General features: G+C 63.6%; 53 protein-coding genes (1 of these 53 only partly in view). 13 read left to right on the plus strand and 40 right to left on the minus strand.

Annotation, left to right across the window (positions count from 1 at the left end; all coding sequences use genetic code 11):
- Window positions 1-17 precede the first annotated feature (17 nt).
- The 4 genes from ACSYDV_RS01545 to ACSYDV_RS01560 all read right to left on the minus strand — a co-directional run bounded on the left by ACSYDV_RS01545 (window position 18) and on the right by ACSYDV_RS01560 (window position 2,333).
- The gene (locus ACSYDV_RS01545; RefSeq protein WP_438321975.1) at window positions 18-395 is read right to left on the minus strand and encodes a PilZ domain-containing protein; all 378 of its coding nucleotides are present in this window, start codon (window positions 393-395) and stop codon (window positions 18-20) included.
- A 94-nt stretch (window positions 396-489) separates the two neighbouring features.
- Window positions 490-951 carry an RNA polymerase-binding protein DksA gene (gene dksA / locus ACSYDV_RS01550; protein ID WP_438321976.1) on the minus strand — a complete coding sequence of 154 codons (462 nt, stop codon included), beginning with the start codon at window positions 949-951 and terminating at the stop codon, window positions 490-492.
- Window positions 952-1,289: 338 nt separating this feature from the next.
- Window positions 1,290-1,601 (minus strand): hypothetical protein, encoded by a 312-nt coding sequence (locus ACSYDV_RS01555; RefSeq protein ID WP_438321977.1) that lies wholly within the window; start codon window positions 1,599-1,601, stop codon window positions 1,290-1,292.
- Window positions 1,602-1,661: 60 nt separating this feature from the next.
- Window positions 1,662-2,333, minus strand: a complete 672-nt coding sequence (locus ACSYDV_RS01560; RefSeq protein ID WP_438321978.1) for a hypothetical protein — start codon at window positions 2,331-2,333, stop codon at window positions 1,662-1,664.
- 262 nt (window positions 2,334-2,595) lie between these two features.
- On the opposite strand from ACSYDV_RS01560, the gene ACSYDV_RS01565 reads away from it, so the two are divergent.
- The 5 genes from ACSYDV_RS01565 to ACSYDV_RS01585 are packed head-to-tail and all read left to right on the plus strand — an operon-like array spanning window position 2,596 to window position 6,639.
- The gene (locus ACSYDV_RS01565) at window positions 2,596-2,937 is read left to right on the plus strand and encodes an ArsR/SmtB family transcription factor (protein WP_438321979.1); all 342 of its coding nucleotides are present in this window, start codon (window positions 2,596-2,598) and stop codon (window positions 2,935-2,937) included.
- Entirely contained in the window at window positions 2,934-3,395 is a 462-nt protein-coding gene (locus ACSYDV_RS01570; RefSeq protein WP_438321980.1) for an SRPBCC family protein, read from the plus strand. The genes ACSYDV_RS01565 and ACSYDV_RS01570 overlap by 4 nt, the downstream gene beginning before the upstream one ends.
- A gap of 42 nt (window positions 3,396-3,437) precedes the next feature.
- Window positions 3,438-4,721, plus strand: coding sequence for a serine--tRNA ligase (serS, locus tag ACSYDV_RS01575; RefSeq protein ID WP_438321981.1), 1,284 nt, complete (start codon window positions 3,438-3,440; stop codon window positions 4,719-4,721).
- Window positions 4,722-4,773: 52 nt separating this feature from the next.
- A complete protein-coding gene (gene surE, locus ACSYDV_RS01580) occupies window positions 4,774-5,538 on the plus strand; it encodes a 5'/3'-nucleotidase SurE (protein ID WP_438321982.1) in 765 nt (254 codons plus the stop codon).
- A gap of 33 nt (window positions 5,539-5,571) precedes the next feature.
- Window positions 5,572-6,639: a potassium channel family protein gene (locus ACSYDV_RS01585; RefSeq protein WP_438321983.1), complete on the plus strand. Its 1,068-nt coding sequence runs from the start codon at window positions 5,572-5,574 to the stop codon at window positions 6,637-6,639.
- 10 nt (window positions 6,640-6,649) lie between these two features.
- On the opposite strand, the gene ACSYDV_RS01590 is transcribed toward ACSYDV_RS01585, so the two are convergent.
- Window positions 6,650-6,976, minus strand: coding sequence for a DUF423 domain-containing protein (locus tag ACSYDV_RS01590; protein ID WP_438321984.1), 327 nt, complete (start codon window positions 6,974-6,976; stop codon window positions 6,650-6,652).
- Window positions 6,977-7,094: 118 nt separating this feature from the next.
- Between ACSYDV_RS01590 and rimO the strand changes: the two genes are divergently transcribed.
- Window positions 7,095-8,465: a 30S ribosomal protein S12 methylthiotransferase RimO gene (gene rimO, locus ACSYDV_RS01595; RefSeq protein ID WP_438321985.1), complete on the plus strand. Its 1,371-nt coding sequence runs from the start codon at window positions 7,095-7,097 to the stop codon at window positions 8,463-8,465.
- A 6-nt stretch (window positions 8,466-8,471) separates the two neighbouring features.
- Here rimO and ACSYDV_RS01600 read toward each other — a convergent pair whose 3' ends face one another.
- On the minus strand, window positions 8,472-8,849 hold the full coding sequence (locus ACSYDV_RS01600) for a hypothetical protein (protein ID WP_438321986.1): 378 nt from the start codon (window positions 8,847-8,849) through the stop codon (window positions 8,472-8,474).
- Between the two features lie 577 nt (window positions 8,850-9,426).
- On the minus strand, window positions 9,427-10,977 hold the full coding sequence (locus tag ACSYDV_RS01605) for a FadD3 family acyl-CoA ligase (RefSeq protein WP_438321987.1): 1,551 nt from the start codon (window positions 10,975-10,977) through the stop codon (window positions 9,427-9,429).
- A 223-nt stretch (window positions 10,978-11,200) separates the two neighbouring features.
- Between ACSYDV_RS01605 and ACSYDV_RS01610 the strand changes: the two genes are divergently transcribed.
- A complete protein-coding gene (locus tag ACSYDV_RS01610) occupies window positions 11,201-12,343 on the plus strand; it encodes a helix-turn-helix transcriptional regulator (protein ID WP_438321988.1) in 1,143 nt (380 codons plus the stop codon).
- Between the two features lie 18 nt (window positions 12,344-12,361).
- Here the strand turns inward: ACSYDV_RS01610 and ACSYDV_RS01615 are convergent, their stop codons facing one another.
- The 9 genes from ACSYDV_RS01615 to ACSYDV_RS01655 form a co-directional block, all read right to left on the minus strand.
- A complete protein-coding gene (locus ACSYDV_RS01615; protein WP_438321989.1) occupies window positions 12,362-13,705 on the minus strand; it encodes an MFS transporter in 1,344 nt (447 codons plus the stop codon).
- On the minus strand, window positions 13,699-14,568 hold the full coding sequence (locus ACSYDV_RS01620) for an SDR family NAD(P)-dependent oxidoreductase (protein WP_438321990.1): 870 nt from the start codon (window positions 14,566-14,568) through the stop codon (window positions 13,699-13,701). The genes ACSYDV_RS01615 and ACSYDV_RS01620 overlap by 7 nt, the downstream gene beginning before the upstream one ends.
- A complete protein-coding gene (locus tag ACSYDV_RS01625; RefSeq protein WP_438321991.1) occupies window positions 14,568-15,368 on the minus strand; it encodes an acetoacetate decarboxylase family protein in 801 nt (266 codons plus the stop codon). Before ACSYDV_RS01625 ends, ACSYDV_RS01620 begins: the two co-directional genes overlap by 1 nt.
- Window positions 15,369-15,438: 70 nt before the next feature.
- On the minus strand, window positions 15,439-16,425 hold the full coding sequence (locus ACSYDV_RS01630) for a Rieske 2Fe-2S domain-containing protein (protein WP_438321992.1): 987 nt from the start codon (window positions 16,423-16,425) through the stop codon (window positions 15,439-15,441).
- Between the two features lie 163 nt (window positions 16,426-16,588).
- Complete coding sequence (locus ACSYDV_RS01635; RefSeq protein ID WP_438321993.1) at window positions 16,589-17,494, minus strand: LysR family transcriptional regulator; 906 nt, start codon at window positions 17,492-17,494, stop codon at window positions 16,589-16,591.
- A gap of 136 nt (window positions 17,495-17,630) precedes the next feature.
- Window positions 17,631-18,824 (minus strand): amidohydrolase family protein, encoded by a 1,194-nt coding sequence (locus ACSYDV_RS01640; RefSeq protein WP_438321994.1) that lies wholly within the window; start codon window positions 18,822-18,824, stop codon window positions 17,631-17,633.
- Between the two features lie 106 nt (window positions 18,825-18,930).
- The gene (locus ACSYDV_RS01645; protein ID WP_438321995.1) at window positions 18,931-20,181 is read right to left on the minus strand and encodes an MFS transporter; all 1,251 of its coding nucleotides are present in this window, start codon (window positions 20,179-20,181) and stop codon (window positions 18,931-18,933) included.
- Window positions 20,182-20,197: 16 nt separating this feature from the next.
- The gene (locus tag ACSYDV_RS01650; protein ID WP_438321996.1) at window positions 20,198-22,501 is read right to left on the minus strand and encodes a TonB-dependent receptor; all 2,304 of its coding nucleotides are present in this window, start codon (window positions 22,499-22,501) and stop codon (window positions 20,198-20,200) included.
- Between the two features lie 222 nt (window positions 22,502-22,723).
- Window positions 22,724-23,206, minus strand: coding sequence for an Lrp/AsnC family transcriptional regulator (locus ACSYDV_RS01655; RefSeq protein ID WP_438321997.1), 483 nt, complete (start codon window positions 23,204-23,206; stop codon window positions 22,724-22,726).
- An 82-nt stretch (window positions 23,207-23,288) separates the two neighbouring features.
- On the opposite strand from ACSYDV_RS01655, the gene phhA reads away from it, so the two are divergent.
- The 3 genes from phhA to fahA all read left to right on the plus strand — a co-directional run bounded on the left by phhA (window position 23,289) and on the right by fahA (window position 26,760).
- The gene (gene phhA / locus ACSYDV_RS01660; RefSeq protein ID WP_438321998.1) at window positions 23,289-24,155 is read left to right on the plus strand and encodes a phenylalanine 4-monooxygenase; all 867 of its coding nucleotides are present in this window, start codon (window positions 23,289-23,291) and stop codon (window positions 24,153-24,155) included.
- On the plus strand, window positions 24,152-25,357 hold the full coding sequence (locus ACSYDV_RS01665; protein ID WP_438321999.1) for an amino acid aminotransferase: 1,206 nt from the start codon (window positions 24,152-24,154) through the stop codon (window positions 25,355-25,357). The genes phhA and ACSYDV_RS01665 overlap by 4 nt, the downstream gene beginning before the upstream one ends.
- Window positions 25,358-25,458: 101 nt before the next feature.
- Window positions 25,459-26,760, plus strand: a complete 1,302-nt coding sequence (gene fahA, locus ACSYDV_RS01670) for a fumarylacetoacetase (protein WP_438322000.1) — start codon at window positions 25,459-25,461, stop codon at window positions 26,758-26,760.
- A gap of 69 nt (window positions 26,761-26,829) precedes the next feature.
- On the opposite strand, the gene dmpG is transcribed toward fahA, so the two are convergent.
- Genes dmpG through ACSYDV_RS01740 form a run of 14 tightly spaced genes read right to left on the minus strand, consistent with a single transcriptional unit; the run spans window position 26,830 to window position 38,628 of the window.
- Window positions 26,830-27,852, minus strand: coding sequence for a 4-hydroxy-2-oxovalerate aldolase (dmpG, locus tag ACSYDV_RS01675; protein WP_438322001.1), 1,023 nt, complete (start codon window positions 27,850-27,852; stop codon window positions 26,830-26,832).
- Window positions 27,849-28,778, minus strand: coding sequence for an acetaldehyde dehydrogenase (acetylating) (locus ACSYDV_RS01680; protein WP_438322002.1), 930 nt, complete (start codon window positions 28,776-28,778; stop codon window positions 27,849-27,851). Before ACSYDV_RS01680 ends, dmpG begins: the two co-directional genes overlap by 4 nt.
- 4 nt (window positions 28,779-28,782) lie before the next feature.
- The gene (locus ACSYDV_RS01685) at window positions 28,783-29,562 is read right to left on the minus strand and encodes a 2-keto-4-pentenoate hydratase (RefSeq protein ID WP_438322003.1); all 780 of its coding nucleotides are present in this window, start codon (window positions 29,560-29,562) and stop codon (window positions 28,783-28,785) included.
- Window positions 29,563-29,566: 4 nt separating this feature from the next.
- Window positions 29,567-30,106, minus strand: coding sequence for a 3-hydroxyanthranilate 3,4-dioxygenase (locus tag ACSYDV_RS01690; protein ID WP_438322004.1), 540 nt, complete (start codon window positions 30,104-30,106; stop codon window positions 29,567-29,569).
- A gap of 15 nt (window positions 30,107-30,121) precedes the next feature.
- Window positions 30,122-30,550, minus strand: coding sequence for a RidA family protein (locus ACSYDV_RS01695; protein WP_438322005.1), 429 nt, complete (start codon window positions 30,548-30,550; stop codon window positions 30,122-30,124).
- Window positions 30,547-31,326, minus strand: a complete 780-nt coding sequence (locus tag ACSYDV_RS01700; RefSeq protein WP_438322006.1) for a 2-keto-4-pentenoate hydratase — start codon at window positions 31,324-31,326, stop codon at window positions 30,547-30,549. Before ACSYDV_RS01700 ends, ACSYDV_RS01695 begins: the two co-directional genes overlap by 4 nt.
- A 12-nt stretch (window positions 31,327-31,338) precedes the next feature.
- On the minus strand, window positions 31,339-32,817 hold the full coding sequence (locus ACSYDV_RS01705; RefSeq protein ID WP_438322007.1) for a 2-hydroxymuconic semialdehyde dehydrogenase: 1,479 nt from the start codon (window positions 32,815-32,817) through the stop codon (window positions 31,339-31,341).
- Window positions 32,814-33,641, minus strand: a complete 828-nt coding sequence (locus ACSYDV_RS01710; protein WP_438322008.1) for an alpha/beta fold hydrolase — start codon at window positions 33,639-33,641, stop codon at window positions 32,814-32,816. The genes ACSYDV_RS01705 and ACSYDV_RS01710 overlap by 4 nt, the downstream gene beginning before the upstream one ends.
- On the minus strand, window positions 33,641-34,390 hold the full coding sequence (locus tag ACSYDV_RS01715; RefSeq protein WP_438322009.1) for an ABC transporter ATP-binding protein: 750 nt from the start codon (window positions 34,388-34,390) through the stop codon (window positions 33,641-33,643). The genes ACSYDV_RS01710 and ACSYDV_RS01715 overlap by 1 nt, the downstream gene beginning before the upstream one ends.
- The gene (locus tag ACSYDV_RS01720) at window positions 34,387-35,142 is read right to left on the minus strand and encodes an ABC transporter permease (RefSeq protein ID WP_438322010.1); all 756 of its coding nucleotides are present in this window, start codon (window positions 35,140-35,142) and stop codon (window positions 34,387-34,389) included. Before ACSYDV_RS01720 ends, ACSYDV_RS01715 begins: the two co-directional genes overlap by 4 nt.
- Entirely contained in the window at window positions 35,139-35,696 is a 558-nt protein-coding gene (locus tag ACSYDV_RS01725) for a VOC family protein (RefSeq protein WP_438322011.1), read from the minus strand. The genes ACSYDV_RS01720 and ACSYDV_RS01725 overlap by 4 nt, the downstream gene beginning before the upstream one ends.
- Window positions 35,693-36,736, minus strand: coding sequence for an ABC transporter substrate-binding protein (locus tag ACSYDV_RS01730; protein ID WP_438322012.1), 1,044 nt, complete (start codon window positions 36,734-36,736; stop codon window positions 35,693-35,695). The genes ACSYDV_RS01725 and ACSYDV_RS01730 overlap by 4 nt, the downstream gene beginning before the upstream one ends.
- A 2-nt stretch (window positions 36,737-36,738) precedes the next feature.
- The gene (locus tag ACSYDV_RS01735) at window positions 36,739-37,794 is read right to left on the minus strand and encodes a fumarylacetoacetate hydrolase family protein (protein WP_438322013.1); all 1,056 of its coding nucleotides are present in this window, start codon (window positions 37,792-37,794) and stop codon (window positions 36,739-36,741) included.
- Window positions 37,795-37,800: 6 nt separating this feature from the next.
- A complete protein-coding gene (locus ACSYDV_RS01740) occupies window positions 37,801-38,628 on the minus strand; it encodes a sulfite exporter TauE/SafE family protein (protein ID WP_438322014.1) in 828 nt (275 codons plus the stop codon).
- A 184-nt stretch (window positions 38,629-38,812) separates the two neighbouring features.
- Here ACSYDV_RS01740 and ACSYDV_RS01745 point away from each other — a divergent pair, with 184 nt between their 5' ends.
- Entirely contained in the window at window positions 38,813-39,616 is an 804-nt protein-coding gene (locus ACSYDV_RS01745; RefSeq protein ID WP_438322015.1) for an aspartate dehydrogenase, read from the plus strand.
- Window positions 39,617-39,641: 25 nt separating this feature from the next.
- Window positions 39,642-40,088, plus strand: a complete 447-nt coding sequence (locus ACSYDV_RS01750; RefSeq protein WP_438322016.1) for a VOC family protein — start codon at window positions 39,642-39,644, stop codon at window positions 40,086-40,088.
- Between the two features lie 279 nt (window positions 40,089-40,367).
- On the opposite strand, the gene ACSYDV_RS01755 is transcribed toward ACSYDV_RS01750, so the two are convergent.
- On the minus strand, window positions 40,368-41,360 hold the full coding sequence (locus ACSYDV_RS01755) for an amidohydrolase family protein (RefSeq protein WP_438322017.1): 993 nt from the start codon (window positions 41,358-41,360) through the stop codon (window positions 40,368-40,370).
- Window positions 41,361-41,545: 185 nt separating this feature from the next.
- Between ACSYDV_RS01755 and ACSYDV_RS01760 the strand changes: the two genes are divergently transcribed.
- Window positions 41,546-42,493 (plus strand): LysR family transcriptional regulator, encoded by a 948-nt coding sequence (locus ACSYDV_RS01760; protein ID WP_438322018.1) that lies wholly within the window; start codon window positions 41,546-41,548, stop codon window positions 42,491-42,493.
- On the opposite strand, the gene ACSYDV_RS01765 is transcribed toward ACSYDV_RS01760, so the two are convergent.
- The 9 genes from ACSYDV_RS01765 to ACSYDV_RS01805 all read right to left on the minus strand — a co-directional run.
- Window positions 42,490-43,875 carry an amino acid permease gene (locus tag ACSYDV_RS01765; protein WP_438322019.1) on the minus strand — a complete coding sequence of 462 codons (1,386 nt, stop codon included), beginning with the start codon at window positions 43,873-43,875 and terminating at the stop codon, window positions 42,490-42,492. The two genes, ACSYDV_RS01760 and ACSYDV_RS01765, sit on opposite strands and share 4 nt — an antisense overlap.
- Window positions 43,876-43,898: 23 nt before the next feature.
- Window positions 43,899-45,170 (minus strand): kynureninase, encoded by a 1,272-nt coding sequence (gene kynU / locus ACSYDV_RS01770; protein ID WP_438322020.1) that lies wholly within the window; start codon window positions 45,168-45,170, stop codon window positions 43,899-43,901.
- On the minus strand, window positions 45,160-46,602 hold the full coding sequence (locus ACSYDV_RS01775) for an aldehyde dehydrogenase family protein (RefSeq protein WP_438322021.1): 1,443 nt from the start codon (window positions 46,600-46,602) through the stop codon (window positions 45,160-45,162). The genes kynU and ACSYDV_RS01775 overlap by 11 nt, the downstream gene beginning before the upstream one ends.
- Window positions 46,599-48,227 (minus strand): thiamine pyrophosphate-binding protein, encoded by a 1,629-nt coding sequence (locus tag ACSYDV_RS01780; RefSeq protein ID WP_438322022.1) that lies wholly within the window; start codon window positions 48,225-48,227, stop codon window positions 46,599-46,601. Before ACSYDV_RS01780 ends, ACSYDV_RS01775 begins: the two co-directional genes overlap by 4 nt.
- A gap of 113 nt (window positions 48,228-48,340) precedes the next feature.
- The gene (locus tag ACSYDV_RS01785; RefSeq protein ID WP_438322023.1) at window positions 48,341-49,024 is read right to left on the minus strand and encodes a fumarylacetoacetate hydrolase family protein; all 684 of its coding nucleotides are present in this window, start codon (window positions 49,022-49,024) and stop codon (window positions 48,341-48,343) included.
- 21 nt (window positions 49,025-49,045) lie between these two features.
- A complete protein-coding gene (locus ACSYDV_RS01790; protein WP_438322024.1) occupies window positions 49,046-49,960 on the minus strand; it encodes a hypothetical protein in 915 nt (304 codons plus the stop codon).
- Between the two features lie 23 nt (window positions 49,961-49,983).
- Window positions 49,984-51,744 carry an LVIVD repeat-containing protein gene (locus tag ACSYDV_RS01795; RefSeq protein ID WP_438322025.1) on the minus strand — a complete coding sequence of 587 codons (1,761 nt, stop codon included), beginning with the start codon at window positions 51,742-51,744 and terminating at the stop codon, window positions 49,984-49,986.
- Between the two features lie 53 nt (window positions 51,745-51,797).
- On the minus strand, window positions 51,798-54,134 hold the full coding sequence (locus ACSYDV_RS01800; protein WP_438322026.1) for a TonB-dependent receptor: 2,337 nt from the start codon (window positions 54,132-54,134) through the stop codon (window positions 51,798-51,800).
- A 365-nt stretch (window positions 54,135-54,499) separates the two neighbouring features.
- Window positions 54,500-56,844: the 3' portion of a TonB-dependent receptor plug domain-containing protein gene (locus tag ACSYDV_RS01805; RefSeq protein ID WP_438322027.1), read on the minus strand. 25 nt of this gene lie beyond the right edge of the window; 2,345 of the gene's 2,370 nt are visible here — the last part of the coding sequence; the start codon falls outside the window, past its right edge; it ends in the stop codon at window positions 54,500-54,502.

Below are 56,844 nucleotides of genomic sequence, written 5' to 3' on the forward strand. Positions count from 1 at the left end.
GCTTCCCCCCGGAAACATCAGCGCCGGCGGTAGATTGGCACAGGCTCCAGCCCGCTGCGCCGCAGATATGCCGGCAAATCCGATTCCCTAACCACCTGACGGCGCGCCGCCTGCGGATTGATCTGGCGGTCAAAGGCGATGCCGAACTTGCCCTCGCCAGCCCACACGACGCGCCCGGACACCGTACCGACATTGCCCAGTTCGACCGCGAGGGCGGTGCCTTCGGTCACCGGGGCCGGGCTTTCGGCGAGCATCCCGCCTGCCGACAGGTTGCGCACCCGCACAACGACGGGGTCCGTGCTACCGGGAATCAGCAGGCCCGCCTGCAAAAACAGGCTGTCCCGATCATCGCCGCGCGGCAGTGCCGCTCCCTCTTCTTCCGGCACAACCGCCATTCGACCATCCATTGCGAACCATACCCCCGCAAAAATACCGAGGCGGTTAATCTAGGACAGAGCCGTTGCGGAAACGTAAACCGTTAGAAGAAGGTCAATCTTCGCGCGAAATGCGTTCGTTGCGCTCGTGGCGTTCCTGCGCTTCCAGCGTCATCGTCGCGATCGGGCGTGCCTGCAGCCGGGCGAGCGAGATCGGTTCGCCGGTCACCGCGCAATAGCCATATTCGCCCTCGTCGATGCGGCGAATCGCCGAATCGATCTTGGCGATCAATTTGCGCTGGCGGTCTCGGGTACGCAGCTCGATCGCCCAATCGGTTTCGCTGGAGGCGCGGTCGGCCAGGTCGGGTTCGCGAAGCGGCCCGTCCTGCAGATGCGCGAGCGTCGATTCGGATTCGGTCAGGATCGACTTTTTCCAGGCGCGAAGCAGGCCGCGGAAATATTCCTGCTGCCGCTCGTTCATAAACTCTTCGTCGTCGCTGGGAATATAGTCCGAATCGAGGTTTGATTTGGCTTGTAGAAGCGCGTCGGCGCCAATGTCGGCAATCTGGGTCGGCATGACGAAGGCTTGCGTCCTTTCCTCTCGCCGCGGCCGCCGCGGTGGCAGACCGGGGAATGCGCCGGGCCTATAACCAGCCACTGGTTTCTACACAAGCGCCGAAGCGACCAACTAATGCGGTTCAAGTGAATCGGCGGTGAACTATTTTCCGGGCACCCGATGATTCTCGCCGCCGCCCGACCCTGTCAAAACGACCAGAATTGAGACAAAGCCTCCCTAGCGGCATAGAATTGTTGCCATTTTCGTGCTGTTTTGGGACAGAAGCCGTGTTCAGGGTTGATTCCGCCCCCCGATTCCCGCTGTCGGACAGGTGAACGCGGTTAACGCGATTGCCGTGTTCACAAAGCCTTGGCCTTTTGGCCGTAGCTGATCGTGTGAACTGGTGCCGGGCCGGCGGCGCCAATCGCCCGCAACGGGAAAGAAGAGAGAAACCTGATGTCTGTCCGAATGGCTCTCGCCAAACTTTGCGCCTGCACCTGCGGCGGCGCCATCATTGGCAGCGGTGCGATGAAGATCGCCGAAGTGCCCGCCGCGGCACAGGTTCGCAAGGCGCCATCGTGCACGCCTTGCAAGCCGGTCGTGCGCAAGCGCCATGCGGCGCGCAAGCCCGTCAAGCGCGTGCGCCGCGTCGTGACGACCAAACGCATCATCCGCACCGAAACGCCGCAGACGCAAGTGGTGACGCAGACGATCCCGCTTCCCCCGATCCCCTACGCCCCCTTCCCGCAGCAAAGTTTCGGCGGCGGCGGTAGCGGCGGCGGCGTGACCGTGATCGGCGGCGGCTTTGGCGGCGGTTTCGGTGGCGGCTTCTTCGGCGGCGGCTTTGGCGGCGGCGGCGGCGGCAGCAGCGGCAACATCGTCGTCACCTCGACGACCACCGGCGGCCTCAGCTCGACCACCAGTACCTCTTCGGGCGTTTCGACCTCCACCGGCAGCGTCTCGACTTCGACGGGTGGGGTCTCGACCTCGACCGGCGGCGTTTCGACCTCGACCGGAAGCGTCAGCACTTCGACCGGCGGGGTTTCGACCTCTTCGGGCAATGTCAGCACATCCTCGTCGTCGAGCAGCAGTTCGTCGTCGAGTTCGTCATCCAGTTCCTCGTCTTCGAGTTCATCCTCGTCGAGCGGCGGCAGCTCGCACGGCCATGGCAGCTCGGGCTGGGGCGGTTCGTCCCACGGGCATGGCAGTTCGGGCGGATCGAGCAGCTCGTCGTCGAGCAGTTCCTCCTCTTCGTCGAGCAGCAGCTCGTCGAGCGGCGCCACCTCCTCCGGCGCAACCGGCGGCAGCAGCAGCTTCGGCACCACCAGCAGTTCATCATCATCCTCTTCGTCGAGCAGCAGCTCGTCGTCGAGTTCCTCATCGTCCAGCTCGAACGGCAGCACCAGCAGCTCATCGGGCGATCCGACCCCTGTGCCGGCACCGCCGATGATCCTGCTGTTCGGCGCCGCCGCAGCAGCGCTCGTCGTCCGTCGCCGCGCGGCCAGCCGGAACAGCGCCGGGACCGACGCGGCCTAAGCCATCCACTGGGGGTCAGGGGGGCAACCCGGACCGCCAACCCTGGGGTCGCCCTTCATCGGGCGGCCCCTTTTTATGGGCACGGGAATTACTTTGCCATCCGGAAAACTATTATATATACTTTTCCAGATGGTGAACCAACAGCCCGCGCTTGATTCGGTGTTCCACGCCCTTTCCGACCCGACCCGGCGCGCGGTGATCGGCCGGCTGATCACCGGCGGCGCGCCAGTGACGCGTCTGGCCGAGCCTTTCGCCATGGGACTTCCGGCCTTCATGAAACATTTGTCGGTGCTGGAGGCATCGGGGCTGATCCGCTCCGAAAAGCGCGGCCGCGTCCGCACCTGCCACCTCAATGCCGATCGCCTCGCCGCAGCCGAGGACTGGCTGAGCGAGCAACGCGCGATCTGGCAAGGGCGCACCGACCGCCTCGCCGCCTTCGTCGAATCACAAAAACATGGGAGCGAAGAATGACCGACCAGACCGAACTGACGATTTCACGCTTCATCGCCGCCCCGCCCGCCGCGGTGTGGAACGCCTGGAGCGTCCCCGCCCATCTAGAAAAATGGTGGATTCCCGCGCCGATCGAATGTCAGGTCGTCAAGCTCGACCTGCGCCCCGGCGGCGGCTTCGTGACGCGAATGCGCGAGGGCAGCGGCGAATTTCAGCCCCATGTCGATGGCTGTTTCCTCGAAGCCATCCCCGAACAGCGACTGGTCTTCACGACCGTCCTGACCGAGGGCTGGCAGCCCGTCGAACCCTGGCTCGCGATCACCGCGATCCTGACCTTTGCGGCACAGGATGGCGGCACGCTCTATTCTGCGCGCGTCCTCCACAAAAACCCCGAAGACAGCCGCAAGCATGATGAAATGGGCTTCCAAGACGGCTGGGGCACCGCGATCGGCCAACTCGCTGGTTTGGTGGAACGATAGGACGGGGTTGCGCGGCGCGGGCGGCAACGCCATAGCGCGGCCATGCACGATATCCGCCTGATCCGGGACAACCCGCAAGCATTCGACGCCGGCCTCGCGCGCCGCGGCCTCGAACCCCTGTCCGCCCATATCCTCGCCATGGACGCATCGCTGCGCGCGCTGCAGACCGAAATCCAGGGCTCGCTCGCTCGCCGTAACGAGGCGTCGAAACTGATCGGTCAGGCGATGGCGCAGGGCGACAAGGACAAGGCCGAGGCGCTGAAGGCCGAGGTTGCAGAGCTCAAGACTGCGCTGCCCGCGAAGGAAGACACCGAACGCGAACAGCTTGCGGCGCTGCAGGACATGCTCGCCGCGCTTCCCAATCTGCCCGCTGCCGACGTTCCCGAGGGCGAGGACGAGGAAGGCAATGTCGAAATTTCGCGCTGGGGCACCCCGCGCAGCTTCGATTTCGCGCCGCAGGAGCATGCCGACTTCGCCCCCGCACTGGGCCTCGACTTCGAAACCGCAGCCAAAATGTCCGGCGCTCGCTTTGCCTTTCTGAGGGGGCAGATGGCGCGGCTCGAACGCGCGCTCGGCCAGTTCATGATCGACCGCCAGACGATCGACGCCGGCTACACCGAATGCGCAACGCCACTGATGGTCCGCGACGAAGCCGCCTTCGGCACGACGCAGCTCCCGAAATTCCGCGAGGATCTGTTCCAGACCACCGACGGCCGCTGGCTCATTTCGACATCCGAGATGAGCCTGACCAACGCGGTGCGCGAGGAAATCCTTCCCGAGGCTGATTTGCCGATCCGCATGACCGCGCTCACCCCCTGCTTCCGCTCCGAAGCAGGCTCTGCTGGGCGCGACACGCGCGGCTATATCCGCCAGCATCAGTTCTGGAAGGTCGAACTCGTCTCGATCGTCCGTCCCGAGGACTCGGACGCCGAACTCGAGCGCAAGACCCGCGCCGCCGAGACGATCCTCGAAGCGCTCGAACTGCCGTACCGCAAGATGCTGCTGTGCAGCGGCGACATGGGCTTCGCGGCGCGCAAAACCTATGACCTGGAAGTCTGGCTGCCGGGACAGGACAGCTATCGCGAGATTTCGAGCTGCTCGAACTGCGGCGACTTCCAGGCCCGCCGTATGAACACCCGCTTCCGCCGCGAAGAGGTCAAGGGCAACGAGTTCGTCCACACGCTGAACGGATCGGGCCTCGCCGTGGGCCGCACGCTCGTCGCGATCCTCGAAAATTATCAGCAGGCCGATGGCAGCGTCATCATCCCTAACGTGCTGCTGCCCTATATGGGCGGGATCACTCGCCTTACCCCGGCGACCAACTAAACCTCGTCACCCCGGATCAAGTCCGGCATGACGAAGAAAGAAAGACAGAAACGTGCGCATCCTCCTTACCAACGACGACGGCTATCACGCCCCCGGCATGGCGGTTCTCGAAGCGATCGCGCGCCAGCTTTCGGATGACATCTGGGTCTGCGCGCCCGCCGAGGAACAGTCGGGCGCCGGCCACTCGCTCACCCTCTCGCGCCCTGTCCGCATCCGCCAGCATGAAGAGCGGCGCTGGTCGTGCAGCGGCACCCCGACCGATGCCGTGATGATGGCAATCGGCAAGCTGATGCCGGAAAAGCCCGACCTGATCCTCTCGGGCGTCAACCGCGGCGCCAATCTGGGCGACGACATCACCTATTCGGGCACCGTATCGGCCGCGATCGAAGGCGCGCTCGCCGGCATTCGCTCGATCGCCCTCAGCCAAGTCTATGCCAAGGAAGGCATGGGCGACAGCGTGCCGTTCGAGGCAGCCGAGCAATGGGGCGCCAAAGTCCTGCGCCCGCTGCTCGACATGAACACGCCGCCGCGCACCCTGATCAACATCAACTTCCCCGCCCTTCCTGCAGCCGAAGTTAAAGGCATCCGCGTCACGCGTCAGGGCTTCCACGATTATGGCCGCGGCTCGATCGTCGAGGGCACCGACCCGCGCGGCTATCGCTATTACTGGTTCGGCCTCCACGGCATCGAACACAGCCTTGGCCACGACAGCGATCTGGAAGCCATCGACGATGGCTTTGTCTCGGTCACGCCGCTCCAGCTCGACCTGACCCACGACGCCTCGCTCGCCGCGCTGCGCGGCGCCTATGGCGGCTAGCGTTACGCGCACAGCTTTGGCAGAAGGGTCGCAATGAGCAAGCGGCCGAACCCCAAGCTCCATATCCAGAGCGGCCTTCACATGCTGAAGCGCGCGAGCAACTGGCCGATCTGGGCCGACCTTGTGACGCGCCTGGGCGTCGCATTCTTCCTGATTGCGATCGTCGTTCTCGTCCACTGGATCGACCGCGCGGGACTGAAGGACAGCCACGACGGCCACATCAGTTTCCTCGACGTCGTCTATTTCACGATGATTTCGGTCACCACCACCGGTTTCGGCGACATCGCCCCGGTGTCCGACCGCTCGCGTCTGATCGAGGCGGTGATCGTCACGCCCATCCGCATCATGGTGCTCTTCATCTTCGTCGGTACCGCCTATAATTTCGTCCTCAAGCGCACATGGGAAAAATGGCGTATGGCCCGCATCCAGGCAAAGCTCACCAACCATATCGTCGTGCTCGGCTATGGCATCAGCGGCAGCGAAGCGGTCAGGGAACTGATTGCGCGCGGCACCGACCCCGCCTGTATCGTCGTGATCGATCAGGCGCGGGGCCGCATCAATGCGGCCGAGGCGGCGGGCTGCAATATCCTCGAAGGCGACGCGTCAAACGACGATACGCTGGTCGACGTTCGCATTGCCGAGGCGCAGTCGGTGCTGGTCTCTGCGGGCCGCGACGATACCTCGATCCTCATGGTGCTCACCGTCCGTCACCTCGCGCCGCACGTTCCGATCAGCGTCGTCATCCGCGCAAAGGATAATGAACTCCTCGCGCGGCAGGCGGGCGCGAACAATGTCATCAACCCGGTCAGCTTCACCGGGCTGCTGCTCGCGGGATCGGCGCAGGGTGCGCATGTCGCCGACTATATGGCCGATCTTGCCGGCATCGGCGGACGCGTCCAGCTGCGCGAGCGCACGGTTGCTGCCGAAGAAGTCGGGCGCAGCATCGATGAACTCGCCAGCGGAGGCCGCGGCCTCCGCATCTACCGCGCCGGAAAGCCCTTTGGTTTCTGGGAGCCCGAGGCACAGCGCCTTGAACATGGCGACGAGATTGTCGAGGTCATCCGCTGCGAGGAATGCGAAGCGAGCGTTCCGGGCGACTAGCGCCAGGATATCAGGCGCGCCAGTAAATCCACGCGGCCCACAACCAGCCGATGATCAGAAAGGTGCCGCCGATCGGCGTCACCGCCCCCAGCCAGCGCGGCGCGCCCAGCGCCATCGCATAGAGCGTCGCGGCGAACAGCACCGACCCGCCGAGCAGCATCACCGCCGGCCCGCGCGCCACGCCCATGATCGCCAGCGCAGCGACCGCATGGATCAGCTGGTACAATCCACCGGTACGCAGCCATTCGGCTTCCTGCTGCCCGGCCGCGCCATGCGCGCCGAACGCCCCCGCCGCGACCGCAATGGCCGCCGAAATCGCCGCAAACACGCCAATCATATGTGATCATCCTTCATCTTCGCACCCGTACATCGCCACGCGCCTTGACGCCTCCCCGCATGGCCCCGCGCGCTGCGCGTGACAAGGGCCACGAAATCGCGTAAAGGCGCGCCCGATCATGGCAACCAAAACCCTTCCCGCCCAGCCGAAAGTCGGCATGGTTTCACTCGGCTGTCCCAAAGCGCTGGTCGACAGCGAACGGATTCTGACCAAGCTCCGCGCCGACGGCTACGGCCTGTCGCCCGATTATGCGGGCGCCGACGTCGTGCTGGTCAACACCTGCGGTTTCCTCGATTCGGCAAAGGAAGAAAGCCTCGAGGCGATCGGCGAAGCGATGGCCGAAAATGGCCGCGTCATCGTCACCGGCTGCATGGGCAATGAAGCCGAAGTGATCCGCGCCCGCTTCCCCAACGTCCTCGCAGTCACCGGCGCGCATCAGTACGAACAGGTCGTCGACGCCGTCCACGAAGCGGCGCCGCCCACCCAAGGCCCGTTCATCGACCTCGTTCCCGAGGGCGGGCTGAAGCTCACCCCGCGCCACTACAGCTATTTGAAGATCAGCGAAGGCTGCAACCACAGCTGTTCCTTCTGCATCATCCCCGACCTGCGCGGCAAACTCGTCAGCCGCCGCATCGACGCGGTGCTGCGCGAGGCCGAAAAGCTCGTCGCTGCGGGGACGAAGGAACTGCTGGTGATCAGCCAGGATACCTCGGCCTATGGCGTCGATATTCGCCACGACCCGCGCCAGTGGCATGGCCGCGAAGTCCGCGCCCATATGACCGACCTCGCGCGCGAACTCGGCCAGCTTCGGACCAGCGAAGGCAATGCCCCCTGGGTGCGCCTCCACTATGTCTACCCTTATCCGCACGTCGACGCGGTCATCCCGCTGATGGCCGAAGGGCTGCTGACCCCTTATCTCGACATCCCCTTCCAGCACGCAAGCCCCAGCGTCCTCAAGCGCATGAAGCGCCCCGCCAACGAGGCGAAGGTGCTCGACCGCCTCAAGAACTGGCGCGCGATCGCCCCCGACATTGCGGTGCGTTCGAGCTTCGTCGTCGGCTTCCCTGGCGAGACAGAGGCCGATTTCCAGTATCTGCTCGACTGGCTCGACGAAGCCCAGCTCGACCGCGTCGGCGCCTTCCGCTTCGAACCCGTCGCGGGTGCGCAGGCAAACGCCCTCGACGACCAGGTCCCCGAAGAGGTCAAGGAAGAGCGCTACCAGCGCATCATGGAAAAGACCGCCGCGATCAGCGCCGCCAAGCTCGAAGCCAGGATCGGCCGCACGCTGCCCGTCATCATCGACGAAGTCGGTGAAGCCGACGAAGACGGCAGCATCGGCGCGACCGGCCGCTCACAGGCGGATGCGCCCGAGATCGACGGCCATGTCTACCTCCGCGACGTCGCCGCGACGTTGAAGGCCGGCGATATCGTCGATGTCGCGATCGAGGATGCCGACGAGCATGATCTGTTCGGGGTCGTGGCGAACTGAACGCCGTCAGGGCGTGACGGTGAAATCGGGTAATTTGAACTGGGCTTTGGCGCGGCCGAACTCTTCGGCTGTCAAAGGTCCGACGATTTTTTCGGGATTATTTCCCCATCCCGATGTCTCCTGAGGGACACGCCGGAAATAATAATATCCCGCGCTAGTCCTGACCACCAGATAGTCGTTGTTCGCTCCCGCGGCCGCCACAGCCGGTCCCGGCAAGCCGTCTCGGGCGCATCCGCCATCGGGGCCATCGGGGCATCGATAAAGCGCCATTTGATCGCGGGTTTCGGTGAAGGTCAGATAGAAGGGATGATCAACCTCGACGGGTGAATTGCAACCAGCCAGTAGCAGGCAAGCCCAAGCGAAGCCGTTGCGATCAGCATTCATCAGTTCGGAATAGCTTGGATCGCCGGACCGGACAACCGCCCGCCTGTTGGCCGAACGGGCAAGGCCAAAAACCGCTGTCCTACATTATTCGCACGGCATAGCCTTGCGAGATGACTTGTACACGCGATGACAAACAGCAAATCCAGCGTGAAGTTGCGCAGATTTCCGCCCTTTCGGCGGTCGCTCTCCCTTGCCTTTCTTCGTCATCCCGGACTGGATCCGGGTGTGGCTTCACATTTGAAGTGCAACGGGTTGAAGATTTCGGCTGGCGGTATCTCGACATGGCAGCACCCGTGTGAGGTGTTGCACTTCGTTTGTGAACTCAAAGGGACCCCGCTTTTAGGGCATCGACCAGCGCCCGACTTCAAGCGGGACCCCGGATCAGGTCCGGGGTGACGACGATGGAGGGGGCAATGGGGTGGTGAGCCGCGCTTTAAACTTCGTCATGCGGAACTTGTTTCAGCATCCATGGTCAGGTCTTTCGTCCAGCGCCGCGCCAAAGGCACCGGCAGGCTGTGGCCCCTGAAACAAGTTCAGGGTGACGAAATAAGGACGGGCCATTTTCGGGCACAACCCGTCATCCCCGCAACAGGAATTTCTGCACCTTGCCCGCTGCGTTCATCGGCAGCGCATGGACGATCTCTACCCGCCGCGGCACCTTGTAATTCGCCATATTGTCGCGGCACCACGCGGTGATATCCTCTGCCGAAGCCGACGTGCCGGGACGCAGGACGACGAACGCCATCGGCACCTCGCCCAGACGTTCGTCGGGTACGCCGATGACGGCCGACTGCATCACGGCTGGATTGGCCGCCAGCAATCCCTCGATCTCGGCCGGATAGGCGTTGAAACCGCCGACGATGAAGATGTCCTTCGCGCGGTCGGTGATCTTCACATTGCCACGCGCATCCTGCACCGCGATGTCGCCAGTGCGCAGCCAGCCTTCGTCGTCGATCGCCGCCGCGGTCGCCGCCGGATCGTTGAAATAGCCGCGCATCACATTGGGACCGCGTACCAGCAGTTCGCCCGCTTCGCCCGCCGCCACCCGCTCACCCGCCGCATCGATCAGTCTGACTTCGATCCCGGCAAGCGGCCGCCCCGCGGTGTTCGCGACCGTCACGGCATCGTCATCGGCGCTGCACATCGTCACGACGCCGCAGGTTTCGGTGAGACCATAAGCCGTGAGCACAACGTCGATGCCAAGCTTGCCGCGCATCTCCTCAATCAGCGTGACCGGAACCGACGCCGCACCGGTGATCGAAACGCGCAGCGACCCAATGTCGAACTGGTCATACGGACCGGCAAGCAGACTCTGAAAGATGGTCGGTGGCCCGGGCAACAGCGTGACGCGCTCGCGCTCGATCCGTTCGAGGACCTTTTCGGTCTGGAAAACGGCGTGGGGCAATACGGACACCCCGCGCATCAACGCCACCAGCCAACCCGCCTTATAGCCGAAGCTGTGGAAGAAGGGATTGATGATCAGGAAATTGTCGCCCGGCCCATAGGTCAACGTCTCGCCATAGGCGTGATAGAGCCGGATATTCTGGGCGTGCGTCGTCACCGCGCCCTTGGGGTTGCCTGTGGTGCCCGAGGTGAAAAGGATATCGCTGACCTGATCCTCGTCCAGCGCATCCATCCCCGCATCGACCGCAGCATCCGAAAGTGCCGCGCCGCGATCGAGAAAGCTCTGCCACGACAGCCCGCCTTCATCGCCCTCCATCAGCACAATATCGTGCAGATCCGGCAGATCTTCTTCCGCAATCAATTGCGGGTAGGCGGTACCGAGAAAAGCAGAAACGGTGAGCAACAGTTTTGCGCCACTGGTGCGTAGGATATAGCCCGCCTCGCGCCCTTTCAGCCGTGTATTGAGCGGCACAATCGCCGCGCCCGCCGCTTGGGCGCCAATGGCGGCGATGATCCAGTTTACCGCATTCGGTGCCCAGATCGCTATACGGTCCCCCTGATCCACACCTGCCGCGATAAAGCCCTTGGCCGCCGCTCGCACCAGCGGTTCGAGATCGCGGTAGCGAACTTCCGTGCCGTCTTCGCCGCGAATCGCGACGGTGTCGCCATGCGCGCGCGCAGCCGCAAATATCTTATGCGGTATCGTGAACTTCGCTTCGGCCACGGCAAATCGTCTCCTGCGCCGGACGTCCATGGACATTCTACTCATCCATCCGGTCGATTATTCGTTGCTGCGTGACGCGCCAGGAGGGACGCGACAACCCCCATTCAGGGGGAAGGCAATTTGCCATCGCCCTTGCCGTTTGCGACCCGACATATCATTGCCGGACCCGACGCCAATCCTCATAGATAATCGGGGTTTGACGCAAAAGGAAAGCGGAGTCGGAATGCGGATCGAAAAGCCTGTGGCCGAAGTCGATGAACTGGTGACGCTCCTTTATCGGGGGCCGCTGGAATCGACGCCATGGCTGGGCTTTCTCGAGGCGCTGAGCCGTCGGATGCGCTGCACCAGTTCGGCCATCACCTTGCGCCTCAGCCGTCAGGGTACGCCGCCATTGATCATCTGGGGACCGCCACTCGCGATCGACGAGCGCAAAGCGCGCGATATTCACGCGATTCATGCCGAGATCGGCGATCTCGATCCGCTGCGCAACGCCCTGACCAAGGGCGGCGACATCTTCCGGTTGAGCGAGCTTATTTCGCCCGGCGACCTCCACGAAAGCCGCTTCTATCGCGAGATATTGCAGCCCTATGGCATCGAGCATCAGCTCGGCATGTATATATCCGAACCCGGAGGGTGGGAGGGAAATGTCGGCCTGACCAACGGCCCGGACGAAGAGGATTTTACCGACGACGACAAGCAGGTCCTGCTTGCGCTGCGTCCGCATCTCGAACAATCGCTCGCGCTCTTCTCGCGGATGCGCCGCGACGAGACCGAGCTTCAGGTGATGGTCGACACGCTTGATCGGCTCACGCTCTGCACCTTCATCCTCGACAGCGAGGGTCATATCCTGCGCACCAACAGCGCGGGCCGCGCGCTGCTCAAATCGAGCGACGCGCTCCGCGCTGCGGATAATCGGCTGGCTCTGGCAAGCAAGACCGCCAACACACGGTTACAGAAACTCATCGGGCAAGCCGTCTCGGTGCGGCGCGATGGCGGCGGCTTCGCCGAAGGCTTGCGGGTCGAAGCCGACAGCGACCGGCATCTGGGCGTACTCGTGCGAACGATCGAGACGCCCTCGCGCTTTGGCAACGAGACGGGCCCCGCTGCGGTGGTTTATGTGTCAGGGCTCGACAATAATCAGCCGGTCGAAAGGCTGGTCAGCCAGATCTTCGACCTCACCCCCTCCGAAGCGCATCTCGCCGCTCTGCTCGCGACCGGGCTCAGTCTGGCCGAAGCCGCCACAAAGCTGGACCTGACCGAGAATACGGTGCGCAGCTATTGCAAGACGATCCTCAGCAAGACCGGCGTCAGCCGCCAGGCCGATCTCGTCCGCCTCATTCTGCGCAGCGTCGCCGTTCTCGGCTGATCGCTACTGTACCCGGCGTCAGCCCTCGATCGCGCGACGATAGTGCGGAAGGGCGACGAGAAGCAGTCCGATGATCAACGGCAACACGACCGCACCGGCAATGGCGATCGAATAGCCCAGCGCCGCCTGATCGCCGAAGCCGAAATCGGTGATCGCGGCGATGACGCTGGCGCCCAGCCCCATTCCCACCAGATTGACGAACAGCAACGAAATGGCGGTGACCTGTCCGCGCAACTGATTGGGCGTCACATCCTGAATCGCGGTCAGCATCACGCCTTGCGACGCCTGTCCGATCAGCGTCCCGATCGCCATCATCGTCAACGACCAGAAGGCCGTGGGCATCAGCGGCGCGATGACCAGCGGCACGCCCTTCAGCAAGGTCGCAATCAGCACGACGCGCATATTGGCATCGGCGCGCCCGCCCTGCATCAATCGTCCCGCCAGCCAGCCGCCGGCCAAGGTGCCCACGGTACCGCAGATCAGCATGACCATTCCATAGGACATCCCCACCTCGGCAGGACTCATGCCATAGCTACGGATCAGGAACGTCGGAAACCACAGCGCAGTCCCGATCGCCAAAAGGGCAATCAGGGCAAGCGAGCCGATCAGCGATCCGAAGAGCGCCCAGCGTTCGGAAATATAGTCGAACCCTTCGCGCAGACTGCTTTGTACCGACAGGTTCGCCGCCAGCTCCTGCCGCACCGGCTCGCGGATCGTCATCATCAGTGCCGCGACAATCACCCCGGGCGCCGCGACGCACAGAAATACCATCTGCCACGGCTCGAAACTGCCGAGCCACGGCAGCGTCGCGCCCCCGGTTTTGGTAAAGCGCGCGAGCAGCCAGCCCCCGATCAAAAGGGCCAGACCGCCGCCGATCGGATAACCGATCGCATAGAAGCTGATCGCCAGCGCCCGTCTTCGGCGCTCGAAATAATCGCTGATCAGCGAATAGGCGGTCGGACTGAGCGTTGCTTCCCCCACCCCGACGCCGACGCGGGCAAGAAAGAGCCCGATGAAACTGCTGGTAAAGCCGCAGGCCGCCGTCATCGCCGACCAGAAGATGACCCCCCAGACGATCAGCGTCGCGCGCCTTTTGGTGCGATCGACGAACCGGCCGATCGGCAGCGCGGCGATGCTGTAGAGCAGGGAAAAAGCAAAGCCCTGAAGCAGGCTGATCTCGAAATCGCTGAGGTTCAGGTCGCGCTGAATCGGTTCGACCATCAGCGTCAGCACGCGCGCATCGATCGCACTGAAGCAGTAGCCCGTGAACAGGATCGCGACGACCACCCAGCGATAGACACCGCCCTTGGTCGCTTCCTCCTGCTGCCCCTCCTGCGCTTCGGACGCCGCCGCCGTCACCATGCCGACGGCGGGTCCCGCCGCGCCAGTATCTGTTCGGTTCGCGCGGCGATCAGCACGTCATTCTCCTCGCTCTCAGGCAACAACCAGAAACGCCCCGCCCTGATGCCGTCGAGCGCAAAGGCAGACACCTCTGCCGGCTCGGTCAGTTTGAGCTTGAGCCCGGTCGTCCGTACCAGATCCTCCATCGTGCGATAGGCGACTTTGGTCTGGGCTTCATTCTCGACATAATCCGCCGGGCGGACCTCGCCCGACGCCATGATCGCGGTGTTGACCGTGTGCGGTCCCGGAAAGAGCGTGGCAGCGCGCAACTTGCCGCCTTCGCGCAGAAATTGCTGGTGCAAAACCTCGGAGATGCTCGTCACCGCCGCCTTGGTGGCGGCATAGATGGGGGTGTTGGGAAGCGAACGCAGCCCGCCGTTGGTCGAGCTGGTGTTGACGACCACGCCCTCCTGCCCCGCCTCGATCATACGCGGCACGAACGCAGCAATCCCGTGAATGACGCCAAGTACATTGACGTCGATACCCCAGCGCCAGTCGCTGAGCGGAAGCGTCCACAGCTTGCGCTGCGCTTCGCCCAGTCCGACGCCGGCATTGTTGAACAGGATATGCACCGTCTCGAACCGTTCGAAGACCTGATCGGCCAGCGCCCGCACCGATGCTTCCTTGGTCACGTCGCAGGCGATCGCCAGCGTCTGCCCCGAACCCAGCGCGTCAATCTCCTCGCGGACGGCTTCCAGCCGCGCCGGATCGATATCGGCAATCACCACATGCGCCCCGGCGCGGGCGAGGTCGGCGCACAGACATTTGCCGACCCCGCTCGCTCCACCCGTAACGACCGCCACCCGGCCGGAAAAATCGTCCATCAGGCAGCCTTCCGCTTGCTGACATCAAGACCGACATTGCGCGGATCATCGTGCCGCCCGACCCAGTGCGGTGCGATCCATTCGCCCGGAACCTTGCGCAGCAGCGTGCCGCCCGTCGCGGTCCCGCCTTCGACATATTGCATGTCGACGATACGGCGAACGGGGATATCGGCGAGCGGATCATAGGCCGAATCGCGCAAGGTGATCGTCCCCGTCATCGCCCGGCGGGAGGCATAATTGCGCTCCCAGTTAAGGCGGGTGAGGAAGACGTCGCCGTCGAACTGGCCCGGCTGATCGATCGAGGGCATGCCCTTGTAGCAGAACAGATGCTCTTCGAATTTCAGCGGCTCATCGATCGCTTCGCCAATCGTGCCTTCGATTTCGAAATAGGCGATGCCGTGGCGTGAGCAGGTCGCGCGCAGATGGTCGCCATTGCGCTCGAAATGCGTCTCCGCGATTTTTTTCGGCTCGCCGAAACGCTCGCGCCCCGACGTGACGACGGTTTCGCCTTCCATCGCCATGTGGAAGCAATAGGCGCCCGGCGCCCCTTCATGGGTGCAATTGACGCCCACGGTCAGCGCGCCGATCTCGACCGTATCGGTTTCGGTCACATGCATCGCCACATGCACCATCTGCAGCCAGATTTCGGGCTTTGCGGTGGCGACCAGCGGCTGCGGCAGCAGCGCCGCGATGACTTCGGGATCGGTCTCATATGTCGCGCGAATCCCGTAAACGGTGTTGCGCAGCATGCCCGGTGCACGGGTTTCGACGGGACCCTGAACATAACGCAGTCTGGACATCGCAATTCTCCCTATGGCGCCCGCAGGCGCAGATGTTTGACAGTGAGGATTTTCCGCAGAAGCGGAGGGCTTATTCGGCAGCCTCGACGAGACGGCTTCCGCCCGGTCCATCGGAATAAAATTGCTCGAAATAGCGACGAAAGCGCAGGATCGGGCCATCGCCATCGCACAGATACGGGCGGGCACGGTGGATCTTGTTATGCCAGATCGGGATATCGCCCTCGACGCCCTTTTGCCCGCAAGTACTCTCGATCGCCGCTTCGATCGCCTTTTCCTCGGGCGAGCCCGGCGCGACCTTCGGATGGGTGAAACAGAAACGCAGTTCGACATCGTCGGCTTCGACCGGTGTCGCGATGACGAGCAGCGACAGTTCGACAAGCCCGCTCAGCCGCGTGAACTTCTGCCCTGCCCCGTTCTGGAGCGTGTCGACCGAATAGGGCAATTGCTTGCGCTCGCCCGACGGCAGGTCGATCGTGCGATGCCCCCGGGCAACACTATGCCGCCGCACACCGTCATAATCGGTCTCGCCCTCGGGCACCGCATCCATCGAGTGGACATAGGCGAAATGCGCGACATCGACGCCATTTTCGGCAATCTCCTGGGGGTTGCTCGCAAAACGCCATTCGCGCTTGATCGGCTCGGCCCATTCGGGATTGGTGAATTCGGGATAGTCGATCACGTCGAACGTCGGGGCGATATCGTCGGGATGATACCAGGCCCAGATGACACCGCTTTTTTCAACGACGGGATAGGACTGCGCAAGCGCTTCACGCTTCGCTCGGGGCGGAAAAGCCTTGGCGTAGGGAATGCTGCTGCAAAAACCGTTGGGCCGGAACGCCCAGTGATGAAAGGGACAGCGAATGCTATCGCCCTCGACCGTTCCACCATGTCCCAGATGCGCGCCAAGATGCGGACAATAGGCATCGAGTAGGCCTGCCTCACCCTGCTCATTGCGGAACAGGACCAGATCCCGGCCAAAGTAGCGGACCGACCGGACATCGCCGATCGCGAGATCCGAGCCATAGCCTATTCCGAACCACCCGTGGGGAATGGGCATTGGAAAGCGTTCGACCTTTGACAACGGCAGTCTCCCAGTTCACGCCATCATTGAGCGATGGGCTTTGTCCGGGAAGTGTATCGTCTGTTCGCCAAGAGGTAAGATCAAAATCGCGCACAGTTTGTGTCTGCTCGCGAACAATCGGTGAATTCGGGTCCAGCTTCTAATAGCGCGCGACCAGCGATGCCGCCATCGAGGGACGGATTTTCGTGCGCCCCGTCTTGCGCACCAGATAATCGATGAAGGCGCGCGTCGCGACCGACATGATGCCCGGCGAATAGACGACCCAGCATTCGCGATCATAGAAGGACCATTCCTCCTCCAGCGCGATCATCCTTCCTTCGGCCAGATCCTGGCGGACGACCATGACGGGCAGACTGGCGATGCCCAGCCCCTTTCGCGCCGCGCTGCGCAAAGCGATGCCGCTGTTGCTGGCCCATTTCGGCTGGACCCGGACACAGATATCGCCGTTGAAATTGATCGACCCGCTGCGGTCGGTCAGGCAATCATGTTCCAGCAAGTCTTCGGGCGCTTTCGGCCAGCCATGCTCTGCGACATAGGCAGGCGTCGCACACAGGCAATAGGCCAGATAGCCAAAGGTGCGGGCACGCAGATTGGAATTGGGCAACGCGCCATAACGGATGACGATGTCGAAGCTTTCCTGAACAATCTCATTTTCGTTCAGATAGGCGATCGGCTCGATCATGATCCCGGGATGCTCGGCGCTGAACTCGGCAAGCAGTCCCGACATATAATCCGAACCGAAAATGTCGCTGAGCCCGATGCGCAGCCGGCCCACCGGTTGTGTGCTATAGAGGCCGACCTGTTTTTCGACTTCGCTCAACCGTTGCTGCAGTTGTGCGCATTCGCGGTGAAAGCTTTCGCCCGCGCCCGTCAGCGAAAGGCGGCGGGTGGTGCGGACGAGCAACTGGACGCCCAGCCGCTCTTCCAGCTCATGAACCGTCTTGCTGATATAGGATTTCGAAAGGCCGAGCCGATCGCCCGCAGCCGTAAAACTGCCCTGATCAACAACCGCCAGAAATTCCTCAATCCCGCGCCAACTCGACATCAACCCACCTTAAAGGACCGGATGCTATCAGCCCATTGCCCGAATGCAAACGCCTATAGCGGCAGAAGCCTCCTCCTTGAAAAGGAGGAGGCTTCCAGTATGCGCCCATCCGGATCGGCGGGCGCCGGTCGTGTTCCTATTCGGCCGCTTGCTTGACGAACAATTCGCGGCGCGGGCCGATTTCGCCGGCAATTTTCCAAAGCGCATCGGCATCGACATCATAAACGTCGAGCGCGTTGATGCCGAGCATCGCCTGGATATCGTCATCGGGCAAACCTCCAAGGCTCGCCGACATTTTCTCGAAAGTGTGCGGCCAGGTTCCCTCGGGATGCGGATAGTCGGTGCCCCACAGGATGCGATCGACGCCGATGTCATAATAGGCCTGCGTCGTTTCCTCATCGGGCAACGCCGAACAGCCGACCCAGATGTTGCGCTGGAAATACTCGCTCGGTTTCATGCTCATATTGGCATAATAATCGCCAAGCTTTCCGCTCGTATGCTTGGCCGAAGCGCGGATATCCATCAGCTGCATCACCCACGGGAACCAGAATTCGCCGCCCGCCTCGGTGAAGCAGACCTTCAACTTCGGATATTCTTCGAAAACGCCGCCAAAGGTCATCGCCCACAGCGGCCGCGTCATCCAGAAGGCGAACTCGCACAGGAAGGTGCCGATCCAGCCGGGCTGCGTGGTGTCATAGGCGGGCGCCGCGCCCGAGTGGAAATGAAGCGGCATGTTCATTTCTTCGAGCATCGCCCAGATGCGGTGATATTTGGTGTGGTTATACAGGTCGAACCCGTCGGTCAGCGCGGGGAAGAAGACGCCCTTCAGGCCGTGACGCTTTGCCCACTCAATTTCTTTCGCGGTTTCGTCGATGTCATAGAGCGCCGGAATGACCGCCAACCCGATACGGCGGTGCGGATCGTCCTGACAGAATTCGGCCAGCCAGCGATTGTGCGCGCGCGCGCCCGCCCATTGCAGTTCGGCCCGCGCGGCCGACGGACGGAGGCCAATGTCGGCGCCAAAGGGCGGCGCATTGCGTTCGGTGATCCCGTCGGGAAACAGGACTTCGGCAGCGACGCCGTCGCCGTCAAGCACGCGATTGCGGATCGTGCCGTCCCACGCGCCCTCCAGCCCGTCGCCGACGCGCGAACGCCACTTGTTGTTGAAGTCGTCGATCAGAAAGCGCTTTTCATGCTCCTCGCGCGCCTTGATCTCCAGCTCGACCGTCTCGTCGAACTGCTGATGATACTTCGATTCCAGATAGCCGCGATATTTTTCGGGGGGCAGACCGACATGACCGTCCGACGAAATGACAAGATAACGATCCACACTCTCTCTCCAGTTTCTAATATAGTGCGCGGGCTGATGGCCGTGCACGCCATGGTCAGACATTATGCTCTTCATCCGCCGGATAAAGCGGGTCGGGGCGAACGATCTATCGCTCGTTGTGGACAATATGCCGGGCCAGCACCGGCAGGAGATGGCTGAGCAACAGCGCAAATCCGATCATTGCGGCGATCGCGAACGGTGCCGGGCGCCACCATTGATAGGCGGCGGAGGCGAGGACCGGCGGTAAGGTGATGGATGCCCCGGCGATAAAAGTGATCGCAGAGGCGATCGCGACCTGATCCCCGCTCGACCCCGCAAGCGACGCCGCTGCGCTGAACCCGGGACGCGCGAGGCCATAGCCGAAGCTCGCGAGAATAAAGCCGAGGGCGGCTACGTTTACCCCCCCATCAGCTATGGCCATAAGGTTGCCGGCAAAGGCAAATCCGGTGCCGATCCGCATCATCGACAGCGGCGAAGGCGAAAACAGCCGGACGAAACCCCATTGGCCAAGCAGCGCGGCGACCGCAGCCGCGGTCATCGCGATGCCGATCATCCGCTGCGCCGCCATCGGGTCGTCGGCCATGCGGTCGATGATCACGAAACCGATGGTATAAAGATTGATCGCCTGCGCCGAGCAGAGCAGCAGCCCGAAGCTCAGATAATGGCCGATCCCCTGCCGACGCCAGACCTGCGCGAGCGATATTTGCGGCGCGCCGCCGGCGACCGGCGCCACTGCACGTGCCGCGCGAGGAAGGAAGATATAGGCTCCCCCCAAGGCGATAGCGCCGAATATCGCAAAGCCCAGCATTGGCCCGAGCGGCCCCAGCGGCTCGACGATCATCGCGGGCGCGATGGCGGGTCCGACGATGGTGCCAAGGCTGAGCGCGCCGGCCAGCGTCGTGATCGACCGCGTCCGGGCGGCGCCGGCCGTCTGCGCCGCGATCAGCGCCTGCGTCGCGGTCGCCGCTGCCGAACCGAGAAGGCCATAGGTCGACCGCAAGATCGAAAAGAGCAGGAAGGCTGCGAAAGGCGTGAGCAGCCCCAGCAGGCCGAGCTCTACCGACAGCGCGCAGCCGCCCATCGAAACGACGAAACCGACCAACCCCGCGCGAATATAGCGGTTCGGCCCCTTGCGTTCGATCCGCGAAACCCAGAAGGGCGCGCTGATCGCCCAAGTCAGCGCCGAAAGCGAAAAAATGCCCGCAACCAGAAAATCGGGAATGTGCAACAGCCGGCCGATCGTCGGCATCACCGACACCAGCCCGATATTGCCAATCGCGGTGAGGAAGGTCACTGCCCCCAGAAAGGGCAGGACCCACCGCGACCCGGTGCGCGGCGGGTCCAATACCACAGACATATAGGCTACGCCGCGATCAGAAGCGGACGCGAACTTCGCCGCCGAAACTACGCGGATCGCCATATTGGCCGAGCGTGAGGACGCCAAGGTTGATCGCGCTGACCAGATATTCCTTGTCGGTCAGATTTTTGCCCCACGCCGCGACCTCAAGCGTCGTGCCCCCGCCCAGTTCGATCTGGGTGAGTGCGATTCGCCCGTCGAGCAAGCCATAGGATGGCATTTTGGATAGCGTATCGGGCGTGATCGACGAGAACTGGCTGCTGCGCCAGCTATAGTTCAGGCTCGCCTCCAGTCGTCCGACACCCGCATCGTGGCGATAAAGCGCACCGATCTGGTAATTCCACTTGGGCACGCGCGAGAGCACATAGGTTTTGGTGACGTCGGTGCCGTCGGGCAGGATGAAATCGGTGTAGCGCGCATCGACATAGCCGCCGCCGAAATTGAAGCTCAGTCCTTCGACGGGCCGCAGCGTCCCCTCGACCTCGACGCCCGTGAACTTCGCCTTGCCTGCGTTGATGATATTGGTGGTCACCAGCGCGGGGACGAGCACACCAGCCTGAAAATCCTTGTAGATAGAATGGTAAACGGAGGCATTCAGGTTCAGCAGATTTCCGAACCCCCCATATTTCATACCCAGTTCGAACGACGTCAGCTTTTCCGGATTATAGGAGGTCATGAAGGCCGCGTTCGTCGCGGCGGTATCGTTGATACCACCGCTCTTGAAGCCCGTCGCGACGCGTCCATAGACCGAGAAATCGGGCTGGAATTTATAGAGAATGTTGAATTCGGGATTAAACCGTTTCCACACGCCGGAATTCTCGAGCGGGGTGAGGTCGGTGTAACCGATCCCGCCCGCCCCCGGCCGCGCGCCGGCCGCCGGCTGTCCGCTGCGGGTGATCGGATTGCCGTTCGCATCGCGCAGGAACACGCCCGAACCCGGTGCCGCCGGATTGGTACGATAGGCCGAATTGGACAGCAACAGCTCATAGGCATTTTTGGACTCGCGCGTGTAGCGAAGCCCGACCGAAGCCGTCAGCCTCTCGTCGAGCGCCTGCGGCGTCCAAGCAAGCTGGCCATAGCCCGCATAGGATTTCGAATGACCGCCGCGCTCGCTGATGTCGAACGCATTGCCGCCGAACTGGAAGTTCCAGCGCGGGTTGTACACGTCATAATCATCGTCGAGATAGAAGGCGCCGAGCGTATATTTGAAGTCGCCGACAGTCCCGATCGCCTGAAATTCCTGCGTGAACTGCTTATAATTATTGTCGAGAACGATGCGCAGCAGGTCGAGCGGGCTGCCGTCGAAATCGCTCGCCGACCGGGTCATCGCGGTCCGCCGCGCGGTGATCGACTTGAGCGTGAGGTCGCCGATACCCGGCTGCCATTCGAGCGTCAGCGCATGTCCGGTCGTGCGATAGTCGCTGCGCAGCGCGCTTTGCGCCCCGATCTCGCGCGTCCGCCCGGTGACGACATAGGGCGCCATCAGCGCGTTGACGAACGCGGTCGCCCCCGAACCCGTGACCGCCGTGGCGGCAAGCTGGTTCGGCGTGCCCTTGCTGTCCGAAATATCATAGCTGTAGAGCGCACTGAAGCTGCTCGACGGACGCCACAGCAGGTCAGCGCGCGCCGCCCACAGCTCTTCCTCGCCGAAATTATCCTTGCGCAGGCTGTTGCGATAATAGCCGCCGTCGAGCTTGGTGATCAGCCCCACCTTGGCGCTGAAACCCGCCACTTCGGGCAGGTCGACCGAGATGCGCTGGTTGAACTGCCCCCAGCTTCCGGCGCCCGCCAGATATTGACCGCCGAATTCGCCGCTCGGCTTGCGCGTGATCAGGTTGACCGCGCCGCCAATCGTATTCTTGCCGTACAAAGTGCCCTGCGGTCCGCGCAAGACTTCGACGCGCTCCAGATCGACGGTGTCGAAGGCCGCCCCGGTCGATTTCCCGATCGGCACGCCGTCGATGTAAAGGCCCACCGGCTGATCGCGGGCAAGGCTGGTATCGGCCGACGGCGACAGACCGCGAATGGTGATGAGCGGGCCGAAGCTGTTGCCGATCGTTTCGTTGATCTGGATGTTGGGAACGATCGTCGAGATATCGGATACGCTCCGGACCTGCGCGCGGTCGATCGCCGCACTGCTCACCGCCGAAACCGAAATCGGCACATCGACCAGCCGTTCTTCACGGCGCTGCGCGGTAACGACGATCTCGCCTTCGCTCAGTCCCGCACCCTTGTCATCCGCCTCCTGCGCGAATGCCAACGACGAGTTTAACGCAGTCGTGACCATGACCGCCGCGAACGCGGCTTTCCGAAATGCCATAATTCCTCCCTTCCCACAGCGGCCGGTTTCGGCCGCCAATCTCCGGGCTTCTCCATATGTGGCCCGGTAACTGCGCTTGAGGATAACCAACGCGCCACATCGGTAAAGCGCGCGCTGGTGACCACACTGTTCACTCTGGTGGCGAATAGCGTTCTGACCGCGTGACAATTTCCGGACGTCCGCGACCGACGACTGGACCCGCCCGGTCGGACCGGGCAGTCCTCAAACGGGAAGCGCCGTCGTATATTTCGTCGTCGAAAGTGCGAAATGAGACGAAGCGCCGCCCACCGACGGATGTTCGAGGAGCGTGCGCATCAGGAAACGCTCATAATCGCTGACATCGGCGACCACGATACGCAGCAAATAGTCCCAGTCGCCCGACATCGAAAAACATTCGATGATCTCGGCCCGCGTCTGCACAAAGGTCTCGAATGCCGTTCGGACATCGCGCGCATGGCTGCGAACGCGAATGTTGCAGATCACCGTGACCCCGCGTCCGATCCGCTCGGGATCGACCAGCCGCACCGCCCCCTTCAAGATGCCCGCGGCCTCGAGCGCCCTTATCCGCCGCCAGCAAGACGCCGCCGACGATCCCACCCGCTCGGCGATATCCTGATTGCTCAGCGACGCATCGGCCTGAAGCACCTCGACGATTCGGCGGTCGAGCGGCTCCATTTGAAACATATCCTTCGAATTCTCCTTCATTCAGCCGATCCTGTTTCGAAATTTTGCCAAATCATGCCGAATATGAAACGCAATACCGGCGATGTTGTGCGATTCTATATCAATGACGAAGGATATAACAGCCCGCCCGGCCAACGCCGCCGAAGACTGGACGATTCCGCAGGACTGGGCGAGCTACAGCGCGGCCGAGCATCATATGTGGGACCATCTCTTCGCGCGCCAGGCCGCCATGTTACCGGGCCGCGTTGTTCCCGAATTCATGGCCGGCCTCGACATGCTGCGGATGACAAAGCCCGGCATCCCCGATTTCGACGAGCTTTCCGAACGGCTGATGAAGGCAACGGGGTGGCAGGTCGTGGCGGTTCCCGGCCTTGTGCCCGACCGCGTCTTCTTCGAGCATCTCGCCAATCGCCGTTTCGTCGCCGGTCGCTTCATCCGCACGCCCGAACAGATCGACTATCTGCAAGAGCCCGACATTTTTCATGACGTCTTCGGCCATGTCCCGTTGCTCGCCCACCCCGCCTTCGCCGACTATATGCAGGCGTATGGCGAGGGGGGCCTGCGCGCCGACGGCATGGGTGCGATCGACCGGCTTGCCCGCCTTTACTGGTATACGGTCGAATTCGGCCTCATCCGTCAGAACGATGGGCTGAAACTCTATGGCGCAGGGATCGTCTCTTCCTATGGCGAATCGGTCTTTGCGCTCGACGATGCTTCGCCCAACCGCATCGGCTTCGATCTCCGGCGCCTGATGCGGACGCGGTACCGTATCGACGATTATCAGCAGAGCTATTTCGTCATCGACAGTTTCGAGGATCTCCTGCGTCAGACCGTGGAGACGGATTTCGCTCCGCTCTACGCCGAACTTAACGGCAGCGAGGATCTGGACGTCGACACGATTCTGCCGTCCGATCGTCTCTATCATCGCGGCACGCAGGATTATGCGCGCGCAAAGGCGGGCGCAGTATGAACAAAGTGCGGGAGCCCGGCGCCGAAGCGCCCCTGCCGCTCGCCTCGCTCGCGGCCCAGCCGGCCGATGCCTTGCTCGGCCTGATCGCGCTCTACCGTGCCGACAAGCGCCCGGACAAGATCGACCTCGGCGTTGGCGTATTCCGCAACGATCACGGACAGACCCCCGTCATGCGCGCCGTGAAGGCCGCCGAAGCACAGCTCATCGAGACGCAGACGAGCAAATCCTATCTCGGCGCCGAAGGCGATGCGCTTTACACCGACCTGCTGGCCCGGATCGTGTTCGGCGACCAGGATGCAGGTGCACGCATGACCGGCGTACAAACCCCGGGAGGGACGGGCGCCCTGCGCCTCGGGGCCGAGCTTCTCGCCCGCGCAAATCCCGATGCGCAGCTTTGGCTGGGCGCCCCGACATGGCCAAACCATGCCCCGATCTTTGCCGAGGCAGGATTGAAGACACGCAACCACCGCTTTTACGATCAGGGATCGGCCGGCATTGATTTTGCCGCAATGCTGGACGACCTCGATCAGGCGCGCGCCGGCGATGTGCTGTTGCTGCACGGTTGTTGCCATAATCCCACCGGCGCCTCGCTCAGTCCCGAGCAATGGGCCGCGATCGCCGATCTTTGCGAAACGCGAGGCCTCATTCCGTTCATAGATCTTGCCTATCAGGGGCTGGGCGACGGCTTGTCGGACGACGCCGCTGCGACGCGGATGATCTTCTCGCGGCTTCCGACCGCGATCATCGCCTATAGCTGTGACAAGAATTTCGGCCTCTATCGCGAGCGCGTCGGCGCCCTCTGGGTACAGTCCGCGAATAGCGCGATCACCGAACGCATTCGCATGAACATGCTTTCGCTGGCGCGCAGCCTCTGGTCGATGCCGCCCGATCATGGCGCGGCGGTGGTTCGCACGATCCTCGAACAAAGCGCGTTGCGGGCGGACTGGGAAGCCGAACTGACCGCCATGCGGACACGATTGAACGATCTTCGGCAACTGGTTGCAAAAGCGCATCCGCGCCTGTCCGCTATTGCGCATCAGCGCGGCATGTTTGCCATGCTTCCCCTTGCCCCGGCGGCGGTCGTTGCACTGCGCGACGATCATGCCATCTATATGGCGGGCAACGGCCGCATCAACATCGCCGGGCTTCGTGCCGAGACGGTTCCCCTCTTCGCACGCGCCCTGCGGCCCCATCTCGATTGAAAACCATGACCGCGCGGAGCCCCTCCGCGCGGCCGCCACATGCAGGGTCGCCGGGAACGTCCCGGCCTCCCATATGTGGCGACATTCCAGAGGATAGCCGCATGTGGTGGCACACCGACGAGACCCACGATCCCGCCCGGACCAGTTGGGTTGCAACCGCCAACGGGCACAGGGACTTTCCCATCCAGAATCTGCCTTATGGCATTTTCTCGTCTGCGGGCGGCGACCCCCGGCCCGGGGTTGCGATCGGCGATTCCATTCTCGACCTGCGCGCCTGTTCCGATGCAGGCCTCCTGCGGCAACCATCCGCCGACGCCTGCCGCGCCGCGACGCTCAACGCGATCATGGCGCTCGCCCCCGCCGACCGTCGCGCACTGCGGTCGCGTCTGGGCCAGATGCTATCGGATCCGCTTGCCGGGCAAGAGCTTGGCTCCCTGCTCCACGAGGCCGCAGCCTGCACCATGCATCTTCCCGCGGCGATCGGCGATTACACCGACTTTTATGTCGGCATCCATCATGCGCAGAATGTCGGCCGCCAGTTTCGACCCGACACCCCCCTGCTTCCCAACTATAAATATGTGCCGATAGGCTATCATGGCCGCGCCTCGTCCGTTCGCCCCTCGGGCGAAGCCGTTATCCGCCCGTCCGGCCAGCGAAAATCGCCGGACGCCGATGCACCCGTTTTCGGCCCCACCCAAAAACTCGACTATGAACTCGAGCTTGGCGTCTGGATCGGCGAAGGAAATGCGCTCGGCACGCCGATTGCGATTGGCGACGCGGGGCGGCACATCGCGGGCATTTCGCTGTTCAACGATTGGTCAGCGCGCGACTTTCAGGCTTGGGAATATCAGCCGCTGGGCCCGTTCCTCGCCAAGAATTTTCATTCGACGGTTTCGCCCTGGGTCATCACGACCGAAGCCCTCGCCCCGTTCCGTATCGCCCAGCCGCCCCGGCCGACGGGAGACCCCGCGCCCTTGCCCTATCTGTGGGACGCCAACGATCAGGCGCATGGCGCCTTGGGGATCACGCTGGAGGTTTTCCTGCTGACAGCGAAAATGCGCGAGGCCGATGAAACGCCCCATCGCCTGAGCAGCGGCCCGGCGACCAGCATGTATTGGACGATCGCCCAGATCGTCGCGCATCACGCATCGAACGGGTGCGACCTCAACTCCGGCGACCTGCTCGGTACCGGCACCATTTCGGCCCCCGATCGCGGCGGCTTCGGCAGCTTGCTCGAACTCACCACGGGCGGGACCGATCCGATCATTTTGCCCAATGGCGAACGGCGCGGCTTTCTGGAGGACGGCGACGAAGTCATCATGCGCGCGGCCGCCGTGGCAGACGACTTTGTTCCGATCGGCCTCGGCGAATGCCGCGCGATCGTGCGCCCCGCCAGATCGTGACAAATCCATCCCATCGCCCCACGTCCGATCCCCGGTAAGCAACGGCGGGCCGACGGTTGCGCCGACACCCTATTGTTTGATCATATCGAGAGCGACGTCGGTGATCATGTCTTCCTGCCCGCCGACCATTTTGCGGCGACCGAGTTCGACGAGGATGGCGCGGGTGTCGAGGCCATGTTCGGCGGCGGCTTTCTCGGCGTGCCGCAGAAAGCTGGAGTAGACGCCGGCGTAGCCCAGCGTCAGCGTCTCGCGGTCGACGCGCACCGGGCGGTCCTGCAGCGGGCGGACCAGTTCCTCGGCAGCGTCCATCAGCGCGAACAGGTCGCAGCCATGGTTCCAGCCGTGTACGTCCGCCGCAGCGATGAACACTTCCAGCGGCGCATTGCCCGCCCCGGCCCCCATGCCTGCAAGGCTGGCATCGACACGCACCGCGCCATTCTGGACCGCGACGATGCTGTTCGCGACGCCGAGGCTGAGGTTGTGGTGGGCATGGACTCCGCGCTGGGTCTCGGGTTTCAGCACCCGGTCATAAGCCGCGAGGCGGGCGGCATATTGATCCATCGTCATCGCACCGCCGCTGTCGGTGACATAGACGCAGTGCGCGCCATATTCTTCCATCAGCTTGGCCTGCTCCGCCAACGCATCCGGCGCCGACATATGGCTCATCATCAAAAAGCCCGATACGTCCATACCAAGGCTGCGCGCCGCCTCGATATGCTGCTTCGATACATCCGCCTCGGTACAATGCGTCGCGATGCGCACCGACCGCACGCCCAGATCATAAGCGCGCTTCAGGTCATGCACTGTCCCGATGCCGGGAAGCAGCAGCGTGGTGAGGACGCTATGCTCAAGCACCTCGGCCACCGCGCCGATCCACTCCCAGTCGGTGTGGGCGCCGAAGCCATAGTTGAAGCTCGATCCCTGAAGCCCGTCGCCATGCGCGACCTCGATCGCATCGACCTTGGCGCGGTCGAGCGCCTTGGCGATCGCCTTCACATGACCCAGGCCATATTGATGGCGGATCGCGTGCATCCCGTCGCGCAGCGTGACATCCTGGATATAGAGTTTGGTGGTCGCGGGATCGAAGTTCATGCCGCCATCCTTTCCGCAATCTTCTCGGCGGTCTTCAGCGCCGCCGAAGTCATGATGTCGAGATTGCCCGCATAGGCGGGCAGATAATGCGCCGCCCCCTCGACCTCGAGGAAGACGCTGACCTTCAGGCCCGTGAAGCGGCCGCCCATTTCGGGAATGGTGAGCGGCGCATTGCTGCCGATGCTTTCGAACTGCACCGCCTGTTTGAGCCGATAGCCCGGAACATAGCTCTGGACCTCGGCCACCATCGCCTCGACCGACTGGCGGATCGCGTCGCGGTCGCCATCGTCGCACAGGCAATAGACGGTATCGCGCATGATCAGCGGCGGTTCGGCGGGGTTGAGGACGATGATCGCCTTGCCGCGCGTCGCGCCGCCGACCTTCACGATCGCCTGACTGGTCGTCTCGGTGAACTCGTCGATATTGGCGCGCGTGCCCGGGCCCGCGCTCTTCGACGCGATCGAGGCGACGATCTCGCCATAATGCACCTTGGCAACGCGGTTCACCGCCGCAACGATCGGGATCGTCGCCTGCCCGCCGCAGGTCACCATATTGACGTTCGGCGCGTCCAGATGGGCGTCGCCGTTCACCGGCGGGATGACATAGGGCCCGATCGCCGCCGGGGTCAGGTCGACGACGCGCTTCCCATGACCGATCAGCACCTCGCTGTGGCGCTTGTGCGCGCCCGCCGAGGTTGCGTCGAAGACGATGCCGATATCGGCAAAGCCCGGCATCGCGACAAGGCCGTCGAGCCCCTCGGCGGTGACCGGCACGCCCAGCCGCTCGGCGCGCTTGAGCCCGTCGCTCTCAGGATCGATACCGACGAAGGCCCCCATCTCCAGCACCTCCGACAATCGCATCACCTTGATCATCAGGTCAGTGCCGATATTGCCCGATCCGATGATCGCCACTCTGGTCTTCGCCATCATTCTACGCCTTGTACGTAAAGCTGCAGGTGCCGATGCCCGCGATGCGCGCCTCGACATGATCGCCCGGCGCCAGCACGACCATCGGCCCCAGCGCGCCCGCGAGCAGGATATCGCCCGCCTTCAAAGGCTCGCCGCGCGCCGCCAGCGTCTGCGCCAGCCACGCCGCCGCGTTGAGCGGATTGCCGAGCGCCGCCGCGCCGACCCCGGTCGAGACGACCGCGCCATTGAAGAGCATCTCCATCGCCGCGCCTTCGAGATCGAGCCCCTCCAAGGGCAGCCCCGTATCGGCCAGCACGAAGAAGGCCGACGAGCCATTGTCGGCGACGGTGTCGGCGAAGCTGATCTTCCAGTCGGCGATGCGGCTGTCGACGATCTCGATCGCGGCATGGACGCCAGCAACTGCCGCCGTGACCTGCTCCACCGTCGTCGCCGGATCGGGAAGATCGGCGCCGAGAATGAAGGCGATCTCGGCCTCCGCCTTCGGCTGGATCGTCCGTGCGGGGTCGAGATGGCCGCCATCGGCCACCCGCATATCGTCGAACAGCACCCCGAAATCAGGCTGATCGACGCCCAGCTGAGCCTGCACCGCCTTCGCCGTCAAACCCGCCTTGCGCCCGACAATCCGCCGCCCCTGCGCTTCCCAATAGCGCGTGTTGATCGTCTGAACCGCATAGGCACCGTCGACATCGGTCGGATCCAGCGCATCGCGCAGCGGCGCAACCGCGCCGCCCGAATAGGCATCCCGCAACCGGCGGGCGACGGCTTCATGGCTGATCGTCATCATATCAGTCCGCCGCCAGCGGGGCGGATTTTCCCGGGTGAACCGCGCCGCAACCACCGCAGGTGCGCAGTTCCTCGCTGGCATAAAAAGCCGCAAACAGCGGCGGCAGATCGCGCACAATGCTCTTCAGCTGCACCTCGACGCGGTGGACGATGGCGCCGCATCCGTCGCAATACCATTGGAAGGCATCGACCAGCCCGTCGGGCCGCTTGCGCTCGATCACCAGCCCGACGCTGCCCGCAACAGGCCGCTGCGGCGAGTGCGGGACGTTCGGCGGCAGCAGGAAGATATCGCCCTCACGGATCGGCATGTCCTTCGGACCCTCATCGGTCCACAGCCGCAAATTCATGTCGCCTTCGAGCTGGTAGAAAAACTCCTCCAGCGGATCGACATGATAATCGCTGCGCTGATTGGGGCCGCCAACGACGGTGACGATGAAATCGGCATCCTCCCAGATTTGCGCATTGCCCACCGGGGGCTTCAGCACGTCGCGATGCTCCGCGATCCATTCGCGAAAATTAAAGGGCAATCCATAGGTCAGCATCGGCGCTATCCTCTCTCAAATATTGTCGGCGCGCGGGATGAAGGCGGTCGCCTTGATCTCGATCAGCAGGTGCGGGTGGGGAAGCTGGTGAACCGCGACGGTCGTGCGCGCCGGCCCCGCTTCGTCAAAATATTCGGCGTAAACAGCGTTATATCCGCCAAAATCATTCATGTTGACGAGAAAGCTCGTCACATCGACGACATCGGCGAGCGACCCGCCCGCATCGGCGAGGATCGCAGCAATATTGTCGATCACCGCGCGCGTCTGTTCGCCGATATCGAGGCTGACCGTGCCGAATTCGTCGGCGGACGCGCCCGCGAAACTATTGTCGGCCCGCCGCGAACTCGTGCCCGATACAAAGACGAAATCGCCGGCACGACGATAGTGCGGGAAGCGGCCGCGCGGGCGCGCTTTCCCGGGGATCACGCGCCCCTCCCCGCTCATGCCGCACCGCCTTCGATCGTAAAGCCGACGCGGCCCAAATGCCCCGCGTCGAGCGACACCGCCCGCGCGGCCCCGATCGCCGCCGCCGCAGTCGCGCCGCCCAGCATCACCGTCCAGCCCGGCTGAAGCACCAGCCCCGCCGTCCCCGCCAGCCGCGCCGCCGCGACGAGCGAGCGGATCGGATCGCCGAGGATCGCGGCGCTCGACCCGGTTTCGGCGACTGCATTATCGACGCGCATCGTCATCGCGACATCGCCGACATCGGTATCGGCGGCCAGCCACGGCCCGACGACAAAGGCCGACGAAGAGGCGTTGTCGGCGATCACATCGCCCAGCGCGAAGCGGAAATTCTCGTAACGGCTGTCGATGATCTCGAGCGCTGCGGCGACGGCATCGACCGCCGCCAGCGCTTCCTCGCGCGTCACCTCGCCCGTCAACGGGGCCTTCAGCCGCACCGCGACCTCGGGCTCGACACGCGGATGGATAAAGCGCGCGCGGTCGAGGGCGCCGCCGTTCGGCACGACCATGTCGGACGTCAGCCGCCCCCATATCTGATCCTTCAGCCCCATCTGCGCCATCTTCGCTTCGCTGGTAAAGCCCATCTTGACCCCGACCAGCGTCGCACCGCGCGCCAGCCGGTGATCGATCGCGGCGCGCTGGATGGCATAGGCATCGGCAAGCGACAACTCGCCCTGCTCTCCCGTGATTTGCGGGATCGCCCGCGCAGCGCGCGCGGCGTCGTCGAGCCTTGCGGCGATTGCACTAATGTCGGCCATGTCGCCTCTTTCCTACAGTTTCACACAGATATTGGTCGGCTCCGAATAGAAGCCCAGCGAATGTTCGCCGCCCTCGCGCCCGATGCCCGACAATTTCATCCCGCCGAACGGCGTGCGCAGGTCGCGCAGGAACCATTCATTGACCCAGACGATGCCCGTTTCCATCTGCGCCGCGACGCGGTGCGCCCGCCCGACGTCGCGCGTCCAGATCGCCGCCGCAAGGCCATAGGCGCTGTCATTCGCCATTTCGATCACCTCCTCCTCACGATCGAAGGGGGCGATGTGACAGACAGGACCGAAAATCTCCTCGCGCACGCAGCGCGCATTCTCGCCAAGGCCGGTCAATATCGTCGGCTGGACGAAGGCGCCCTTGTCGAGCGAGCCGCCCAGTTCGGGCACCCCGCCGCCGGTCACCACCGTCGCACCTTCTTCGCGCGCAAGAGCATAATAGCCCAACACCTTCTCGCGATGGCCGTGCGAAATCAGCGGCCCCATATCGGCACCCGACCAGGGATCGCCGACCGTCAGCGCCTCGGCGCGTTCGGCGAGCGCCGCGACGAAGCGGTCGAAGATCGGCCGCTCGACATAGACGCGCTCGGTGCACAGACACACCTGCCCGCAGTTGGAAAAGACCGAACGCACCGTTCCCGCCACCGCCTCGTCGAAGTCGCAGTCGGCGAAGACCAGCGCGGCATTTTTGCCGCCAAGTTCGAACGACACCGGCTTCACCCCCGCCGCCGCGACGCGCATGATCGCGCCGCCGGTCGCGGACTCGCCGGTGAAGGTGATTGCGTCGATATCGGGATTGGCGGTCAGCCACTCGCCGGTGGAGTCCGCGCCGAAACCATGGACGAGGTTGAACACGCCGGGCGGCACCCCCGCGGCGTCCATCACCTCGGCAAGCAAAGTCGCGGTCGACGGCGTTTCCTCGCTGGGCTTCACGACGACGACATTGCCGCAGGCGAGCGCGGGCGCGATCTTCCACGTCATCAGCAACAGCGGCAGGTTCCACGGCGAAATGATCGCGACGACGCCGAGCGGGCGGGCGATGGCATAGTTGATCGCGCTGCGTCCGTCGGGAAGATCGGTGCGGAAACTCGGCATCGCGCGCGCCTCGGCCAGCGCGGCGAAAGCCCGGAAATTCGCGGCACCGCGCGGAATATCGATCGTCCGCGCCTGATGCAGCGACTTGCCGGTATCGGCGATCTCGGCCGCCGCAAATTCGTCGAAGCGCGCCTCGATCCCTTCGGCGACGCGGACGAGCAGCTTGCACCGCTCGGCCTGCGACATCTTGCCCCACGGCCCCTTCAGCGCACGGCGTCCCGCCGCGACTGCCCGGTCGACTAGCGCGCGGTCGGCGAGCGACACGCGCGCCGCAACCTCGCCCGTCACCGGGTTCACATTATCGAAATGCGCGCCCGTTGCGACGAATGCGCCATCGACATAATTCCGGATTTCGCGCGCAGCGAAAGGATAGCTGGTCGTCGTCATGCGTCGTCCCCGACCTTTACATATCCCGCCGTATTGCTGTGCATCGCCCCGCCCTTGCCGACATGACCGGCCATCTGGAGCAGCGAAAGCAGCGTATCGTTGAACTGCACCGGCGCCTCGAGGAAGGCCGAATGACCCACCTCATTGACCTCGACGAGGAACGATCCCGCGACGTCAGCCTGAACGATCCGCACCGCCTCGATCGGAAAAATCACATCGTCGACCCCGCAAAGGAAAAGGATTGGAAAGCCTTTTCCTCCAAGCTCGGTGGCCGCTCGCGCCTCGAAACGGCCCGTCAGGCTATGGCGATCGACCGCGTTGAAGCTCGCAATCTGCGAATAGAGCATCGCCAGCTCGCGCGGCGCTCCGGTGCCGAGCACGCGTTCGATCTGGTCCAACGCCCCCGCTTCCGCACGCGCCGCATCCATAATCGCCTTCACGGCGTCATTTTCGGTTATGCCGTGCAGGCTGTCGCAGATGGCGAGCGCCGCCACCCGTTCGGGCGCGCGATGCGCAAAACCGATACATGTCCCCGCGCCCATCGACTGGCCGACCAGCGCGACCTTTTCCTCGCCCAGATGGTCGAGCAGCGCCGCCAGATCATCGACAAAGGCATCGCGCCCGCGCCCGTCGAGGTCGCGCGACAAGCCGAAGCCGCGATGATCGAACAGGATGACACGGTTCGACCGCGCCAGCGCATCGATCTGGCGATACCAGATGGCGTGATTGCCCCCGATCCCGTGCGCCAACACCACCGCCGGTCCCTGACCGTGCGACTGATAATAGATTTGGGCGCCTTCGGTCGCCACGACCCCGCTTTCCATCATGCCACTCCCATTAATTTGCTGAGCCGGACGACATAGTCGCCGAACGCCGGATCCTCGCGCGTGACGCTGGGGTCGCGCGGGCGTGGCAGGTCGATGCGGACATCCTCGACGATCGTCCCGGGCCGCTCCGACATCACCAGCACCCGGTCGGACAGCAGCACCGCTTCTGAAATGCTGTGCGTGACGAGCACTACCGTCTTGCGGTCGCGCTGCCAGATGCGCAGCAATTCCATGTTGAGCCGGTCGCGCGTCAGCGCGTCGAGCGCCCCGAAGGGTTCGTCCATCAACAAGACCTGCGGGTTGCGCGCCAGCGCCTGACCGATCGCGACGCGGTGCCGCATTCCGCCGGAAAGCTGGTGCGGATGGCTCGCCTCGAACCCTGTCAGCCCCAATGTTTCCACAAGATCGGCGAAGGCGGCCGCGTCGGGACGCTCCGATGCCGGGTCAAGATCGACGCCCAGCATCAGATTATCGCGGACGTTGAGCCACGGCAGCAGGTTCGACGTCTGAAAAACAAAGCCCATATCTGCCGTCGGCGCGACCACCTCTTTATCGTTGAACCGGATGCTCCCCTCCTCAAAAGGGATCAGGCCCGCGATCAGACGCAAAAGCGTACTCTTGCCGCAACCCGAGGGGCCTAGCACCGACACAAATTCGGCTGCGCCAATATCCGCGCTGACTTTATCCAGCACCTTGCGGCCGTCGAACGCCTTGCCGGCACCGGCCATGGAGATCACTACGCTCATGCCGCCCGCCACCAGATGAAGCGTTCCCAATAGGCGACGCCGTAGAAAAGAAGGAGCGACAGCAATGTCACCGCGATCAGCGCCGCAAAGGTCAAGGTCGTGTGCCCCGAACCTGACGCGGTCAGGATGAGATTGCCCAGCCCGTCGTTCGAGCCGACAAATTCGCCGACCACCGCGCCGATGACCGCAAGCGGCATCGCAACCTTGCAACCGTCGAGGAAGCTCGGCAGCGCCGCCGGTACGCGCAGCCGCCAGAAGCTTTGCATCGGCGTCGCACGCAGCGCGCGGAAATGTTCCTCGAGATGCGCCGGGGTGCTCGCAAGTCCGCCGAGGGTCGAGATGATGATCGGGAAAAAGGCGAAAAGAAACGCCATGATCAGCTTCGACGTCAGCCCGTAACCGAACCAGACGACGATCAGCGGCGCGAGCCCGATCTTGGGGATGCTCTGCAACGCGACGAACAGCGGATAGACGGTGCGTTTCGCGGTGCGCGAGAAATAGATCAGCGCCGCGATCGGCACGCCCAGCACGACCGCGATAATGAAACCCCAGAACACTTCGGCCAGCGTGACGAGGCTCTGCGACAGGATCGGACCGCGCGATTGCCACAGCTCGGCCGCGATCGCGCTCGGAGGCGGCAACAGATAGGACTGGACCCCCGACCAGCGGACGCCAAACTCCCATGCCAGCCCCAGAACCAGGAAAAAGCCGACACTGATCGCCGTGTCGCGGCTGAACAGCGACGCGCTCATTGGCTTTCCTCCCGGTCGATCAGCGCCTGGATGCGCGCCGGCGGCGGAACGAGGAAATGCTCGAGGTTCCAGCGATCGAAGGTTTCCAGCTGCTTTCCGTCCCACACCGACGGCGCATAGGGATGGTCGGCGTCGATCCGCGTCATATCGGTATAAAATTCGACATTGTTTCCGTCGGGATCGCGAAACACGAGGAAGCTGTTCGCCCCGGGACCGTGCTTGCCGATCCCGCGGTCGATGGGAACGCCGCGTGCAACCAGCATCGCCGCGACCTGTTCCATCTCCTCCAGCGTTTCGAGGCGATAGGAAAAATGCTCGACCGCCGGATAATGCCCCTCGGGGATCGCGCTGTGCCCCGGCGGAAGCTGGAGCAGCGCCAGATCGTGATGATCCTCGCCCGCACGCAGGAAGACCATATGATGGTCGATCCAGTCCGAGACTTCGAGCCCAACGATTTCGGTATAAAAGGCCAGTGAGCGGTCGATGTCGCGTACCTTGAGGACGAGATGGCCAAGCCGGGTCGGGCGCGGACGATAGGCGGCGGGATCGGTCATGGCTGCTTCCCCGCAGGAACGAAGTCGTTGGTGAACAGCGATGCCGACTGGTCGAAACCTTTGAGCTGGCCGCTCGCCTGCAAGGTGGTGACGGTGCGCTCGATTTTTTCGGGCTTGAGCCGGAGCGAGCCGCCTTCGGCCGCCATCAACTCGGCCGTCTCGCGGATTTGCCGTTCGGTTACCGCCTCGTCGAGCAGCGGATAATGTTTGCGGATCGTAACCAGCGCCGCTTTCGGGTCGCGCGCCATATCGGCATAGCCGCGATAGGCGGCAGCAAGGAAGGCACGGACGACTTCGGGATCTTTCTCGATCAGCGCGTCGCGCGTCGCAAAGCCGCTGCCATATACGTCGAGCCCGTAATCGGCATAGGCGATCCGCCCGATCGTCACCCCCTTCGCCTTCGCCGCCTTGTCGAACAGGGCCAGCGAATTGCCGAGCCAGCATTCGGCCGCGTCGATCCGGCCCTCGACGAGCGAGGAGACGACGATCGCGGGGTCGAGCTGAATCTGTTCGACGCGCGCCGGATCGACGCCATTGCCTTTCAGCCACGCGGGGAGCAGCGTCTGAACCGCCGAGGACTGCCCGGCACCGAAGCGCAGCCCGGCCAGATCGGCGGGCTTCGAAATCTTGTGCCGTTCCTTGACGAAGCAGGCTCCGGCAGGCAGCCGCATGTTGATGCCGCCGACCATCCGCACCGCGCCGCCCTTCGCGCGGTTGAGCGCGACCGACAGCGGATCGACATAAGCGAATTCGAACATCCCCTGATCGAGCTCGTTCGCGGTGCGGATGCCGCCGAAGCCACGCACCGGTTCGACGTTGAGCCCGGCGTCGGCAAAATAGCCCTTGTCCATCGCAACGAAGATGCCCGCCATGCTGCCCTGCGGCAGCCACGCCATGTTGAACCGGACGGTGCGCGCGGCCTCCTGCTGCGCGGCCTTGGGCGCCGCACCGCCTCCGGACATGCTCCACAAAGTGACCCCGGCGATCGCCGCAACGACAAGGACCGGGGCGACGAGCGCTTTGCGGCTGAAGACGGCCATCTTCACGCCCCCCGCGGCAGATGCGGCGCCGACACGGGATTGACGAGTTCACCAACTCCTTCGACCCATGCGGTCATCACATCGCCGTCTTTCAGGAAGACGCCGCGCCCCATGCCAACCCCATCGGGAGTACCCGACGCAATCACATCGCCGGGACGCAGCCGCAGGATCGTCGAGAGATAGGCGATCTGCTCATAGATGTTGAAGATCATCTCGGACGTATTGCCGTCCTGCATCGCTTCACCATTGACGTTGAGGCCCAGACGGATGGCGTGCGGATCGCCCAGGCAATCGCGCGGCACGAAAACGGGGCCAAGCGGGGTGAAGCTGTCGAAGCTCTTGCCGCGGAACCAGTCGTGCGAGAAGGGAAAGTCGGTGCGCCGCGTGCGATCGCGCGCCGAGACGTCGTTGACGATCGTATAGCCCGCAATCATGTCGTGCGCCGCATCGACCGCGACATCCTTGCCCTCGCGGCCCAGCACGACCCCCAGTTCGACCTCCCAGTCGGGGCGCGACACCTGCGCCGGTACGACCACTGTCTCGCCCGGTCCAACCACGCTCTCGACGGTCTTGAGGAAGATATAGGGCTCGCTGTCCGCCTTCGCGGCGAGCTTGGTCTGCATCTCCTCGGCATGTTCGATGAAATTCGATGCCGCGCCGAAGATGCGACGGGGCTCGAACGGCGTCTGGAGCGCCGGCGCCGCGATGGCGGTGCCCGAGGCGCCTGCCAGCGCACGGGCAAGCCCGAACAACCCTTCGCGCCGCGCCTCCCAATCGCGAATGATTGCGGTGACATCGCCCGCGACCGCCGAAAAACCGTGCGTGGCTGCGGCATCGTGCAGATCGTGGAAAGCGTCGCCCACCTTGATCGTCGGGCGCAGCCCTTCGGGGCTGGCGCGGGTGGCAAGAGCAAACCAGGTCATAGGTCGAACATCCTTCTGAAAAATGCCGGCATGGGCTGGCGCGGCCAGACCGAGCGCAAGGCCGGCGCCGATCCGCGCGATCGCGGTACGGCGGTCGAGCATGTCTCCGGCGGGTGAGGTGGGTGCATCGGACATGGCATCTCAGCCAAAGGCCCGGATCAGCATCCGCGCCGCGACCACCGCCAGGAACAGCCCGAACAGGATAGCGAGCTGCCGTTTCGACAGCGCATGCGCGATGCGTGCGCCCCACGGCGCGGTGAAATAGGAGACCGGCGCGATGATCGCGAGTCCGATCAGATTGACATAGCCAAGGCTGCCTGGCGGCAGATCTTCGACGTTCCAGCCGGCGACGACGAACGCAACGGTCGCCGGCGCGCTGATCAGCAGGCCGAACAGCGCCGCCGTCCCGACCGCGCGGTGGATCGGGAAATTGAACAGGGTCATGATCGGCACGCTGAGCGTCCCGCCGCCAATCCCCATCATGCTCGAAACCCCGCCGATGGTGAAAGGGATCAGCTGCCCCGCAGGGCCGTTCGGGATCGCCTCGGCGAGATGCCTGCCCTCGAGCGGCAACAGCATCTTGATCGCAACCAGCAGCGCGACAATGCCGAACACCGCCGACAGCACATCGCCGGTCACATGGCTGGCAAGCAGCACCCCGGCGATCGCCCCGAGGAAGATCGCCACGCCCCAGCGCTTCAACTGATCGTGATCAACCGCGCCCTTGGCATTGTGCGCGCGCGAGGAGGAGATGGCCGTCGGGATGATCGTCGCCAGCGACGTCGCCACCGCGACATGCATCCGCACCGAGGAATCGACGTCCATCGCCGCCAGCACAAGGTCGAGCACCGGCACGATCACAATCCCGCCGCCGACGCCGAGCATCCCGGCAATCACGCCGCCGACCGCGCCGGTCAGCAGCATCATCGCTGTCAGCGTCAGCAGGTCATGGTTCCAAAATTCGTCCATCGGCTCCCCCAAAATCAGCGCCGATATTGCGGGTCCGTCGATATGCAGTCAAAGATAGAAACTTGGCCTTTATATAACCAAAAACATATAACCTCGCAGATCGCACCTTCTATATGTTTTCGGGGATAGCAAAGCGGCCAAACGATATTATCGCATATAACAGCGACGCTTTAGCGCCGCAGACATGATCAAAGTGGGCATAGCCGGGTTCGGCACCATCGGCCGCGTTGTCGCGCGCCATATCGAAGCAAGCGAATTGCCGCTGACGCTGGCGGCGGTGTCCGCCGGCGACCGCGGGCGCGCCGAAACCGCGATGGCGCGGCTACGCGTCCCCGTCCCGATCGTCGACACCGCCGGGCTCGTCGCGGCGTCCGACGTCGTCGTCGACTGCGCACCGACTGCTGCGTTCCGCGATATCGCCGAGGCCACTTTGCGCGCAGGCAAAACGCTGGTCACCGTCAGCGGCGCGGCGCTGATGCAATGGCCCGAAGCGGCCGACCTCGCTCGCTCGCATGGCGGGCGCATCATCCTCGCGACCGGCGCGCTCCTCGGGCTCGACGCGGTGCGCGCGGCGGCGATCGGCACCACCCATTCGGTGACGATGGTGACCCGCAAACCCGTCAAGTCGCTGGTCAAGGCCGAGCATGTCGTCCGCAACAACATCGACCTGTCGGCTCTGACCGAACCGCTGAAGATTTTCGAAGGCAGCGCCCGCGAAGGCGCCCTCGCCTTTCCCGCCAACGTCAATGTCGCTGCGGCGCTGGGCATGGCGGGCGTCGGACCCGAACGGACGCGGCTCGAAATCTGGGCTGACCCCGAGCTGACACGCAACACCCACCGCATCGTCGTCGATTCCGACAGCGCGCGGCTCGAACTCATCATCGAGAATATCCCGACCGACGAGAATCCCGGCACCGGCCGGATTACCGCGCAAAGCATCGTCGCCGCGCTCAATGACCTCGTCAGCCCGATCCGCATCGGAACCTGACTCCCTTAAAGAAAGGCCAAGATCCATGACCACCCGCCTGCGCCATGTGGCGATCGCATCCGCCGACCCCGACAATTCGGTCGGCTTTTTCACCGACGTCCTCGGCTGGACCCTCGCCGGCAAAATCGACAGCCGCAACGCGCGCGGATATTATGTGACCGACGGCCACATCAATATCGCGTTGCTCTGCTTCAAAAACCGCCCCGCCGCGGGCATGGAGTTTCCCGAGGGCTATACGGGTCTGCACCACATCGGCTTCCAGTGCGACGACATCAACGCGGTTGTCGAACGCTTCGAAAATTCGGGCTATGCTCCGCGCCACGACGTCAATCTGGCACAGGGCCTCGGTAAAAACCCCGCCAAGGACAATGCCGAGTACAAGATGACTGGTCCCGAAAGCGTGATGGTCGACGTGTCCGAGCGCGGCTGGGCGGGCACCGAAAGCTATAAGGGCAATCCGCCGGCGGCTTAATCTTTCCACCCTCTAAATCAAAAGGCCGCCAGAGCATCCTGCTCCGGCGGCCTTTTGATTTGGCGACCATGTGGCGACAATCGGTTGCGCAGGTTGTGGGTTTCGAATGGGAATGGCCGCGAACGACCCGACGCGGTCGTCCACTTCCTCGTCACCCCGGGCTTGACCCGGGACCTGCCTTGCCTTTGCAAGATCGAGCGGGAGGAAGGCGAGCCCCGGGTCAAGCCCGTGATGACGAAGGTGAAAAACGTCCGCCCCGCCCCAAACCGTCAACCATGGCTACAGGTTCAGAAACGCCTTCGCATTGCCGCTCAATATCTTCGCCTTCTGTGCGCCCGACAATCCGCCATGCCCGCGCACCAGCGCGCCGATGTCCTGCTCGCCCAGCGGGAAAGGATGATCGGATCCGAGCAGGACACGATCCTCGCCCATCACGTCGATCAACAGGCTGAGCGCGCGCGGATCGAACACCGCTGAATCGACGAAAAAGCGGTCGACATAGGTCGATGGCGGCTGCGGGCAATCGACGCGCACAATGTCGCGGTGCCTCCAGGCATTTTCGACCCGGCCGAGCAGAAAGGCAAAGCTGCCGCCGCCATGGCCGAAACAGATGCGCAGATTTTTCGGCAGGCGCTCGAACGCGCCCGACAGGATCAGCGACAGGATCGAAAGCTGCGTTTCCGCCGGCATCGCGACCAGCCAGGGCAGCATATATTTGGGCATGCGCTCGCGCGCCATCATGTCCCAAGGATGGATCAGCACCGCGGCGCCGACATCGGCGCAATGGGTGAGGAACGTCAAAATCCCTTCGTCGTCCAGATTGCGCAGCCCCATATGGTTGCCGATCTGGACGCCAAGATGGCCGGTCGCCATCGCGCGGCTGACCTCGGCGCACGACATGTCGATATCCTGCAACGGCACCTGCGCCAGCGCCTTCATCCGGTGCGGGGCGTGAGCGCAAAACGCCAGCGCTGCATCGTTGAAGCGCCGGGCGCTGTCGAGCGCGTCCGCCGCCGGACGGCTGTAGCCGAACATGATCGGCGTCGCGCAAAGGATTTGCAGGTCGATACCCTGTTCGTCGAGCGCCTCGACCCGCCGCGCCGGATCCCAGAGAATATCCTCGACAGGGCGAAACTCTTTCCCGCCCTGCATGATAAAGCCTTTTCCGTTCCCCGCGTCGCGAAGCCACGGCAGGTCGTCGGCCTCCGCCCGCGCGCGATAGGCAGCATCCATTGCGGGGAAGAAATGGCTGTGCATGTCGATGACAGCCATTTGCTGTGAAGCCTCTATTGTCATGACTTTCGCCGCACCCCTGTCCAATCGTCATGCCCACAGCCGGTTTTGGCGCGTGGACCATGAGGTTGAGTAACCGGGGTCAGCTATCAACAATAATCCCGAGACTTGCCCTCGCTATTATAAAAAGGTTATACCTTGCCCAACGAGGACGGGGGAGCATCATGCCAAAATTTCACGAAAATTTCCTGCTCGGCCGCCTGAAGCTGCGCCAGTTGCGCCTGCTCACCGCGATCGCCGACGAAGGCACGGTGCTGAAAGGATCGCAGGCGCTGAATATCGCACAGCCGGCGGCGACCAAGAGCATCAAGGAGCTTGAGGATGCCTTGGGCGTCCAGCTCTTCGATCGATCCTCGCGCGGGGTGACGCCGACCGATTTCGGCAAGGTGATGATCAAACATGCCAAGCTGATCCTGACCCAGCTGCGCCATGCGGGCGAGGAACTTCAGTCGCTCGAAGAGGGACTGTCGGGCCGCGTCCATGTCGGAACATTGCTCGCGGCATCGACGTCGCTCCTGCCCCGCGCGCTTGCACGCCTGCGCGAACAGCGACCGGGCATCGCGGTGACGGTTGCCGAAGGGACGATCGACAGGCTGATGCCCGCCCTCCGCACCGGCGACATCGACGTCGTGCTGGGGCGCCTGCCCGAATATCGCGAGCGCGAAGGCCTGACGCAGGAAATACTCTATCTCGATACCGTGTCGATCATGGTCCGCGAAGATCACCCGCTGGCGCGGAAGGACAGGCTGACCCTTGCCGATCTCGTCGATCAGCCTTGGGTCATGCCGCCGACGCAAACCTCGCTGCGCCGCCAGATCGACCATGCCTTTCGCCACGAAGGGCTGGAACCACCGCGCGACGTGATCGAATCGGTTTCGATCCTGACCAATCATGCGCTGCTGAAGAGCACCGACATGCTCGCCGCCATGCCGCACCAGGTCGGCATCGGTCAGGCCGGACTGGTCGCGCTTCCGGTGGCGCTTGAGGGCGCCAACTCACGCATCGGGGCGACGACCCACGCGAATGTAGAGATGTCGGCCGCCGTCCGCTATTTCATGGGCGTCATCCATGAAATAGCGGCTGAAATCCGCAGCGAGATGGAGCAGGATTAGCCGGCGGCGGTTGATCCGCGCGAAACGCGGCGCCATATGAAATAGGCCGATGCAATGACGATCAGCCACGGCACGCCGGCCATCACCGCCGTCTGCCAAAAGTCGGTATCGAGCGCCATCGTCACCGTAATCGCAGCCAGCAGCACCAGTCCCAATATCTGGGCATAGGGAAAAAAGGGCATCCGCACCGGCAGGTCCGCGCCATGATGATGGCGGCGAAAGCGAAGATGGCTGACCAATATGGTGCTCCACACCAAAAGCCCGCCGAACAGCACGATCCCGAACAGATAATTATAGGCGAGCGGGGTCAGGATCGACACCGAAGCGGCGGCAATTATGCCGACGCCGGTGACGATCGTCGCGCGCATCGGCACCTTTTGCGCATTGAGTTCGCCAAAGGCGCGCGGCGCATATCCCCCGCGCGCGAGCGAAAAGAGCATGCGCGAGCCGAGATAGATGCTGGTGTTCATCGCCGACAGCGCCGCCGAGGCGACGACGAAGTTCATGATACCCGCCGCATAGGGGATCCCTGCGCTTGCGAACATTTTCACGAACGGGCTTTCGGTGACGACCTTTGCCCCCGTCTCGGTCCACGGCATGAAGGCGACGATGATGAACAGCGCGAGGATGTAGAAGATGAAAAGGCGCGCCGCCATGGTGCGCAGCGCCGCAGGGATCGCGGTCTTCGGATCTTTCGCCTCGCTCGCCGTGCCGACGACAAACTCCAGCCCCATGAAGGAAAACAGCGCCATCAACACCGCCATCCAGACGCCCGAAAAGCCATTGGGCAGGAAACCGCCGGCCAGGCCGGTGACATTGTGGAGGCCAATGGGATCGCCGACGACGCCGAAAATACGACTGAGCCCGACGATGATGAAACCGATGATCGCCGACACCTTGATCACGGTCAGCCAATATTCGACCGATCCGAAATTATGCACCGCGCGCGTGTTCACCCAGACGACGACCGCTGCGCTGCCGATCGCCCACATCCACACCGGCGTATCGGGATACCACCAGCTCATATAGATACCGACCGCGACCGCTTCGCTGCCGATCAGCAACACCTGCTGAATCCAGTAAGTATAGCGGACGATGAAGCCCATCATCGGGCCGAGGTAGATTTCGGCATAGGTGCCGAACGATCCTGCGGTCGGGTGGACGACCGCCATTTCGGACAGGCTGAACACCATGATCACCGCGATTAGCGCCGCGATGGCAAAGCTGATGAGGACGGCGGGCCCCGCATAGCCGATCGCGATTCCCGATCCCATGAACAGGCCGGTGCCGATCGCGCCGCCAAGGCCGATCATCGTGATCTGCGCCTTGGTCAGCCCGCGTTCGAGGCCCGCCTCACGGTCCAGATAGGCTTGTTCGTCCATCGCCATTCCCTCTCGCCCTTCGCTCAAGTGACCGCTTCGCGCGCCTGATGCTCGGGGTGTTTCCAGATATCGCCGTCCATGATCGCTCCCAGCCGTTCGACCGCGTCCCAGACGTCGGCATAGCCGACATAGAGCGGGGTGAAGCCGAAACGAACCGTGTCGGGCGCACGAAAATCGCCGATCACGCCGGCGGCGATCAGCGCGCGCATGATCGGATAGCCGTCGGCATGGGCAAAGGAAACCTGACTGCCGCGCGCCGCGGCATCGCGCGGCGATGCAAGCGTGAAACCATGGCCGGCACAACGCTGCTCGACGCGGCGGATGAAAAGATCGGTCAGCGCCATCGACTTGGCACGGATCGCCGCCATGTCGGCCGACAGGTGAATATCGAGCCCGATTTCCACCAGCGCCATCGACAGGATCGGCTGGGTGCCGATCAGAAACTGGCGCAGCCCCGCTTGCGGCCGATATCCGGGTTCGAAGGCGAAGGGCGCCGCATGCCCCCACCAGCCCGTCACCGGCTGATGCGCCGCGTCCTGATGCCGCGCCGCGACGAACAGGAACGCGGGCGAACCGGGACCGCCGTTCAGATATTTATAGGTGCAACCGACCGCGAAATCGGCATTGCAGCCATTGAGGTCGATCGGCATCGCGCCCGCGCTGTGGCACAGGTCCCAGATCGCAAGCGCGCCCGCCGCCTGCGCGCGCGCGGTGATCGCCGCCATGTCGTGGACATGTCCGCTCTTGTAATGAACATGAGTGATCGCGACGGCGATCGTGTCGTCGTCGATCGCGTCGGCAATCGCATCCTTCTCGCACAGGCGCACCGTGACGCGCCCACCGGTCGCGGCCGCGACGCCTTCGGCGATATAATTGTTGGTCGGGAAATTGCTGCCTTCCAGAATCAGCACGCTTCGATCGGGGCGCATCGCGACAGCCGCCGACAAGACCTTGAACAGATTCTGGCTGGTCGAATCGCAGACAATGACCTCGCCCACCCCGGCGCCGATGAGCGGCGCGAGCTTGTCGCCCAGCCGCACTGGCAGGTCGAACCAGCCGGCACTGTTCCAGCTCTTGATCAGGTCGGCGCCCCATTCGCGGGTGACCACATCGAGCGCGCGGGCGCTCGCCGCTTTGGGCATCGCGCCGAGCGAATTGCCGTCGAGATAGATCATCCCGTCGGGCAGCACGAACTGCTCGCGCAGCGGCGCCAGCGGGTCGCTGCGATCCATCGCCTCGCACCAGGCGCGGTCGGGAGTTTCAGGGATGTTTATCGCGGTCACATCATGCGTCATGGAAGCATACTACTTTCGTCTGGGACATTTCGCGTACCGCAAAGCGCACGCCCTCGCGTCCCATATTGCCCCGCCCGGCCCCGCCGAAAGGCATGGCATCAAGGCGGTAATCGGTCGAATCATTGATCATCACCCCGGCAACGCGCAGCCGCCGCGCGGCGTGGCGCGCATGGCGGAGCGATTCGGTGAAGATCGCGGCGTGGATCGCGTAGTCGGCGCGATTGGCGGCGTCGATGGCCTCGTCGAGGTCGGTGAAGCGAAACAGGCTCGCCACCGGGCCAAAGGCTTCGTGGCAAGCGACGCGCGCATTCTCCGGAACGTCGGCCAGCAAGGTCGGCCGGACCAGCGTGCCCGCGCGCTCGCCGCCGGTCAGCAACGTTGCTCCCTGCGCAACCGCCTCGCGCGTCCACGCGACGATCCGCTCGGCCTGCTCCGGACAGATCATCGGACCGATGTCAGTCGCCGGGTCCATCGGATCGCCGACGCGCAAGGCATGGGTCGCCGCAACCAGCGCATCGCGGAACCGGTCATGGACACCAACCTGAACATAAACACGCTGCACTCCGATACAATTCTGTCCCGCTGCACCGAAGGCCCCCTCGGCACAGGCCTGTGCCGCCTTGGCGATGTCGGCGTCGTCCATCACGATCACCGGGCCGTTGCCGCCCAATTCCATCGCGACGCGCTTGATCCCCGCCCGACGGCAAATCGCCTGCCCGACGTTGGCGCCGCCGGTAAAGCTCACCATCGCGACATCGTCATGGCCGGTGAGCGCATCGCCGAAATCGCGCCCGCATCCGGTCAGAAGATTGAGCGCGCCGTCGGGCAGCCCCGCCGCAAGCATCAGCCGCGCAAGCATGATCGCGACGAGCGGCGCCTGTTCGGCGGGCTTCAGCACCACCGCATTTCCCGCGGCAAAAGCGGGGCCGAGCTTATGACACACCAGATTCAGCGGATCGTTGAACGGGGTGATCGCTGCGATCACGCCCAGCGGCTCGTGCAGATAATAGCCCGAGCGCGCTTCGCCGCCCGGAAAGCTGTCGAAAGCGATGGTTTCGCCCGCGAGCCGCGTCGCTTCTTCCGCCGACAAGCGCAGCGTGTTGACCGCGCGCGCAACCTCCCGCGTTGCGGAGCGGATCGGCTTTCCGGTTTCGGCGGTGATTGCGGCGGCAAAGCGGCTCGCCTCGCCTTCCAACGCTGAGGCGGCACGGTGCAGGATGCCCGCACGCTCTCCCGTCGACAGCTCGGCCATCGCTGCGGCGCCGGTCAGCGCGCTCGCGACCGCGCGTTCGACATGAGACGCGTCGGCGCACACCACCTCGCCCAGCGCCTCGCCCGAGAAGGGATTGGTCACGGCCATCGTCGCGGAGCCCCCCTCCCAGCGCCCGCCGATCAGCACCGACCGGCCGGCGTCGAACGGGACATGGATCACGGCTTGTCCTTGCGCAGAACGAGCGTGTCATATTCGCGGCTGTCGAGCAGCGCCTCGACAATCACCGGCCCATCGGCGGCGAAGCCGGCCTCCAACGCTGCGCGGAACTCGGCGGGGTCGCGCGCGACCGTCACCGGAACACCGAACAGCGACGGACCGCCAATCGTCCCCTCGGCGCGCACCGGTGTGCCATAAATGGGGTTCGATTTCTTTTCCTGCTTGATGCGGATCAACGCGAGATCATTGTCGGTGAAGATGACGATCACCATGCGCAGCTTCTCGCGCACCGCGGTCGCCAGTTCGCCCGCGGTCATCAGGAAACCGCCGTCGCCAAGCACGCAGCAGACTGGGGTATCGGGGCGGCAGAGCTTTGCCGCGATCGCGGCGGGAAGACCGAAGCCCATCGCCGACCAGCCATTGGTCATGATCTGTGTTCCCAGCGCCGGGGTGCGCCAATGCTGGCCGATCAGATGCGTATGCGCGCCGACGTCGCAGGTCATGATGCCATCGTCCGGCAGCAAGTCGCGCAGCACATCGAGCGCGGCGCGCGGTCCGAAGGGACCGTTGCCGCCGGCCAGCTGCGCGAACATGTCCGCCTTGCGCGCTGCGAGAGCCGCGAGGTCCCAGCCCTTGGGCGCGGCAGGAAGCGCAAGCAGCCCATCGAGGGCGGGAGCGATGGCGCCGACCACCTCGGCCGCGACGGGATGTACCGCGCGGTCGATGTCGGCAGCGACGATATCGATATTGGCGAGCGCAAGCCCGTCGCGCATCCAGCCCTCGAAGTTGAACTCGATCGGGTCATAACCGACAGCGACGACCAGATCGGCCTCGGCATGCGTCTGCCCAACCAGATCGGACAGTGCATGAAAAAGAACGCCCGCATAATTGGGATGTGTCTCCGCAACCATTCCCTTTGCCATCGGGGTCAGCAGCACCGGCAGGCCGAAACGTTCGGCGAGCGCCGCGATGCGATCCTGCACGCCGGCATGGACCGCGCCCAGCCCGATCGCCAGCACCGGCTTTTCGGCGGCGGTGAAGGCGGCGAGCAGCGCCTCGATATCGGCGGCGGCTGGCGCAGGAACCGGATCGGCCGCGATCGGACCGATTTGCGCCGCATCGACCGCGACCGCGCTCATCCCCTGCGGCAGGCCGACATGCACCGCGCCTGGACGGCCCGACAGCGCAATCCGCGCCGCCTCGGCCAGCGTCTCGACGACGGTATCGGGCTCGATCCGCGTCGTCGCCTTGGTCAGGGGCGCGAAGAGGGCCTGATGGTCGATCCCCATCTGCACCGTCCGGCCGCGCAGCGCGGCGGGCATTTCATCGGTCAGCGCGATCATCGGCGAGCGATCGAGCGTCGCCCCGCCCACTCCGGTCGCGAGATTGGTCGCGCCGGGACCGAAGGTGCCGAAACAAACCCCCGGCACTCCGGTCAGCCGCCCGCAGATATCCGCCATGAAACCCGCGCCGCCCTCATGACTTGCCAGCACGAAATCAATGCCGTCGGTGGTACGGATCGCCTCCATATAATCGACCCAGCCGCCGCTCGGTACGCCAAAGACATGGCGCACCCCCATATCGCGAAGCGCCGCAATGACATTGCGGGCAACATTGGTCGATTTCATCCATGAATCCTTCATCAAAGGCTATCTGCTGCGACCGGCCTAAGCCCGTCCGCCATAAACAAATAATATCAAATAGCCGCCGCGATATATCGTTCGCGTTATAGAAGAACGGGTCAGACGAAATGGTTGGCGATCGTCCCGATGCCGTCGATTCCGCCTTCGACAAGATCGCCCGGCGCGATGCGCCCGACGCCTGCCGGGGTGCCGGTATAGATCAGATCGCCGGGCCGCAGTTCGACATAGGTCGACAGTTCGGCGATGATGTCGGCGACCGGCCAGATCATGTCGGCGATATCGCCGTCCTGACGTATCGCGCCATTGACCGACAGCCAGATGCGGGCCGCCGAGGGGTGGCCGATGTCGGCCGCAGGCCGGATCGCCGACAGCACCGCGCTGCGATCGAAGCCCTTCGCCATATCCCACGGGCGCCCGCCCGCCTTGGCATCGGCCTGCAGATCGCGGCGGGTCAGGTCGTTACCGACCGCATATCCGAACACCGACGCCGCCGCATCGTCGAGAGCGATGTTCGCACCGCCCTTGCCGATCGCGACCACCAGCTCGATCTCGTGATGCAGATTGGCGGTGCGCGGCGGCATGGCGATGTCGGCCGTGCCCGCAACCACCGCATCGGCGGGCTTCGAGAAGAAGAAGGGCGGCTCGCGTTCGGGATCGCCGCCCATCTCGCGGGCATGATCGGCGTAATTCTTGCCGACGCAGAAGATGCGCCGAACGGGAAAACGATGATCGCTGCCCGCGATTTCAACGCTGGGTTGGGCGACGGTAAACATGTCGGTCATATCATCCTTTCGATCTTCCGATCAGGCCGGCGGATAGAGCGCGGCCTGGCATTTGCCATCGGCGCCTTCCAGCCCCTTTTCGCGGGTCGCGTTCCACGGGCTGCCCATCTTGTCTTCCGGCTGATACCAGAAGCCATAGAGCTTGCCGTTCGCGGCGACCAGCGTTGCCGCACCGATACTGCCCTCTTCCTTCGAGAACCACGACAGCCGCATGATCCGTCCAAAGATCGTACCGCGCAGCGTGCCAAGGCCATCGTTGTAACAGCCCCATATATCCTGTCCCTTTTGCCGCAATGCGATCGGGCCATATTCATGGGAATAGACGCCGCTGACATCGGCCGCGCCCGCAGCGCCGCGCTGATCGAGTTCACCAATGACCGCGAGGTCCGACAGGCGCGTCGCCCCGCCGCCCGCCCAATTGCTGTCGACGCGCAGCCGCAGCCAGCGTGCCTGAGCCTCCTTGGGCAAATTCACGATCGTCTGCGCGTCAGCCTTCGCTTCGCCTTCAACCAATGTTTCAAACGGTCCCTCAGCCCCGGTGGTCGACCCGAGCAGGGCAAAGCGCCGCACCGGCGAGCCTTCGGCGGTCTGCGACATCGACCCGTCTTCGCGCACCACCGGTTCGAACCGGCTGTCGATCGCGACCGCGCGCACCTTGCCAGTGCCCGCGAGTTCAAAGTTCAGCGTGTGGGGAAAGGCGATGTCCTTCGGCGACAGCCAGCCATAGGCCGATCCGCCATCGACGAGATTGATCGTCCAGGTCGACCAATGCCGCTTCGCTTCATCGCGATCGGCCTCGGCAATCCCGCCCCAGCTGATATGAAGAATATTGGCTCCGGCAGGCTCGGCCAGTTTTTCCGTCGCCTTTTTCGCGGGCGCGTTCGAGCATCCGGCGAGGAGCAGGGCCCCCGCCAGCGCAATCTGCCATTCATGCATGTTTTCAGTCCTTCAAGATGGGCCTAGCGCCGTTCGGGCCAGACCTTTGTCGGCGCGCTCAGGCGCGGTTTGCCAAGCAAAGGGGACGACAACGCGTACACACCGTTGACCGAGAAGGCCCAGATGATGTTGCGGTCATATTCGGTGAAGACCGCGAAGGTCGAATTGCCGAACGTATAGTCGGGCAGTTCCTTGTCGGTCGGAAAACGCGGGACGAAATAGCCCGCGATCGTCGGCTTCGCCGGATCTTTCACGTCGAAAATCTGGATACCGGCGTTGTAAAAGGCATAGACTGCAAGCCCCTGCCGGCCGCCCTCGGGCTGTCCCAGCCCGCCCGACCGCTTCGGCCCGAAGCTGCCGCGACGCTGGCAGAAATCGGTGAAGGATGCACCGGGCGGCGGCGTCGGACGCGGGAATTTCGCTGCGACCCGCGGGTTGGCCGGATCGCGCACGTCGATCGAATAAATATCCTTGAACGGCTCGTAACAATTCTCGTTCATCGGATAACCGTTCGAGAAGACGAAACCGGTGCGATCGTACTGGCTGACGTCGACATTGTCGAACTCGGTCCCGGCATAGCTCGGCGGCACGCTGAGGTGGCCCAACGTCTTCGGCTCTGCCGGATCACTGAGGTCGAAGGTATAGAAGCCGAGGCCGCCCATGCCGCCGAAGCCGACCTTGCCGCCCTGCTCCACCGGCTTCGTCAACACGATCGGGTTGCGCGATCCCATCCAGCTCGTCCGGTTGCCCGCGCGCGGATTGGCGAGATAGGCCGCCTCGCTGGCCTTGTCGCCAAGCACCTGCCCCGGCACCGTAATTTGCGAAACGAACTTCGGGTTTGCCGGGTCGGCCATGTCCCAGACCTGATAGCCGGGCGAATAGAGATAATCGGGATATTCGGTCAGGCTGTAGCTGTCGTCCGGCGCCGCCGAGAGCAGCATATATTTGCCGCCCCACCAGGTCACCGCGTCGAGCACGCCCGATCCCTGCTGCTCGCCGATCGGCGCGTCGGGATGTTTGATGTCGGTCGTCCGCGTCGCGATCAGTTTCCATTTGTCGGGCGTCGGGCCATCCATCACGAAGACCTTGAAGCCCTTCAAGGAATTATATTGACGCTGTGCTTCGACCTTGTCGGGCTGGCTCCTTTTGTCGTCCATCAGACCGAAGCGGCCGATCTCGTAAGACGCGATAAGTATATTGCGCTGTAGCTTTTTGTTCCACGCAATGGTGACCCCGCCGAAATAATCGGTGACGGCCGAAGCATCCCAATCCTCGCTCGACCCTTTCGCGTTCCAGACCCCGCCCTGCGACCAGACGATCTTTGCCTTGCGCGGGTCGGTGACGTCCATGATCCGCAAATAGTCGCGGTCGTGGGTATAGAGATAACGCTTGCCGTCAAAGTCGACGACGCTCGCCCACGCATGCCATGGCGACGTCACCGCGGGGTAGAAAGCAACGACATCGACATTCTTCGCGTAGCTGTTCTGGTCCCAATGATCGAGCTGACCCGGAAAGGCGGGCGCCTGGGTGGTCAGCGGCGTCGCGACCGGATGGCGGAAGGCACCGGTCGCCGGGTCCATGCCATAATCGACCTCCGGCGCCGGCGGCGCCGGGGGGTTTTCAGGGGTCAAATCCTGCCAGGCCTTCAGCCACGGATCGACGACGTTGATCGGCCCCGCATCATGCCCGCCTTCCCCGCCGCTCGCGGCGGTCAGCAAGGCCGCGTGAAGCAGGGCGGCGGCAACCGCCGCGGCGCCCGCCGTGATCCTGAAGCTGCGTTTCATTGGCGATCCCCTTAGTCTCGATGTGCGCAAATCGGGCGGCCCATGCCCCGCCCTTAAAAGCGGAACCGGGCCGTCACGCCATAGGTGCGCGGCGGAATATATGTGCCGTAAATCGTCCCGAACAGGTCGAGCTTGCTGGTGTAGTTCAGCTCGTTGGTCAGGTTTTTCGCCCACGCCGACAGTTCCCATTTGCTGTCGGCATCGCGCACGCCGATCCGCGCATTGAGCAGGATTTCGGAATCGAATTTCAGGATCGGCGTGTTCGGATTGTCATAGAAATTGGCGCCGGTGTACTGGAAATCGCTGCCAGCGGTCAGCACGATGCTGTCGCTGATCGGCTGGTCGAGATTGGCCGAAATCCCGAACGCGTGCTTCGGTGTCCGGCGGCAGGTGTTGCCGTCGAGATCGGTCCCCTCGTCGTCGATGATCAGTTCGCCGGTAAAATTGCACCGTGAATAGGCATAATTGCCCGAAATGCTGAACGTGTCGGTGATGCGCGCCTGAATATCGAGTTCGAGACCATAGGCCCGCGTGCCATTTTCCGCATTGAACACGAAATTGTCGGGCGGCAGCCCCGGTCCGGGCGACAGGAACTGGTTGGTCTGGAGATTGTCGTAAAGCGTGTAATAACCCGCCGCATTGATGAAGATGCGGCGGTTGGCCAACGCCACCTTGGCGCCCAGTTCGAAACTGTCCGCAGTCTCCGGCTCGAACGACACCAGCGCCTCTTCGGGGGTATTCGCATCTTCGCCGGTCCAGCCGCCGGGCTTGTACCCCTTTGCATAGCGCGCATAGAGCGTCACATCGTCATTCGGCTCGAACCGCAAGGTCGCGCTGGGCAGCCACGCGTCCCAGCTGCGCTTGTCCGACACGGTGAAATTGACCGGCGCGCCTTCGAAGGATTCGCCCGAGCGATTGTTCGAATAATTCTTGCGGTCATAGGCATAGCGCAGCCCCGCCTCGAACGTGAGCTGGTCGGACAGGTCATAGCTGACTTCGCCAAAGATACCGATATTGTCGTTGTTCGACGTGGTGACCGTGTGATTGGAACCGGGGAAGGGCGATGCCGGCGTCCCGCCGAATTCCATAGCAAAGGCGAATTCGGTGATCGCCTGAAAATCGGCGAACAGGAAGTTCACATCCTCGGCACGGCGGATTTTCTCGCGCAGATAATAGACGCCGCCTTCCAGCCGGAGCGCGCCGCCATTGTCCCAGCGCAGCCGCACTTCCTGCGAGAATTGCTTCACATCCTCTCCCTTGCCGCTGTCGAAATAGCTGTCGGGGACGGTCGCGAGATAGGTATCGAGCCCCGCGAGCATCGCCGGGGTGATATCGGGCGCATTGGTCGCAGGGTCGATCGCGAAATCGAAGAACATGCCCCCGCCATCTTCACGCGCGGTCAGCGATGAATCGCGCCAAGCGGTCTGCAGCGCGACGCTGAGGCTGTCGCTCACCTCCCAATCGACCGAACCCGTGAGGCCATACATGTCCGAATTTTGATAGCCGGTGAAATTATGCGCGCCCTCACGGCGCTTCGCGTTCCGGAACGGCGCGTTTCGGTCCGGCAGGACAAAGCCCGGCAGGCTGGCGATCGGCGGTGCGAAGAAGCTGTTGAACGTCACCTCATTGCTGTCGCCCGGAACGATGACGTCGACCCAGCGCGCGCCGTCGCGGTGCCGCGTATAGTCTGCCGACAAATTGATATCGAGCGTCGCGCTCGGCTGCCAGCGAAGCTGTCCGCGCACCGATTGCGTATTCTGGTCTTCCTCGTCGCCCCCGCGGGTATTTTTTGCATAGCCGTCGTGCATCTTCGAACTGACGACGAGCCCGAGACCCAGCGTGTCCGACACCGGGCCGCGCACCGACGCGGCGACGTCAAGCTTGTCGTAATTGCCATAAGTCGCCTCGAAGCGCCCTTCGAATTCATCGCCCGGCCGTTTGGTCACATAGTTGATGAGGCCGCCGACGACGCTCTTGCCGAACCGCAGCGCCTGCGGCCCCTTGAGCACTTCGACGCGCTCCAGATCATAAAGGTCGAGCAGCGACCCGGTTCCGCGGGACATATAGGCGCCGTCGACGAAGATGCCGACCGCTCCGTCGGCGCCGGCGCCCTGAATATCCGATCCGATGCCGCGAATGAAAAGCTCGGTATCAACCGCCCGCTCGGCGCTGAGCTTGAGGCCGGGGACGCGATAGGCGATTTCCGAAAAATCCTTGATGCCCGCCTGTTCTAGCGCGGCGCTGCTGAACGCCTGCACCGAAATCGGCACATCCTGAAGGCTTTCCTCGCGCTTGCGTGCCGTCACCACAATCTCGTCGTTCGACGAAACGCCGGCGGCGTCGGTGGGCGCCGATTGCGCCAATGCCGCACCCGGCATGGCATGAAGCACTGCGGTTGCCAGTAGCGCCCGGCGCAAGTTCCCGTTTAATCCCATTGTCCCACTCCCCATCGGCCGGCGAGCCTTATCCTCGTATGGGAAAGCGGTCGCCTTGGCCTGATTGATTTGCCGTCTGGACAATAACGGCATTCATATATCTATATAATAGATTATGGATTATCAGATATTCATATTTGGCTATATCTGACATCGGACCCGTCCCCTGCACCGGGGAGGCCCCTATTCGAATATGACGGCTGCGTCGCGCGCGAAGCGCATCGTCCGAATCATCTGGACAAGGTTGATCGCATAAGCCCGGCGTCCAGGTCCTTGAGGACCCGAACGCCGGGCAAAGGCCCGCTATGGGCGCATGGGCGTTACCAGCTCAGGCCGACACGCGCATAGAGGTAACGGCCATTGAACCCGAAGGGCGAGTAATAGGGAAAGCCCACCACGCCATTGTTGTTCAGGCGCTCGATGGTCGCATCGGGATAGACGTCGAACAAATTGCTTGCCCCGATGGCGAATTGCCCGCCCGTTGCCGGCTGATAGCGGAACTCTAGGTCGGTAATGACATGCTTGCCGGTCGGGATGTCGTTGGCTGCTACGCTGCCCGGCTGAATGACATTGCCATAATAGGTTGCGCGCAGCGTCGCCCCCAGAACATCGCCCGACCAGTCGATCGCGCCGGTGATTTTTTCGCCCGGCGTCCCCTGCTCAAGCGAGACGATCCGGTTGCGGCCGAACAATGTCGGTGCAGGATTCAGCGTGGCCGTCGAGGTCGGAACGCGGGTCACATCGACATCGTTGAAATTGGCCGCGAGCGTGAAGTCGAGCGTTCCCAGTCCTTCGGGACGTGCACGATAATTGGCGACGACGTCGATACCGCGCGTGGTCGAACGCAGGCCGTTGATGAAGAAGCGCGCCGCCTGGACGTTGAGCGGATTGAGGATCGCCCCGACGCCCGGCGCCGTCGCCGGAATATTCTCGGACAGCGCGATCTGGTTGCGCAGCTTGATCTGATAGGCGTCGACCGTCAGGCTGAATCCACCCGTCCGGATTACGCCGCCCAGCGAAAAGTTGGTCGATTTTTCGGGTTCAAGCGGCAAGCCGCCGAGCGCCACGCCCGTGGGGTCGATCGACGGGAAATGACCGGTCAGCAGGATATTGCCGCTGTCGACCACCGACGTGATCGACGTATAATATTGCTGCTGGAGCGACGGCGCGCGGAAACCGGTCGAGGCGGTACCGCGCAGCGCCAGCCAGTCGGTCACGTCATAGCGCAGCGAGAGCTTTCCGTTCGCGGTCGAGCCGAAATCGGAATAATCCTCGACCCGTCCGGCAACGGCCACCAGGAATTGCGGGGTGATTTCCGCTTCGAGGTCGAGATAGGCGCTGATGTTACGCCGGTCGGCCTTGACGCTGTTGCGGGGTGCGAACCCCGGAAAACCCTGCGCCCCGCCATTCTCATAGGAAGCCGGCTCGCCCGGTGCAATCTTGTAGCCCTCGCGGCGCCATTCGGCCCCGAAAGCGAGGTTGAGCGATTCAAAGACGTCAAAGCGACGCGTGACGTCGAGCCCCGCGACCCACTGGTCATAGGTTACTGCCCCGTCGTAAAATTCGGTCGGGGACGCATTGCCAAGGCTGTAGTTGGCCGAATCGAGCGTGTTGAATGCGATGCGATTGCGGCCGTAGCTGAGGTTCAGGTCGACCCCCCATTCGCCGACATCGCCGCGCAGGCCGACCGCGCTCGTCAGGTTGCGCGATTTTGTGTTGATCAGCGGCAGGAAGCCGTCGGGCCAAATGCCGCCCACGCCCCCGGTGGCAGCGGCAGCAGCCAAGCGCGGGAAAGCGGCACTTTTGCTGTCGCGGTCCTGATAGCCCACCCAGCCATAGAGCTGGAATGCATCGCCGACGCCGACGCCTGCGTTCGCAAAGACCGTCGCCTGCTCGGTTTCGGGATCGCCGAAGCGGCTGGTGACGCGCGTCGGGGTGACGCGGGGATCATTGCCGCCGCGGCTGGTCGGCTTGCGATCGACATATTCGCCCGAGATGGTGAGGAAGCCGTCATTGCCGAAGCCGATGCCTTGCCAGCCCGACACGGTCAGAACCGGCTCTCCAGTGACGCTGCGGCCACCCCGCGCGGGGTCGAAATCGGTCGCGTAAAAGCCGTAGGTCGCCGATACCCCGCCACCCGAGCGCGCCTCGCGCAGCCGCAGATTGATCACGCCGGCAATCGCATCGGAGCCATATTGGGCCGAGGCGCCGTCGCGCAGCACCTCGATGCGATCGAGCGCGACCGTCGGAATGGTGTTGAGGTCGACGGCGGCCGAACCGCGTCCGACCGAACCATTGACGTTCAGCAGCGCCGACGTGTGGCCGCGCGTGCCGTTGATCAGCACCAGAGTCTGGTCGGGCGACAGGCCGCGAAGCGTCGCGGGCCGGATCGCATCGGTCCCGTCGACCGCAGAAGAACGCTTGAAATCGATCGACGGCGCGACGGTCGAAAGTGCCTGCCCCAGCTCGGTCGAGCCCTGCCGGCGAAGCGTTTCGCCGCCCAGCACATCGACGGGCGCAGGCGAATCGAGCCGCGATCGCCCCTCGGCGCGCGTCCCGGTGACGATGATTTCATCACCCTGCCCGGCATCGGTGGCGGTCGCATCGGCGCCATCCTGCGCAAAGGCGGGCGATACGGCGAAGGCCGCAATGGCGATCAGGCTTG

It is taken from the genome of Sphingopyxis selenitireducens (assembly GCF_051550705.1).
Classification (GTDB): domain Bacteria; phylum Pseudomonadota; class Alphaproteobacteria; order Sphingomonadales; family Sphingomonadaceae; genus Sphingopyxis.

What these genes read in the sequence shown, in the direction of transcription:
- ACSYDV_RS01545 (WP_438321975.1), bottom strand. Translation starts at nt 395, where the DNA reads ATGGCGGTTGTGCCGGAAGAAGAGGGAGCGGCACTGCCGCGCGGCGAT.
- dksA (WP_438321976.1), bottom strand. Translation starts at nt 951, where the DNA reads ATGCCGACCCAGATTGCCGACATTGGCGCCGACGCGCTTCTACAAGCC.
- ACSYDV_RS01555 (WP_438321977.1), bottom strand. Translation starts at nt 1,601, where the DNA reads ATGATGCGTTTGGTCGTCACGACGCGGCGCACGCGCTTGACGGGCTTG.
- ACSYDV_RS01565 (WP_438321979.1), top strand. Translation starts at nt 2,596, where the DNA reads ATGGTGAACCAACAGCCCGCGCTTGATTCGGTGTTCCACGCCCTTTCC.
- ACSYDV_RS01570 (WP_438321980.1), top strand. Translation starts at nt 2,934, where the DNA reads ATGACCGACCAGACCGAACTGACGATTTCACGCTTCATCGCCGCCCCG.
- serS (WP_438321981.1), top strand. Translation starts at nt 3,438, where the DNA reads ATGCACGATATCCGCCTGATCCGGGACAACCCGCAAGCATTCGACGCC.
- ACSYDV_RS01585 (WP_438321983.1), top strand. Translation starts at nt 5,572, where the DNA reads ATGAGCAAGCGGCCGAACCCCAAGCTCCATATCCAGAGCGGCCTTCAC.
- ACSYDV_RS01590 (WP_438321984.1), bottom strand. Translation starts at nt 6,976, where the DNA reads ATGATTGGCGTGTTTGCGGCGATTTCGGCGGCCATTGCGGTCGCGGCG.
- rimO (WP_438321985.1), top strand. Translation starts at nt 7,095, where the DNA reads ATGGCAACCAAAACCCTTCCCGCCCAGCCGAAAGTCGGCATGGTTTCA.
- ACSYDV_RS01600 (WP_438321986.1), bottom strand. Translation starts at nt 8,849, where the DNA reads ATGAATGCTGATCGCAACGGCTTCGCTTGGGCTTGCCTGCTACTGGCT.
- ACSYDV_RS01610 (WP_438321988.1), top strand. Translation starts at nt 11,201, where the DNA reads ATGCGGATCGAAAAGCCTGTGGCCGAAGTCGATGAACTGGTGACGCTC.
- ACSYDV_RS01615 (WP_438321989.1), bottom strand. Translation starts at nt 13,705, where the DNA reads ATGGTGACGGCGGCGGCGTCCGAAGCGCAGGAGGGGCAGCAGGAGGAA.
- ACSYDV_RS01620 (WP_438321990.1), bottom strand. Translation starts at nt 14,568, where the DNA reads ATGGACGATTTTTCCGGCCGGGTGGCGGTCGTTACGGGTGGAGCGAGC.
- ACSYDV_RS01625 (WP_438321991.1), bottom strand. Translation starts at nt 15,368, where the DNA reads ATGTCCAGACTGCGTTATGTTCAGGGTCCCGTCGAAACCCGTGCACCG.
- ACSYDV_RS01630 (WP_438321992.1), bottom strand. Translation starts at nt 16,425, where the DNA reads ATGCCCATTCCCCACGGGTGGTTCGGAATAGGCTATGGCTCGGATCTC.
- ACSYDV_RS01635 (WP_438321993.1), bottom strand. Translation starts at nt 17,494, where the DNA reads ATGTCGAGTTGGCGCGGGATTGAGGAATTTCTGGCGGTTGTTGATCAG.
- ACSYDV_RS01645 (WP_438321995.1), bottom strand. Translation starts at nt 20,181, where the DNA reads ATGTCTGTGGTATTGGACCCGCCGCGCACCGGGTCGCGGTGGGTCCTG.
- ACSYDV_RS01650 (WP_438321996.1), bottom strand. Translation starts at nt 22,501, where the DNA reads ATGGCATTTCGGAAAGCCGCGTTCGCGGCGGTCATGGTCACGACTGCG.
- ACSYDV_RS01655 (WP_438321997.1), bottom strand. Translation starts at nt 23,206, where the DNA reads ATGAAGGAGAATTCGAAGGATATGTTTCAAATGGAGCCGCTCGACCGC.
- phhA (WP_438321998.1), top strand. Translation starts at nt 23,289, where the DNA reads ATGACGAAGGATATAACAGCCCGCCCGGCCAACGCCGCCGAAGACTGG.
- ACSYDV_RS01665 (WP_438321999.1), top strand. Translation starts at nt 24,152, where the DNA reads ATGAACAAAGTGCGGGAGCCCGGCGCCGAAGCGCCCCTGCCGCTCGCC.
- fahA (WP_438322000.1), top strand. Translation starts at nt 25,459, where the DNA reads ATGTGGTGGCACACCGACGAGACCCACGATCCCGCCCGGACCAGTTGG.
- dmpG (WP_438322001.1), bottom strand. Translation starts at nt 27,852, where the DNA reads ATGAACTTCGATCCCGCGACCACCAAACTCTATATCCAGGATGTCACG.
- ACSYDV_RS01680 (WP_438322002.1), bottom strand. Translation starts at nt 28,778, where the DNA reads ATGGCGAAGACCAGAGTGGCGATCATCGGATCGGGCAATATCGGCACT.
- ACSYDV_RS01685 (WP_438322003.1), bottom strand. Translation starts at nt 29,562, where the DNA reads ATGACGATCAGCCATGAAGCCGTCGCCCGCCGGTTGCGGGATGCCTAT.
- ACSYDV_RS01690 (WP_438322004.1), bottom strand. Translation starts at nt 30,106, where the DNA reads ATGCTGACCTATGGATTGCCCTTTAATTTTCGCGAATGGATCGCGGAG.
- ACSYDV_RS01695 (WP_438322005.1), bottom strand. Translation starts at nt 30,550, where the DNA reads ATGAGCGGGGAGGGGCGCGTGATCCCCGGGAAAGCGCGCCCGCGCGGC.
- ACSYDV_RS01700 (WP_438322006.1), bottom strand. Translation starts at nt 31,326, where the DNA reads ATGGCCGACATTAGTGCAATCGCCGCAAGGCTCGACGACGCCGCGCGC.
- ACSYDV_RS01705 (WP_438322007.1), bottom strand. Translation starts at nt 32,817, where the DNA reads ATGACGACGACCAGCTATCCTTTCGCTGCGCGCGAAATCCGGAATTAT.
- ACSYDV_RS01710 (WP_438322008.1), bottom strand. Translation starts at nt 33,641, where the DNA reads ATGGAAAGCGGGGTCGTGGCGACCGAAGGCGCCCAAATCTATTATCAG.
- ACSYDV_RS01715 (WP_438322009.1), bottom strand. Translation starts at nt 34,390, where the DNA reads ATGAGCGTAGTGATCTCCATGGCCGGTGCCGGCAAGGCGTTCGACGGC.
- ACSYDV_RS01720 (WP_438322010.1), bottom strand. Translation starts at nt 35,142, where the DNA reads ATGAGCGCGTCGCTGTTCAGCCGCGACACGGCGATCAGTGTCGGCTTT.
- ACSYDV_RS01725 (WP_438322011.1), bottom strand. Translation starts at nt 35,696, where the DNA reads ATGACCGATCCCGCCGCCTATCGTCCGCGCCCGACCCGGCTTGGCCAT.
- ACSYDV_RS01730 (WP_438322012.1), bottom strand. Translation starts at nt 36,736, where the DNA reads ATGGCCGTCTTCAGCCGCAAAGCGCTCGTCGCCCCGGTCCTTGTCGTT.
- ACSYDV_RS01735 (WP_438322013.1), bottom strand. Translation starts at nt 37,794, where the DNA reads ATGTCCGATGCACCCACCTCACCCGCCGGAGACATGCTCGACCGCCGT.
- ACSYDV_RS01740 (WP_438322014.1), bottom strand. Translation starts at nt 38,628, where the DNA reads ATGGACGAATTTTGGAACCATGACCTGCTGACGCTGACAGCGATGATG.
- ACSYDV_RS01745 (WP_438322015.1), top strand. Translation starts at nt 38,813, where the DNA reads ATGATCAAAGTGGGCATAGCCGGGTTCGGCACCATCGGCCGCGTTGTC.
- ACSYDV_RS01750 (WP_438322016.1), top strand. Translation starts at nt 39,642, where the DNA reads ATGACCACCCGCCTGCGCCATGTGGCGATCGCATCCGCCGACCCCGAC.
- ACSYDV_RS01755 (WP_438322017.1), bottom strand. Translation starts at nt 41,360, where the DNA reads ATGGCTGTCATCGACATGCACAGCCATTTCTTCCCCGCAATGGATGCT.
- ACSYDV_RS01760 (WP_438322018.1), top strand. Translation starts at nt 41,546, where the DNA reads ATGCCAAAATTTCACGAAAATTTCCTGCTCGGCCGCCTGAAGCTGCGC.
- ACSYDV_RS01765 (WP_438322019.1), bottom strand. Translation starts at nt 43,875, where the DNA reads ATGGACGAACAAGCCTATCTGGACCGTGAGGCGGGCCTCGAACGCGGG.
- kynU (WP_438322020.1), bottom strand. Translation starts at nt 45,170, where the DNA reads ATGACGCATGATGTGACCGCGATAAACATCCCTGAAACTCCCGACCGC.
- ACSYDV_RS01780 (WP_438322022.1), bottom strand. Translation starts at nt 48,227, where the DNA reads ATGAAATCGACCAATGTTGCCCGCAATGTCATTGCGGCGCTTCGCGAT.
- ACSYDV_RS01785 (WP_438322023.1), bottom strand. Translation starts at nt 49,024, where the DNA reads ATGACCGACATGTTTACCGTCGCCCAACCCAGCGTTGAAATCGCGGGC.
- ACSYDV_RS01790 (WP_438322024.1), bottom strand. Translation starts at nt 49,960, where the DNA reads ATGCATGAATGGCAGATTGCGCTGGCGGGGGCCCTGCTCCTCGCCGGA.
- ACSYDV_RS01795 (WP_438322025.1), bottom strand. Translation starts at nt 51,744, where the DNA reads ATGAAACGCAGCTTCAGGATCACGGCGGGCGCCGCGGCGGTTGCCGCC.